This window comes from Pseudomonas sp. KH_046_1 (genome assembly GCF_057839025.1).
Map to the genome: position 1 here is coordinate 5,153,985 of NZ_CM174481.1, position 56,557 is coordinate 5,210,541.

55 protein-coding genes and 1 pseudogene (2 of these 56 only partly in view) are annotated in these 56,557 nt (G+C 59.5%); 18 read left to right on the forward strand and 38 right to left on the reverse strand.

From position 1 onward, the window contains the following. The 17 genes from AC3IT9_RS23545 to trmJ form a co-directional block, all read right to left on the reverse strand. Positions 1–283, reverse strand: the 5' end (the start) of a protein-coding gene (locus tag AC3IT9_RS23545; RefSeq protein ID WP_150726783.1) for a tetratricopeptide repeat protein. Its footprint begins 359 nt before the window's first position; 283 of the gene's 642 nt are visible here — the first part of the coding sequence; it begins with the start codon at positions 281–283; the stop codon falls past the left edge of the window. 41 nt (positions 284–324) lie between these two features. Then, the gene (hisS, locus tag AC3IT9_RS23550) at positions 325–1,614 is read right to left on the reverse strand and encodes a histidine--tRNA ligase (RefSeq protein ID WP_489271140.1); all 1,290 of its coding nucleotides are present in this window, start codon (positions 1,612–1,614) and stop codon (positions 325–327) included. 37 nt (positions 1,615–1,651) lie between these two features. Beyond that, complete coding sequence (gene ispG, locus AC3IT9_RS23555) at positions 1,652–2,761, reverse strand: flavodoxin-dependent (E)-4-hydroxy-3-methylbut-2-enyl-diphosphate synthase (RefSeq protein ID WP_003185136.1); 1,110 nt, start codon at positions 2,759–2,761, stop codon at positions 1,652–1,654. A 3-nt stretch (positions 2,762–2,764) separates the two neighbouring features. Further along, a complete protein-coding gene (locus AC3IT9_RS23560; RefSeq protein ID WP_489271141.1) occupies positions 2,765–3,778 on the reverse strand; it encodes a RodZ domain-containing protein in 1,014 nt (337 codons plus the stop codon). Next, the gene (pilW, locus tag AC3IT9_RS23565) at positions 3,778–4,536 is read right to left on the reverse strand and encodes a type IV pilus biogenesis/stability protein PilW (protein WP_150726785.1); all 759 of its coding nucleotides are present in this window, start codon (positions 4,534–4,536) and stop codon (positions 3,778–3,780) included. Before pilW ends, AC3IT9_RS23560 begins: the two co-directional genes overlap by 1 nt. A 16-nt stretch (positions 4,537–4,552) precedes the next feature. Further along, the gene (gene rlmN / locus AC3IT9_RS23570; RefSeq protein ID WP_150754508.1) at positions 4,553–5,695 is read right to left on the reverse strand and encodes a dual-specificity RNA methyltransferase RlmN; all 1,143 of its coding nucleotides are present in this window, start codon (positions 5,693–5,695) and stop codon (positions 4,553–4,555) included. 28 nt (positions 5,696–5,723) lie between these two features. After that, positions 5,724–6,149 carry a nucleoside-diphosphate kinase gene (ndk, locus tag AC3IT9_RS23575; RefSeq protein WP_007903599.1) on the reverse strand — a complete coding sequence of 142 codons (426 nt, stop codon included), beginning with the start codon at positions 6,147–6,149 and terminating at the stop codon, positions 5,724–5,726. Positions 6,150–6,237: 88 nt separating this feature from the next. Further along, entirely contained in the window at positions 6,238–6,438 is a 201-nt protein-coding gene (iscX, locus tag AC3IT9_RS23580; protein ID WP_150726786.1) for a Fe-S cluster assembly protein IscX, read from the reverse strand. A 14-nt stretch (positions 6,439–6,452) separates the two neighbouring features. Further along, on the reverse strand, positions 6,453–6,794 hold the full coding sequence (gene fdx, locus AC3IT9_RS23585; RefSeq protein ID WP_007982752.1) for an ISC system 2Fe-2S type ferredoxin: 342 nt from the start codon (positions 6,792–6,794) through the stop codon (positions 6,453–6,455). 2 nt (positions 6,795–6,796) lie between these two features. Then, positions 6,797–8,659, reverse strand: a complete 1,863-nt coding sequence (hscA, locus tag AC3IT9_RS23590) for a Fe-S protein assembly chaperone HscA (protein ID WP_150754509.1) — start codon at positions 8,657–8,659, stop codon at positions 6,797–6,799. 51 nt (positions 8,660–8,710) lie between these two features. Then, positions 8,711–9,232, reverse strand: a complete 522-nt coding sequence (hscB, locus tag AC3IT9_RS23595) for a co-chaperone HscB (RefSeq protein WP_150726788.1) — start codon at positions 9,230–9,232, stop codon at positions 8,711–8,713. 8 nt (positions 9,233–9,240) lie between these two features. Then, positions 9,241–9,564, reverse strand: a complete 324-nt coding sequence (iscA, locus tag AC3IT9_RS23600) for an iron-sulfur cluster assembly protein IscA (RefSeq protein ID WP_489271142.1) — start codon at positions 9,562–9,564, stop codon at positions 9,241–9,243. 34 nt (positions 9,565–9,598) lie between these two features. Continuing rightward, positions 9,599–9,985 (reverse strand): Fe-S cluster assembly scaffold IscU, encoded by a 387-nt coding sequence (gene iscU / locus AC3IT9_RS23605; RefSeq protein ID WP_007974006.1) that lies wholly within the window; start codon positions 9,983–9,985, stop codon positions 9,599–9,601. Between the two features lie 101 nt (positions 9,986–10,086). Next, entirely contained in the window at positions 10,087–11,301 is a 1,215-nt protein-coding gene (locus AC3IT9_RS23610; protein WP_150754510.1) for an IscS subfamily cysteine desulfurase, read from the reverse strand. A gap of 50 nt (positions 11,302–11,351) precedes the next feature. Further along, the gene (iscR, locus tag AC3IT9_RS23615) at positions 11,352–11,843 is read right to left on the reverse strand and encodes a Fe-S cluster assembly transcriptional regulator IscR (RefSeq protein WP_003227911.1); all 492 of its coding nucleotides are present in this window, start codon (positions 11,841–11,843) and stop codon (positions 11,352–11,354) included. A gap of 264 nt (positions 11,844–12,107) precedes the next feature. Beyond that, a complete protein-coding gene (gene cysE, locus AC3IT9_RS23620) occupies positions 12,108–12,884 on the reverse strand; it encodes a serine O-acetyltransferase (RefSeq protein ID WP_150726858.1) in 777 nt (258 codons plus the stop codon). A gap of 2 nt (positions 12,885–12,886) precedes the next feature. After that, positions 12,887–13,657, reverse strand: coding sequence for a tRNA (cytosine(32)/uridine(32)-2'-O)-methyltransferase TrmJ (trmJ, locus tag AC3IT9_RS23625; RefSeq protein WP_103394285.1), 771 nt, complete (start codon positions 13,655–13,657; stop codon positions 12,887–12,889). A gap of 146 nt (positions 13,658–13,803) precedes the next feature. Here trmJ and suhB point away from each other — a divergent pair, with 146 nt between their 5' ends. The 3 genes and pseudogenes from suhB (at position 13,804) to AC3IT9_RS23640 (ending at position 15,578) form a co-directional block, all read left to right on the forward strand. Further along, a complete protein-coding gene (suhB, locus tag AC3IT9_RS23630; RefSeq protein ID WP_007982736.1) occupies positions 13,804–14,622 on the forward strand; it encodes a type III secretion system regulator SuhB in 819 nt (272 codons plus the stop codon). Positions 14,623–14,921: 299 nt separating this feature from the next. Further along, positions 14,922–15,068, forward strand: a pseudogene (locus AC3IT9_RS23635) (IS110 family transposase); the annotation flags it as partial. A gap of 93 nt (positions 15,069–15,161) precedes the next feature. Then, on the forward strand, positions 15,162–15,578 hold the full coding sequence (locus AC3IT9_RS23640; protein WP_489271143.1) for a transposase: 417 nt from the start codon (positions 15,162–15,164) through the stop codon (positions 15,576–15,578). 281 nt (positions 15,579–15,859) lie between these two features. Here AC3IT9_RS23640 and AC3IT9_RS23645 read toward each other — a convergent pair whose 3' ends face one another. Continuing rightward, positions 15,860–16,462, reverse strand: a complete 603-nt coding sequence (locus tag AC3IT9_RS23645) for a peroxiredoxin (RefSeq protein ID WP_007985868.1) — start codon at positions 16,460–16,462, stop codon at positions 15,860–15,862. A 311-nt stretch (positions 16,463–16,773) separates the two neighbouring features. Here AC3IT9_RS23645 and AC3IT9_RS23650 point away from each other — a divergent pair, with 311 nt between their 5' ends. Together AC3IT9_RS23650 and bfr are read left to right on the forward strand one after the other, a co-directional pair. After that, the gene (locus tag AC3IT9_RS23650) at positions 16,774–16,992 is read left to right on the forward strand and encodes a bacterioferritin-associated ferredoxin (protein ID WP_080925403.1); all 219 of its coding nucleotides are present in this window, start codon (positions 16,774–16,776) and stop codon (positions 16,990–16,992) included. A 198-nt stretch (positions 16,993–17,190) separates the two neighbouring features. Further along, entirely contained in the window at positions 17,191–17,667 is a 477-nt protein-coding gene (bfr, locus tag AC3IT9_RS23655) for a bacterioferritin (RefSeq protein ID WP_008053519.1), read from the forward strand. 181 nt (positions 17,668–17,848) lie between these two features. Here bfr and grxD read toward each other — a convergent pair whose 3' ends face one another. Together grxD and AC3IT9_RS23665 are read right to left on the reverse strand one after the other, a co-directional pair. Continuing rightward, on the reverse strand, positions 17,849–18,190 hold the full coding sequence (gene grxD / locus AC3IT9_RS23660) for a Grx4 family monothiol glutaredoxin (RefSeq protein ID WP_064679482.1): 342 nt from the start codon (positions 18,188–18,190) through the stop codon (positions 17,849–17,851). A 97-nt stretch (positions 18,191–18,287) separates the two neighbouring features. Next, entirely contained in the window at positions 18,288–20,396 is a 2,109-nt protein-coding gene (locus AC3IT9_RS23665) for a molybdopterin oxidoreductase family protein (RefSeq protein ID WP_489271144.1), read from the reverse strand. A 560-nt stretch (positions 20,397–20,956) separates the two neighbouring features. Here AC3IT9_RS23665 and argF point away from each other — a divergent pair. Continuing rightward, complete coding sequence (gene argF / locus AC3IT9_RS23670; protein WP_032829900.1) at positions 20,957–21,877, forward strand: ornithine carbamoyltransferase; 921 nt, start codon at positions 20,957–20,959, stop codon at positions 21,875–21,877. Next, positions 21,874–22,983 (forward strand): ABC transporter ATP-binding protein, encoded by a 1,110-nt coding sequence (locus AC3IT9_RS23675; protein WP_150726793.1) that lies wholly within the window; start codon positions 21,874–21,876, stop codon positions 22,981–22,983. Before argF ends, AC3IT9_RS23675 begins: the two co-directional genes overlap by 4 nt. A gap of 62 nt (positions 22,984–23,045) precedes the next feature. Here AC3IT9_RS23675 and AC3IT9_RS23680 read toward each other — a convergent pair whose 3' ends face one another. The 4 genes from AC3IT9_RS23680 to ybaK all read right to left on the reverse strand — a co-directional run bounded on the left by AC3IT9_RS23680 (position 23,046) and on the right by ybaK (position 25,709). Continuing rightward, positions 23,046–23,882 (reverse strand): IS3 family transposase, encoded by an 837-nt coding sequence (locus AC3IT9_RS23680; RefSeq protein WP_224789174.1) that lies wholly within the window; start codon positions 23,880–23,882, stop codon positions 23,046–23,048. Continuing rightward, a complete protein-coding gene (locus AC3IT9_RS23685) occupies positions 23,879–24,184 on the reverse strand; it encodes a transposase (protein ID WP_150753137.1) in 306 nt (101 codons plus the stop codon). The genes AC3IT9_RS23680 and AC3IT9_RS23685 overlap by 4 nt, the downstream gene beginning before the upstream one ends. 165 nt (positions 24,185–24,349) lie before the next feature. Beyond that, the gene (locus AC3IT9_RS23690; protein WP_150726794.1) at positions 24,350–25,132 is read right to left on the reverse strand and encodes a PhzF family phenazine biosynthesis protein; all 783 of its coding nucleotides are present in this window, start codon (positions 25,130–25,132) and stop codon (positions 24,350–24,352) included. Between the two features lie 106 nt (positions 25,133–25,238). Further along, positions 25,239–25,709 carry a Cys-tRNA(Pro) deacylase gene (gene ybaK / locus AC3IT9_RS23695; RefSeq protein ID WP_007971306.1) on the reverse strand — a complete coding sequence of 157 codons (471 nt, stop codon included), beginning with the start codon at positions 25,707–25,709 and terminating at the stop codon, positions 25,239–25,241. 348 nt (positions 25,710–26,057) lie between these two features. On the opposite strand from ybaK, the gene AC3IT9_RS23700 reads away from it, so the two are divergent. From AC3IT9_RS23700 to glpD, 4 genes are all read left to right on the forward strand, one after another. Next, on the forward strand, positions 26,058–26,909 hold the full coding sequence (locus AC3IT9_RS23700; protein ID WP_150726859.1) for an MIP/aquaporin family protein: 852 nt from the start codon (positions 26,058–26,060) through the stop codon (positions 26,907–26,909). A 74-nt stretch (positions 26,910–26,983) separates the two neighbouring features. After that, positions 26,984–28,489 carry a glycerol kinase GlpK gene (gene glpK, locus AC3IT9_RS23705; RefSeq protein WP_150726795.1) on the forward strand — a complete coding sequence of 502 codons (1,506 nt, stop codon included), beginning with the start codon at positions 26,984–26,986 and terminating at the stop codon, positions 28,487–28,489. 95 nt (positions 28,490–28,584) lie between these two features. Further along, complete coding sequence (locus tag AC3IT9_RS23710) at positions 28,585–29,340, forward strand: DeoR/GlpR family transcriptional regulator (protein ID WP_046042004.1); 756 nt, start codon at positions 28,585–28,587, stop codon at positions 29,338–29,340. A 299-nt stretch (positions 29,341–29,639) separates the two neighbouring features. Beyond that, positions 29,640–31,178 (forward strand): glycerol-3-phosphate dehydrogenase, encoded by a 1,539-nt coding sequence (glpD, locus tag AC3IT9_RS23715; RefSeq protein WP_150726796.1) that lies wholly within the window; start codon positions 29,640–29,642, stop codon positions 31,176–31,178. Between the two features lie 67 nt (positions 31,179–31,245). Here glpD and AC3IT9_RS23720 read toward each other — a convergent pair whose 3' ends face one another. From AC3IT9_RS23720 to AC3IT9_RS23730, 3 genes are all read right to left on the reverse strand, one after another. Beyond that, positions 31,246–32,352 (reverse strand): NADH:flavin oxidoreductase/NADH oxidase, encoded by a 1,107-nt coding sequence (locus AC3IT9_RS23720; RefSeq protein WP_150726797.1) that lies wholly within the window; start codon positions 32,350–32,352, stop codon positions 31,246–31,248. 276 nt (positions 32,353–32,628) lie between these two features. Further along, positions 32,629–34,338, reverse strand: a complete 1,710-nt coding sequence (recJ, locus tag AC3IT9_RS23725; protein ID WP_489271145.1) for a single-stranded-DNA-specific exonuclease RecJ — start codon at positions 34,336–34,338, stop codon at positions 32,629–32,631. Between the two features lie 66 nt (positions 34,339–34,404). Beyond that, positions 34,405–34,947 carry a YaeQ family protein gene (locus tag AC3IT9_RS23730; RefSeq protein WP_489271146.1) on the reverse strand — a complete coding sequence of 181 codons (543 nt, stop codon included), beginning with the start codon at positions 34,945–34,947 and terminating at the stop codon, positions 34,405–34,407. Positions 34,948–35,094: 147 nt separating this feature from the next. Here AC3IT9_RS23730 and AC3IT9_RS23735 point away from each other — a divergent pair, with 147 nt between their 5' ends. Together AC3IT9_RS23735 and AC3IT9_RS23740 are read left to right on the forward strand one after the other, a co-directional pair. Further along, entirely contained in the window at positions 35,095–36,294 is a 1,200-nt protein-coding gene (locus tag AC3IT9_RS23735) for a CaiB/BaiF CoA transferase family protein (protein WP_150759557.1), read from the forward strand. Next, entirely contained in the window at positions 36,248–37,216 is a 969-nt protein-coding gene (locus AC3IT9_RS23740) for a TIGR02285 family protein (RefSeq protein WP_489271147.1), read from the forward strand. The genes AC3IT9_RS23735 and AC3IT9_RS23740 overlap by 47 nt, the downstream gene beginning before the upstream one ends. A gap of 169 nt (positions 37,217–37,385) precedes the next feature. Here AC3IT9_RS23740 and AC3IT9_RS23745 read toward each other — a convergent pair whose 3' ends face one another. The 6 genes from AC3IT9_RS23745 to xerD all read right to left on the reverse strand — a co-directional run bounded on the left by AC3IT9_RS23745 (position 37,386) and on the right by xerD (position 44,132). After that, positions 37,386–37,673, reverse strand: coding sequence for a DUF3509 domain-containing protein (locus AC3IT9_RS23745; protein WP_151213879.1), 288 nt, complete (start codon positions 37,671–37,673; stop codon positions 37,386–37,388). 167 nt (positions 37,674–37,840) lie between these two features. Beyond that, complete coding sequence (locus tag AC3IT9_RS23750; RefSeq protein WP_150726801.1) at positions 37,841–39,190, reverse strand: transporter substrate-binding domain-containing protein; 1,350 nt, start codon at positions 39,188–39,190, stop codon at positions 37,841–37,843. A 119-nt stretch (positions 39,191–39,309) separates the two neighbouring features. Beyond that, on the reverse strand, positions 39,310–40,719 hold the full coding sequence (gene thrC / locus AC3IT9_RS23755) for a threonine synthase (protein WP_489271148.1): 1,410 nt from the start codon (positions 40,717–40,719) through the stop codon (positions 39,310–39,312). Between the two features lie 66 nt (positions 40,720–40,785). Then, positions 40,786–42,090 (reverse strand): homoserine dehydrogenase, encoded by a 1,305-nt coding sequence (locus AC3IT9_RS23760; protein ID WP_007998527.1) that lies wholly within the window; start codon positions 42,088–42,090, stop codon positions 40,786–40,788. Between the two features lie 133 nt (positions 42,091–42,223). Further along, positions 42,224–42,955, reverse strand: a complete 732-nt coding sequence (gene dsbC / locus AC3IT9_RS23765) for a bifunctional protein-disulfide isomerase/oxidoreductase DsbC (protein ID WP_008053501.1) — start codon at positions 42,953–42,955, stop codon at positions 42,224–42,226. 280 nt (positions 42,956–43,235) lie between these two features. Then, positions 43,236–44,132: a site-specific tyrosine recombinase XerD gene (gene xerD / locus AC3IT9_RS23770; RefSeq protein ID WP_150754522.1), complete on the reverse strand. Its 897-nt coding sequence runs from the start codon at positions 44,130–44,132 to the stop codon at positions 43,236–43,238. A gap of 107 nt (positions 44,133–44,239) precedes the next feature. Between xerD and AC3IT9_RS23775 the strand changes: the two genes are divergently transcribed. Then, positions 44,240–46,051 carry a cation:proton antiporter gene (locus AC3IT9_RS23775; protein ID WP_489271149.1) on the forward strand — a complete coding sequence of 604 codons (1,812 nt, stop codon included), beginning with the start codon at positions 44,240–44,242 and terminating at the stop codon, positions 46,049–46,051. Positions 46,052–46,220: 169 nt separating this feature from the next. On the opposite strand, the gene rplS is transcribed toward AC3IT9_RS23775, so the two are convergent. The 5 genes from rplS to ffh all read right to left on the reverse strand — a co-directional run bounded on the left by rplS (position 46,221) and on the right by ffh (position 49,950). After that, the gene (gene rplS, locus AC3IT9_RS23780) at positions 46,221–46,571 is read right to left on the reverse strand and encodes a 50S ribosomal protein L19 (RefSeq protein WP_003175895.1); all 351 of its coding nucleotides are present in this window, start codon (positions 46,569–46,571) and stop codon (positions 46,221–46,223) included. Positions 46,572–46,616: 45 nt separating this feature from the next. Further along, positions 46,617–47,369, reverse strand: coding sequence for a tRNA (guanosine(37)-N1)-methyltransferase TrmD (gene trmD / locus AC3IT9_RS23785; RefSeq protein WP_007897583.1), 753 nt, complete (start codon positions 47,367–47,369; stop codon positions 46,617–46,619). Between the two features lie 2 nt (positions 47,370–47,371). Further along, a complete protein-coding gene (gene rimM / locus AC3IT9_RS23790) occupies positions 47,372–47,908 on the reverse strand; it encodes a ribosome maturation factor RimM (RefSeq protein WP_008053499.1) in 537 nt (178 codons plus the stop codon). A gap of 5 nt (positions 47,909–47,913) precedes the next feature. Continuing rightward, a complete protein-coding gene (rpsP, locus tag AC3IT9_RS23795) occupies positions 47,914–48,165 on the reverse strand; it encodes a 30S ribosomal protein S16 (RefSeq protein ID WP_108214983.1) in 252 nt (83 codons plus the stop codon). Positions 48,166–48,573: 408 nt separating this feature from the next. Further along, positions 48,574–49,950, reverse strand: a complete 1,377-nt coding sequence (gene ffh, locus AC3IT9_RS23800; RefSeq protein WP_046041990.1) for a signal recognition particle protein — start codon at positions 49,948–49,950, stop codon at positions 48,574–48,576. 210 nt (positions 49,951–50,160) lie between these two features. Between ffh and AC3IT9_RS23805 the strand changes: the two genes are divergently transcribed. The 4 genes from AC3IT9_RS23805 to AC3IT9_RS23820 all read left to right on the forward strand — a co-directional run. After that, positions 50,161–50,973, forward strand: a complete 813-nt coding sequence (locus tag AC3IT9_RS23805) for a cytochrome C assembly family protein (RefSeq protein ID WP_150726805.1) — start codon at positions 50,161–50,163, stop codon at positions 50,971–50,973. 12 nt (positions 50,974–50,985) lie between these two features. Beyond that, a complete protein-coding gene (locus tag AC3IT9_RS23810; protein ID WP_489271150.1) occupies positions 50,986–52,218 on the forward strand; it encodes a transporter associated domain-containing protein in 1,233 nt (410 codons plus the stop codon). Between the two features lie 291 nt (positions 52,219–52,509). After that, positions 52,510–53,826: an MFS transporter gene (locus tag AC3IT9_RS23815; protein ID WP_150754526.1), complete on the forward strand. Its 1,317-nt coding sequence runs from the start codon at positions 52,510–52,512 to the stop codon at positions 53,824–53,826. A gap of 240 nt (positions 53,827–54,066) precedes the next feature. Beyond that, positions 54,067–56,557, forward strand: the 5' portion of a protein-coding gene (locus tag AC3IT9_RS23820) for a valine--tRNA ligase (RefSeq protein WP_489271152.1). The gene runs 356 nt beyond the window's last position; only the first 2,491 of its 2,847 coding nucleotides appear in the window; its start codon is at positions 54,067–54,069; its stop codon lies off the right edge, out of view.

The following is a 56,557-nucleotide window of genomic DNA, read 5'->3' on the forward strand; positions in this document are numbered from 1 at the left end:
TTCCGTACTGTGCGTAGGCGCTGCCGCCGAACTCGCTGTTGAGCTTGCTGGCCAGGTCCGAAACACGGGCCGCATCAGGCTTGCCGTCAGGCGTCAGCGTGGTTTCGAGCAATTGCTGATAGAGAATCGAGGCGCCTTGCGACTGATTGCTCTGATATTTCTGGAACGCCTGCCAGCCGAACACGATGACCAGCGCCAACAGGCCGCCAGTTACCAGGGGCTTGCCGTTGCGTGACCACCACTCCTTGAAATCCGCCAGATGTTCGTCTTCGGTACTCGACACCCCAATACTCCTTAATCGCTAATTCGGCTGTTTAGACAGCTTCAACCCTGCACGACGCAGGTGGCCAGGTGTGCTGCAAGCGCATCCCAGGCAATGCTTTGTTGTTCGCCCTGGCCACGCAGGGGTTTGAAACCTACCACTTGCTGGGCCATTTCGTCGTCACCGAGGATCAGCGCGTACAGCGCGCCGCTCTTGTCGGCCTTCTTGAACTGGCTTTTGAAACTGCCGGCGCCGGCATTCACTTGCAGGCGCAGGTTGGGCAACTGATCACGAACACGCTCCGCCAGGGTCAGGCCGGCCAGTTCGGCAGCTTCACCGAAGGCACAGAGGTAGACGTCGACCTGGCGGGAGATCTCTTGCGGGATCTGCTCCAGGGTTTCCAGCAGCAGCACCAGGCGTTCGATGCCCATGGCAAAGCCAACACCGGCGGTCGGCTTGCCGCCCATCTGCTCCACCAGGCCGTCGTAACGGCCACCGGCACACACTGTGCCCTGGGCGCCGAGTTTGTCGGTGACCCATTCGAAAACGGTCTTGCTGTAGTAATCCAGCCCGCGAACCAGCTTCGGGTTAATCACGTAGGGAATGCCGGCGGCGTCCAGGCGAGCCTTGAGGCCCTCGAAATGCACGCGGGATTCTTCGTCGAGGTAGTCGGCCATTTTCGGCGCATCGACCAGAATCGCCTGTGTCTCGGCGTTCTTGGTGTCCAGTACCCGCAACGGGTTGGTCTTCAGGCGACGCTGGCTGTCTTCGTCCAGCTTGTCCAGGTGACCGGACAGGAACTCGACCAGTGCTTCGCGATAACGAGCACGGGATTCGCTGGTGCCCAGGCTGTTGAGCTCGAGTTTGACCGCATCGCGGATGCCCAGTTCGCCCCACAGGCGCCAGGTCAGCACGATCAGCTCGGCGTCGATGTCCGGACCGTCGAGGTTGAACACCTCGACACCGATCTGGTGGAACTGGCGATAACGGCCTTTCTGCGGACGCTCGTGGCGGAACATCGGGCCGATGTACCAGAGTTTCTGAACCTGGCCGCCGCCGGTGATGCCGTGCTCCAGCACCGCGCGCACACAGGCCGCCGTGCCTTCAGGGCGCAGGGTCAGGGAGTCGCCGTTGCGATCGTCGAAGGTGTACATCTCTTTTTCGACGATGTCGGTCACTTCACCGATGGAACGCTTGAACAGTTCGGTGAACTCGACGATCGGCATGCGGATCTGCTTGTAACCGTAGTTATCCAGCAGGCGCGAAACGGTGCCCTCGAAATGACGCCACAGAGGGGTCTGTTCGGGCAGGATGTCATTCATGCCACGAATGGCTTGCAGAGACTTGCTCACTATAAATCCTTAAATTCGTTCGGCTCTTCAGTCAGGTTCAGCCGCGCGCGATAACGGCAGCGTCAGCTTCGACCTTTTCGGCCGCTTTCTGGCGGATCAAGCGTTCAAGCTCATCCACCAGATTGTCATTCGTCAGCTTCTGCGACGGCTTGCCGTCGATGTAAATCAGGTTCGGCGTGCCACCGGTCAAGCCGATATGGGCTTCCTTGGCTTCGCCCGGGCCGTTGACCACGCAACCGATAACCGCGACATCCAGCGGCACCAGCAAATCTTCGAGGCGCCCTTCCAGCTCGTTCATGGTCTTGACCACATCGAAGTTCTGCCGCGAGCAGCTCGGGCAGGCGATGAAGTTGATGCCACGGGAACGCAGATGCAGGGATTTGAGAATGTCGTAGCCGACTTTCACTTCCTCGACCGGGTCGGCCGCCAACGAGATGCGGATAGTATCGCCAATCCCTTCGGCGAGCAGCATACCGAGGCCCACGGCAGATTTCACCGTGCCGGAACGCAATCCACCGGCTTCAGTGATGCCCAGGTGCAGCGGCTGGACGATTTCCTTGGCCAGCAAGCGGTAGGCTTCGACGGCCATGAACACATCGGAGGCTTTCACGCTGACCTTGAAGTCCTGGAAGTTCAGGCGTTCAAGGTGCTCGACGTGGCGCAAGGCAGACTCGACCAGCGCAGCCGGGGTCGGCTCGCCGTATTTCTTTTGCAGGTCTTTTTCCAGGGAACCGGCGTTCACGCCGATACGGATCGGGATACCGCGGTCACGGGCGGCATCCACCACCGCACGCACGCGGTCTTCGCGACCGATATTGCCCGGGTTGATCCGCAGGCAATCGACACCCAGTTCGGCTACGCGCAAAGCGATCCGGTAGTCGAAGTGAATGTCGGCAACCAGGGGTACTTTGACCAGCTGCTTGATCTTGCCGAAGGCTTCGGCGGCGTCCATGTCCGGTACGGAGACCCGCACGATATCGACGCCGGCCGCTTCCAGGCGATTGATTTGCGCGACAGTGGCCGCGACATCATTGGTGTCGCTGTTGGTCATGCTCTGCACAGCGATAGGCGCATCGCCGCCAACAGGCACGTTACCGACCCAGATCTTGCGGGATTCGCGACGTTTGATTGGAGATTCGCCGTGCATGACTTATTGACCCAATTTCAGGCGAGCAGTCTCGCCACTGGTGAACGGAGCGACATCAACCGGCTGGCCGTTGTAGCTGACCTGAGCGCCGCGGGCAAAGCCCAGGCGCACGGTAAACGGTGGTTTGCCATTGACTGCCAGGCTGTCGCCTTTGCGTTTGAGACCGCTGAACAGCACCTTGCCGCTACCGTCGGTCACTTGTGTCCAGCAATCGGCGGTGAACTGCACCTTGACCTGGCCTTGACCGGCCACTGGCGCGGCTACCGCTGGAGCAGGAGCCGGAGCGACAGGGGCCACCGGTGCAGTCACCACAGGGGCCGGGACGGCAGGAGCTGCCGGAACCGGAGTTGCCGGCGTGGTGTGCGCGGATACGGCTGGTGTGGTCGGCGCTGCCGGGGCGACTGGTGCAGTCGCTTGAGCCTGCTCTGGTGCTTCAGCCGGAGCGTCGGCCTGTGGCAGCGCGAGGGCGGTTCCGCCTTCGGTCTGACCTTCCACGACGGCCTGGTCTTCCGGCTCGTCCAGCGGGTGAATCTGTGTCGTACCGTCGGCGCCTTCGACTTCAACGTGCTCTGGTGCCAGACCGATCAGGTCCTTGGTGCGCATCGAGGTCTGATCCTGCCACCAGACAAAACCACCGCCAATCACCGCGACCAGCAACAGCAGGCTGACGATTCGCAAGATGGTGTGGGAAACCCGGACCGGTTCTTCGATACGACCCAGGCTGTGAACACTGCTGCCCTGGGAATCGGTACCGGTGGATTGATCGAATTGCTGGACCAGAACGGCCTGGTCCATGCCGAGCAATTTGGCATAGGCACGAATGTAACCACGGGCAAAAGTATGCCCGGGCAGCTTGTCAAAGGCGCCTGCTTCCAGATTGCTCAGGGAAGTGGTGGTGAGGTTGAGCTTGAGGGCCACTTCGGCCAGCGACCAGCCATTGCTTTCGCGGGCCTGGCGCAAAATCTCACCGGGGTTTACGCGATTCGCTGCTACAACTTCGGGATGCGCCGCTTTCATCATTGCTCCGACAGGTATTGCTGATATTCCGGCGTACCGGGATAGAGTCTTTTTAGTTGCAGGCCGGCACTTGCGGCCTTGTCGCGGTCTTCGAACACTTTTGCCAGCCGAATGCCGAGCAACAGACTACGTGCATTTTGTTCGGAGAGCTGGCTAAAACGGTCGTAATAGTCACGTGCGGGCACATAATGCCTGTCTTCGTAAGACAACTCAGCCATTTCCAGCAATGCACGAGGTTGTTGGCGGTTCAGGCGCAGGGCTTTTTCCAGTTGCTGCAGGGCCAGATCACGCTGACCGAGCATTGCAGCAGTCATGCCCAGGTTCTCGAACACCCGCGAACGCTCAGGATACAGGGTATCGGCAGCGGCTTGTTCAAAGCGCTCGTAGGCTTCCTTGTAACGTTTCTGCTCGAACAGAAAACTGCCGTAGTTATTGAGGATTCGTGCATCGGCAGGACGGGAAGACAGTGCCTTGCGAAAATGCTCGTCGGCAAGTGCAGGTTCCATCTCGGCCTGGAACACCAGCCCCAACGCCGCATTGGCATCCGGGTCGGAGCCATCCAGATCCAACGCTTTCTTCAGCGGAACCTTGGCGCGCTCGGTCATGCCTTGTTGCAAATACCCGATACCGAGTTGCACATATGCCTGACGCGCTTCATCACGGCCCTTGCTGGTCTTCATCGGGTTGTAATCGCCCGAAAGCACGCAGCCAGCACACAGGCTGGCCAACAGCAAAAGCAGCGCAAAGCGCAGGGACATAGAGTTCCTCTCTTGGTTATTTCGCGGCGTCTTGCGCTACATCGTTGTCGGCGTTGAGTTCACGCACGGCGATATAACGTTCGCTGCGACGGGTGCGATCCAGCACCTGCCCTACCAACTGACCACAGGCCGCATCGATGTCTTCACCACGGGTGGTGCGGACGGTAACGTTGAAACCGGCATGATGAAGCTGATCCTGGAAACGACGAATGGCGTTGTTGCTCGGGCGCTCGTAACCGGAGTGCGGGAACGGGTTGAACGGGATCAGGTTGATCTTGCACGGGATGTTCTTCAGCAGCTCGATCATTTCCACCGCGTGCTCGACCTTGTCATTGATGTCTTTGAGCAAGGTGTATTCGATGGTCAGCACGCGCTTTTCGCCGAGATTCGACATGTAGCGCTGGCACGACTCGAGCAGCATCTTAAGCGGATACTTCTTGTTGATCGGCACCAATTGGTTACGCAATGCGTCATTTGGTGCGTGCAGGGACAACGCCAGGGAGACGTCGATGTGCTTGGAGAGCTCATCGATCATCGGCACCACGCCGGAGGTCGACAGGGTCACACGGCGCTTGGAAATGCCGTAGCCCAGGTCGTCCATCATCAAATGCATGGCCGCGACGACGTTGTCGAAGTTCAGCAGCGGCTCACCCATGCCCATCATCACCACGTTGGTGATGGCACGGTCGACGGTTGCCGGGACGCTGCCAAAGGATTTGTTGGCAATCCACACCTGGCCGATGACTTCGGCGGCGGTGAGGTTGCTGTTGAAGCCTTGCTTGCCGGTGGAGCAGAAACTGCAATCCAGGGCACAGCCTGCCTGGGACGAAACGCACAGGGTGCCGCGTTTGCCCTGGGGAATGTACACGGTCTCGACGCAGCTGCCGGACGCCACGCGCACCACCCACTTGCGGGTGCCGTCGCTGGAGATGTCCTCGCTGACAACTTCCGGACCACGGACCTCAGCAACAACCTTGAGTTTTTCACGCAAGGCCTTGCTGACGTTCGTCATGGCATCGAAATCATCGACACCAAAGTGGTGAATCCATTTCATTACCTGACCGGCACGGAAACGCTTCTCCCCGATTGAGTCGAAGAATTTTTCCATTTCCAGCTGAGTCAGACCCAGCAGGTTAATTTTTACAGTCGATGTAGTCATGGATTCACCTTCACTCTTAAGCCAATGCTTAGCGAGTGGTTACTTCAGTAGCTGCGAAGAAGTACGAGATTTCGCGAGCGGCAGCGGCTTCGGAGTCCGAACCGTGTACAGCGTTGGCGTCGATGGAGTCAGCGAAGTCAGCACGGATGGTGCCGGCAGCAGCTTCTTTAGGGTTGGTAGCGCCCATCAGCTCACGGTTCAGAGCGATAGCGTTTTCGCCTTCCAGAACCTGAACGACAACCGGACCGGAGATCATGAAAGCAACCAGGTCGTTGAAGAAACCACGAGCGCTGTGCTCAGCGTAGAAGCCTTCAGCTTCGGCTTTGGACAGTTGCTTCAGCTTCGAAGCTACAACGCGCAGGCCAGCTTTTTCGAAACGAGTGGTGATCTCGCCGATAACGTTTTTAGCAACGGCGTCAGGCTTGATGATGGAGAAAGTACGTTGAACAGCCATGGTGTAACTCCAGAAACGGTAATTTACGAAAAATTAAACCCGCGAATTATACGCGGGTTCTCGGGTATTGCCTAACCTGCGGCGTGGCTCAGTGGCGTTCTTCGATCCAGTTGGCCTGAATGGCCTCCAGGATCTTTTCGCCACAATGCTCAGGCATGTCGTCGAAATCGGGCAGTTCCATCACCCATTTACGCAGATCGACGAAGTTGACCGACATAGGGTCCACGTCGGGCTTGCTTTCAGCCAGCTGGATCGCGATCTCCAGCACATCAGTCCACTTGAGTTTCATGACAATTCCTTGAATCAGTGCGCTGCTTCGGCTGCGTGGTTGAGCGAGTACTTCGGAATTTCGACGGTCAGGTCTTCGGTACCGACCTTGGCCTGACAACCCAGGCGCGATTGCGCTTCCAGCCCCCAAGCCTTGTCAAGATAGTCCTCTTCCAGCTCGTCAGCCTCTTCCAGCGAGTCGAAACCCTCGCGGATGATGCAGTGGCAGGTGGTGCAGGCGCAGACGCCGCCACAGGCACTTTCCATCTCGATGTGGTGCTCATGGGCCAGCTCGAGGATGGACGTACCGGTCTCAGCCTCTACAACCATGCCTTCGGGGCAGAACTTCTCGTGTGGCAGAAAAATGACCTGCGGCATCGTTATTCCTCAATCTCATTCAGGTTGCGCCCCGCCAGCGCGGCTTTCACCGTCGAGTCCAGGCGGCGGGCAGCAAAGGCGTCGGTCACTTGCGACAGACGCTTGGTCTGCTGCTCGATGGCGTAACCATCGGTACCTTTCATCAGTTCGGTCAGTTCCTGCACCTGCATGTCGATAACAAGGCGCTCTTCGGCGTCAAGCAAGCGCTCGCCATCCGCCTCCAGAGCAGCCTGCACCGCCTCGATCAGGCGCTGGGCGTCGACCTGCTGCTCGCGCAGTACGCGGGCAACCTTGTCGTCATTGGCGTGCTGGAACGAATCCTTGAGCATCCTGGCGATTTCGCCGTCGGTCAGGCCGTAGGATGGCTTGACCTGGATGCTGGCCTCAACGCCCGAACCCAGTTCGCGGGCGGAAACGCTGAGCAGACCGTCGGCATCGACCTGGAAGGTCACGCGAATCTTCGCCGCGCCAGCCACCATCGCCGGAATGCCGCGCAATTCGAAGCGCGCCAGGGAGCGACAGTCACTGATCAGCTCGCGCTCGCCCTGCAATACGTGGATCGCCATGGCCGACTGGCCGTCTTTATAAGTGGTGAAGTCCTGGGCGCGGGCGACGGGGATGGTGGTGTTGCGCGGAATCACCTTCTCCATCAGGCCGCCCATGGTTTCCAGTCCCAGGGACAACGGAATCACGTCCAGCAACAGAAGCTCGTCACCGTCGCGCTTGTTGCCGGCCAGGGTATCGGCCTGGATCGCAGCACCAATGGCGACCACTTGATCCGGGTCGATTTCAGTCAGCGGCTGGCGACCGAAGGCTTCGGCGACGGCTTCGCGAACGCGAGGCACGCGAGTCGAACCACCGACCATGACCACGGCATGCACGTCTTCCAGTTCGATCCCGGAATCACGCACCGCACGACGGCAGGACCTCAGGCTTCGAGCGACCATCGGCTCGATCAGCGCATTGAAGGCTTCGCGGGTCAGTTCGGCTTTCCAGTCGCCATGGGCCACTTCAACGGCCGCAGCATTGGTCAGGGCTTCCTTGGCCGCACAAGCGGTTTGCAGCAAATTGCGTTGCGCACCCGGATCGAGGTCGGCGGACAGGCCGGCGCTCTCGATGATCCAGCCAGCGATCGCGTGGTCGAAGTCATCGCCGCCCAAGGCGCTATCGCCGCCGGTAGCCAGGACTTCGAAGACACCGCCGGTCAGGCGCAGAATCGAAATATCGAAGGTGCCGCCGCCCAGGTCATAAATCGCGACCAGGCCTTCGGCGTGCTGATCCAGACCGTAAGCCACGGCTGCCGCGGTCGGCTCATTGAGCAAACGCAGCACGTTCAGACCGGCCAGCTTGGCCGCATCCTTGGTGGCTTGACGCTGAGCGTCGTCGAAATAGGCCGGAACGGTGATCACCGCGCCCACCAGTTCGCCACCCAGGGTCGCTTCAGCACGCTGACGCAAGACCTTGAGGATATCGGCAGAGACTTCCACCGGGCTTTTCGGGCCCTGGATCGTGTCGATGAACGGCATGTGCGACTCGCCATCGACAAAGCGGTACGGCAACTGATCACCCAGCTGCTTGACGTCGGACAGACCACGACCCATCAAGCGCTTGACCGACAGCACGGTGTTCAACGGATCGGTGGCGGCGGCCAGCTTGGCGGATTCGCCAACCTCGACGCGATCGGCGTGGTAGCGCACGGCAGACGGCAGGATGACCCGCCCTTCTGCGTCGGCAAGTGGCTCGGAAAGACCACTGCGCAATGCAGCGACCAGCGAATTGGTAGTACCCAAGTCGATCCCCACAGCCAGGCGACGCTGGTGCGGTTGAGGACTTTGGCCGGGTTCGGCGATCTGCAGTAGGGCCATCGTTATCAGGACTTATCTGTATATCAGGCGTGCGACCGGAGCGGCACTGGGTTAATCGTCGAGGCGCTCTTCTAACTGGCGCACTTCGTAGGTGAGCTTGTCGAGGAACTGCATGCGCCGCATCAGGCGTTCGGCCTGCTCACGGTGCGCGGCATCGTTCCAGCAAGCTGCGAAGCTTTGGTTCAATTCATCCTGGGCAGCCTTCAGGCGACGCTTGAAGACGGCAACGCCATTGAGATCGGCGCTGTCCTGCAGGTCTTCGAGCTCTTCACGCAACTCCATCTGCTGCAAAAGAAACTCCGGATCATGCACCGTGACCTCCAGCGGCAGCTCGCCACCATTCAAGGCGAGCAGGTAACGCGCGCGCTTGGGTGGGTTCTTGAGCGTCTGGTAGGCCTCGTTGAGGCTCGCGGATTGCTCTAGCGCCAGCCGTTGCTCACGCTCGGAAGCGTCGGCAAAGCGGTCCGGATGAACACTGCGCGCCAACTCACGGTAGCGCGTAGCCAGCTGATCGAGGTCCAGATCGAAACTCGGTTGCAGCTCAAATAAAGCGAAATGACAAGGAGTACCCACGACAAGCCTCAGATGTTGAAGCTTTCGCCGCAGCCACATTCACCGCGTACGTTGGGGTTGTTGAACTTGAAGCCTTCGTTCAACCCTTCCTTGACGAAATCGAGCTCGGTGCCGTCCAGGTAGGCCAGGCTCTTCGGGTCGATGATCACTTTTTCGCCGTGACTTTCGAACACCTGGTCCTCTGCAATCACCTCGTCGACAAACTCCAGCACGTAGGCAAGGCCGGAACAGCCTGTGGTGCGAACACCCAGACGAATCCCTTCACCTTTGCCGCGCCCGTCGAGGGAGCGCCGCACGTGTCGAGCAGCCGCTTCTGTCATGCTGATAGCCATCGGTGACTCCTTACTCGTCGCCAAAACTCGAAAATCAGATCAAGCCTTTCTTCTGCTTGTAATCGCGAACGGCCGCTTTGATAGCGTCTTCAGCGAGTACCGAGCAGTGGATTTTCACTGGCGGCAGGGCCAGTTCTTCAGCCAGCTGGGTGTTCTTGATGGTTTCCGCTTCGTCCAGGGTCTTGCCCTTCATCCACTCGGTAGCGAGGGAGCTGGAGGCGATAGCCGAACCGCAGCCGTAGGTCTTGAACTTGGCATCTTCGATGATGCCGGCGTCGTTGACCTTGATCTGCAGGCGCATCACGTCGCCGCACGCCGGAGCGCCGACCATGCCGGTGCCGACATCAGGATCTTCCGCGTCCATCTTGCCGACGTTGCGCGGGTTTTCGTAGTGGTCGATGACCTTTTCGCTGTAAGCCATGATTCTAAATCCTCACTCATCAGGGCCGCTCTTGAGACCCTGCAGTTGCGCTGCGTTTACCGCCGCGCTGCTACAGGACCTGTATCCGGCGGCTTCTTTGTTTAGTGTGCCGCCCACTCGATTTTCGAGATATCGACGCCGTCTTTGTACATGTCCCACAGCGGCGACAGAGCGCGCAGCTTGGTAACAGCCTCGCAGACTTTCTGCGCGGCGTAGTCGATTTCTTCTTCGGTGGTGAAACGGCCGAAGGTGAAGCGGATCGAGCTGTGTGCCAGTTCGTCGTTGCGGCCCAGGGCGCGCAGTACGTACGAAGGTTCAAGGGACGCCGAGGTGCAGGCCGAACCGGACGAAACCGCCAGATCCTTGAGCGCCATGATCAGCGACTCGCCTTCAACGTAGTTGAAGCTCAGGTTCAGGTTGTGCGGAACGCGGGCGGTCATGCTGCCGTTGACGTACAGCTCTTCCAGGTGCTCGACCTGCTTGTAGAAACGGTTGCTCAATGCCTTGATGCGCGCGTTTTCGGCAGCCATGTCTTCCTTGGCTACCCGGAAAGCTTCACCCATGCCGACGATCTGGTGGGTCGCCAGGGTGCCGGAACGCATGCCGCGTTCGTGGCCGCCACCGTGCATGGTCGCTTCGATACGTACGCGTGGCTTGCGGCTTACGTACAGGGCGCCGATGCCTTTAGGACCGTAGGTCTTGTGGGCGGAGAACGACATCATGTCGACTTTCAGCTTCGAAAGGTCGATCTCGACCTTGCCGGTGGACTGAGCGGCGTCGACGTGGAACAGGATGCCCTTGGAACGGAGCAGTTCGCCGATCGCTGCGATGTCGTTGATGGTGCCGATTTCGTTGTTCACGTGCATGACCGAAACCAGGATGGTGTCGTCGCGCAGTTCGGCTTCGATCATCTCAGGGGTCACCAGACCATCGGTGCGAGGCTCGATGTAGGTCACTTCGAAACCTTCACGCTCCAGTTGGCGCATGGTGTCCAGGACAGCCTTGTGCTCGATCTTGGTGGTGATCAGGTGCTTGCCCTTGGTGGCATAGAAATGCGCCGCACCCTTGATTGCCAGGTTGTCGGATTCGGTGGCACCGGAGGTCCAGACGATTTCACGCGGGTCGGCGTTGACCAGGTCAGCGACCTGACGACGGGCGTTTTCGACGGACTCTTCGGCTTTCCAGCCGAACACGTGGGAACGGGACGCCGGGTTACCGAAGTTTCCGTCGACCAGCAGGCATTCACTCATTTTTTGCGCAACACGCGGATCAACCGGGGTGGTCGCAGAGTAATCAAGGTAAATCGGCAATTTCATGGACTATCTCCTAAATCAGGCTGGCTGGCGTGCCGCTAGCTCTTCGGCTGTCATTCGACGGCGGACGCTTCAATCTTGTCCAGGCGTGGCGCCTTGCTGTTGCAACGGCGCTGGTCCTGACGCTGGGCTACTTCTTGCACCTCACGGCGAGTCACAAGATCAGCCAAGCTGATACCGCTCAGAAATTCGTGAATCTGCAAGCTCAGATCGCACCACAAGTGGTGAGTCAGGCAAGTGTCGCCGGAATGGCAATCACCCTGCCCTTGGCATTTGGTTGCATCGACCGATTCGTTCACCGCATCGATCACCTGGGCGACCTGGATGCCCTGCATGTCGCGGGACAATTGGTAGCCACCGCCCGGACCACGCACGCTGGACACCAGATTGCTGCGGCGCAATTTGGCGAAAAGCTGTTCGAGGTAGGACAGGGAGATGCCTTGGCGCTCGGAGATATCGGCCAGGGACACGGGCCCGTGCTGCGCGTGCAATGCCAGATCGAGCATGGCGGTCACGGCGTATCGGCCTTTTGTAGTCAGTCGCATGGACAATTACCACGGAGTTCGGAATGAGGCGAGTATGCAATTCCCGAGTATTTAAGTCAACTATTAGACCTAGTACTTTAGTCAGGTTTACCCGCAAAAGAGCGGGCGCATCATAGCAAAGGCTGGCTGCGGACAGCCAGCAATACCGAGTTACCGTTCTTCGCGAGCAAGCCCGCTCCCACAGGGATTTATGGTGCTCACACAATCTGTGTATCACCCAAGACCTTGTGGGAGCGGGCTTGCCCGCGATGAAGTCGACTCGGTCTAGCTAGCCTGACTCTGATCCTTGTCCTTCACACACGCAAAGTCTTCTTCGCGCAGCTCAGGCAGATCTTTCGCACAATAATTGCTGCCCAGATCCTTCAACGCCCCGCACATCCCCTCCAGACGCCCATCGACCGCCTGCAGGTGATCGAGCAGCTGACCAATGGCACGCGCCACCGGGTCGGGCATGTCTTCAGTCACGCCGTAGGCATCGAAGCCGATTTTCTCGGCCATGGCCTTGCGCTTGGCGTCCTGCTCGACATCGGGCTTGACGATGATCCGCCCCGGAATACCCACCACAGTGGCACCCGGCGGCACTTCCTTGGTCACGACGGCATTGGAACCCACCTTGGCCCCGGCACCGACAGTGAACGGGCCCAGCACCTTCGCGCCCGCCCCGACCACGACGCCATCACCCAAGGTCGGGTGACGCTTGCCCTTGTTCCAGCTGGTGCCGCCCAGGGTCACGCCCTGATAAATAGTCACGTCATCGCCGATTTCGGCGGTTTCACCGATAACGATGCCCATGCCATGGTCAATGAAGAAACGACGACCGACCTTGGCACCCGGATGGATCTCGATCCCGGTCAGCCAGCGGCCGAAATTCGACACCAACCGCGCCAGCCATTTCAGGTCCGCGCGCCACAGCATCGCCGACAAACGGTGAATCCAGATGGCATGCATGCCGGGGTAGCAGGTCAGGACTTCAAAAGCGTTACGCGCCGCCGGGTCTCGGTGGAATACGCTCTGGATATCTTCACGCAAACGCTCGAACATCATTAATCCTTCCGCTTAAGGAGCTCACCACGGGCCGCTTTCTGGGTTTCCGTGAGGATGCCACGCAAAATATTCATTTCCGCCCGGCTGACCGAGCTGCGTCCGTACAACCGGCGCAGGCGCGCCATCAAGTGCCGTGGCTTTTCCGGATCGAGGAATTCGATGGCCACCAGGGTCTGCTCCAGGTGTTCATAGAATCGTTCCAGCTCGTCCATGGTCGCCAGCTCAGCGCTTTTGACCGAAGCCACTTCTTCCTTCTCGACCTTGCTCGGCTGACCTTGGGCCGCCAGCCAGGACATGCGCACTTCATAACCCAACACCTGCACCGCCGCCCCAAGGTTCAGCGAACTGAACTCAGGGTCTGATGGAATGTGCACGTGATAATGACATCGCTGCAGCTCTTCGTTGGTCAGGCCGGAATCTTCACGACCGAACACCAGGGCAATTTCCGCACCCTGCCCCGCTTCCTCGACCACCTTCGTTCCGCATTCGCGGGGATCGAGCAGCGGCCAGGGAATGCGCCGGTCGCGGGCGCTGGTGCCGAGCACCAGGTTGCAGCCGACCAAGGCATCTTCCAAGGTGGCGACGACTTGCGCGTTTTCAAGGATGTCTCCGGCACCGGAAGCACGGGCATCGGCCTCGTGATGCGGGAACAGACGAGGCTCGACCAGCACCAGCCGCGACAGCCCCATGTTCTTCATGGCACGCGCAGCCCCGCCGATATTGCCCGGATGGCTGGTATTGACCAGGACGACACGAATGTTTTGCAGCAAGGGAGGCGCTCTCGAACACAATAATCGGGAGCAGAATCTTACAGCTACACCTACCGTTAAGCTATGAAAGCGAACGTCGTCCTTCTCCTGTAGAAACTTTCTGATAGAATGCCCGGCTTTCTTTAACAACCTTAGGTGACACATCCATGCAGCCCATGCTGAATATCGCGCTGCGCGCCGCCCGCAGCGCCAGTGAATTGATCTTCCGCTCCATCGAGCGCCTGGATACCATCAAGGTCGACGAAAAAGACGCCAAGGATTACGTATCCGAGGTGGATCGCGCCGCCGAACAGAAAATCATCGACGCCCTGCGCAAGGCCTACCCGAATCACTCGATCATGGGTGAAGAGACCGGCATGCACGCCGGCACCGGCATCGAAGGCGAAGAGTACCTGTGGATCATCGATCCACTGGACGGCACCACCAACTTCCTGCGCGGCATTCCTCACTTCGCTGTCAGCATCGCCTGCAAATACCGCGGTCGCCTGGAACACGCTGTTGTTCTGGACCCGGTTCGCCAGGAAGAATTCACCGCCAGCCGTGGTCGCGGCGCTCAACTGAACGGTCGTCGCCTGCGCGTCAGCGGCCGCACCAGCCTGGACGGTGCCCTGCTGGGTACCGGCTTCCCGTTCCGTGACGACCAGATGGACAACCTCGACAACTACCTGGGCATGTTCCGCGCCCTGGTTGGCCAGACCGCCGGCATCCGCCGCGCCGGTTCGGCGAGCCTGGACCTGGCCTACGTGGCCGCCGGCCGTTTCGACGCCTTCTGGGAGTCGGGCCTGTCCGAGTGGGACATGGCTGCAGGCGCCCTGCTGATCCAGGAAGCCGGCGGTTTGGTGAGCGACTTCACCGGCGGTCACGACTTCCTTGAAAAAGGCCACGTCGTTGCCGGCAACACCAAGTGCTTCAAGGCAGTTTTGACGGCGATCCAGCCGCACCTGCCGGCCTCGCTGAAGCGCTAAGCTTCCAGCGACAAAAGAGCACCCTTCGGGGTGCTTTTTTTATGCCTGCGATTCAACCCCTGACACACCACAAGCCCGCTCCCACAGGGGATTGGCGGTGGTGCATAAATCGCGAGCACAAAAAAGCACCCCGCAGGCTAATGCCGATCAGTTAAGTCTCATTGCTTGACCTTTGGCCGCAAGAAATCAAAATCCGATGCCTGAATAGGCATCGGATTTAATGAGATGGTCAGCCTGACCGAGAAGCCCTGCAGGTTTACGCTTGCAGGGCTTTTCTCGTTTTCGGCGGAGGATCTCTCATGAACACGATGACGCTTCTCGGTATCGACATTGGCAAACACAGTTTCCACCTGCATGGCCAGGACACCCAAGGCCATCAGGTTTTGCGCAAGAAGATGACCCGTGGACAATTGCTCAGAAGCCTGGCGCAGCTACCAACCTGCACACCGGATCACTCGCTGACGCTGTTCGAACGCGGTTTCTACTCTTTGGGGCTGTTGCACCAATGGCAGCAGGCCAGCACCGAGCGGCATTGACTGATGCCGTTACGCAAAGGGGCGCAGTACGAAGTCATTCAGCGTTTGGGCCGTCAGGATGCGGTGGTCTCGTTAAGCACTTCGCCGCTGGCCCGCAAGCACTGGCCGGGATTGCCGGAGCGCCTGGCCGCAAGGCTCCTGAGCAAAACCGTCAAGGCCAAGGTCTGTCAGATTTTGACGTCGATGACCGATCCGCTGCGTTTCCCATCCGATGAAATCGTCGACCTGTACAGCCATCGCTGGGAGATCGAATCAGGGTTCAGGGAAATGAAACAGACACTGTTCAACAGCAGTTACACGCTGCGTAGCAAGACGCCCGAGATGATCGAGCAAGAGTTGTGGGGCGTGTTGCCGGGCTACAACCTGCTGCGTTATCAGATGATGGAAATGAGCTGCCATTGTCCGGGCATCCATCCGTGAACTGAGCTTCACCGCGTGCACTTGGGCGATCCTGGGGTTTATCAACGGCGTTTCTGCGGATCGCTCGGGGAACATCCCCAAATATCTCGCCGAGTTACATGCCTCGGCCCCGCACTATGTCTTGCCGCATCGCCGGGAAGAGCGCATTTATCCCCGGGCAATCAGGCTCAAACCCCCGAAGTATCCGATCAAAAACAAAAATGCCAGTCAGCTTAACTGACTGGCATTAGCCTCGATGGCCGGTTTTTTTGTACCTGCTTTTTATAGCTGGAGCGTGCGCCTTACAGAGCGGCAGCGTGCTCGGTCAGGTAAGCCGCAACGCCTTCTGGCGAAGCGTTCATGCCTTTGTCGCCTTTTTTCCAGTTGGCAGGGCAGACTTCGCCGTGCGCTTCGTGGAATTGCAGAGCGTCGACCAGACGGATCAGCTCTTCCATGTTACGGCCCAGCGGCAGGTCGTTGATGATCTGCGAGCGGACAACGCCTTTGTCGTCGATCAGGAACGCGCCACGGAAAGCCACGCCGTCAGCGGACTGAACGTCGTAGGCCTTCATGATGTCCTGCTTGATGTCGGCAGCCATGGTGTAGCGAACCTGGCCGATACCGCCATTGTTCACTGGAGTGTTGCGCCATGCGTTGTGGGTGAAGTGCGAGTCGATCGAAACAGCGATCACTTCAACGTTGCGTGCCTTGAACTCAGACATGCGGTTGTCCAGAGCGATCAGCTCGGACGGGCAAACGAAGGTGAAGTCCAGCGGGTAGAAAAACACCAGGCCGTATTTGCCTTTGATCGCCGAGGACAGGGTGAAGCTGTCAACGATCTCGCCATTGCCGAGTACGGCCGGTACGGTGAAGTCAGGGGCTTGTTTGCCTACGAGTACGCTCATTGGATATCTCCTGGTGTAATAGCGTAAGAAACAGGGTTCGCATCAGCCTGCCACCCTGAGGCGACAGCCCTGTGACACGATCCCCGGTCGCAAAAGACCGGCCATCATACACCGCGTATTTGAGCTGGCTTAGCTGTTTTTTCCCCGTACGATGAAATCCCCGACGGTTTTGTATCGCCGATTTGCGAGGCCGACCGTTCGTCAGCCATACCCGCTTATGGCGAAAAGTGCTCTGAAACCACTTTGACAATCATTCTCGTTAACATTAAGATCCATCGCAATTGAGTCACAATCAGCGACGGTCCTTCCTTATGTATGTTTGCCTCTGCACTGGCGTCACCGACGGTCAAATCCGCGATGCGATCTATGAAGGATGCTGCAGCTACAAGGAAGTCCGTGTGGCTACCGGCGTTGCCAGTCAATGCGGCAAATGTGCCTGCCTTGCCAAGGAAGTGGTCCGCGAGACCCTGACCAAACTGCAAACGGCCCAGGCTGCAATTCCTTTTCCAACAGAATTTACAGCCGCTTAAATATCAAATTTTAAAGAACCGGACATATGTCCGGTTTTTTTATGCCTCAAAATCAACTAGTTATGCTCTAGACGCGGAACACAAACATTCTTATTCCGATTAATTTTTATTTAAGTTTCAATAACTTAGGTTTGACACTATTAAATACCCGGCTCAAACTCTGTTCTATTGACAGCTAATACAGGGCAGGACCCCATCATGAAAGGCGACGTTACAGTCATCCAGCATCTCAACAAGATCCTTGCCAATGAGCTGGTCGCGATCAATCAATATTTCCTGCATGCGCGCATGTATGAAGATTGGGGCCTGAACAAGCTCGGCAAGCACGAGTACCACGAATCCATCGACGAAATGAAGCACGCGGACAAGCTAATCAAGCGAATCCTGTTCCTTGAAGGCCTGCCGAACGTCCAGGACCTGGGCAAGCTGCACATCGGCGAGCACACCAAGGAAATGCTGGAGTGCGACCTGCGTATCGAGAAAACCGGCCATGCCGATCTGAAAGTAGCCATCGCGCATTGCGAAACAGTTGGCGACTTCGGTAGCCGTGAACTGCTTGAAGATATCCTCGAGTCCGAAGAGGAACATATCGACTGGCTGGAAACCCAGTTGGGCCTGATCGATAAAGTGGGTCTTGAAAACTACCTGCAATCGCAGATGGGCGAAGACGAGTAACTTCGTTCCGTTAATCTCGATGCAATAAAAAGCCCCGCTCTCTTTTAAGAGGCGGGGCTTTTTGTGCCTGTATGTAGGAGCGAGCTCGCTCGCGATGGTCGTTAACGATTACGCGGCATACCTGACAACCCGCGGCGTTTTCTAGTCCATCGCGAACAAGCTCGCTCCTACATACCGCGAATCAGGCTTCGGACTTGTTGGCAGCAGCGGCTTCGACAGCAGCCTTGATGGTGGCTTGCAGCGAACCGTCAGCAGCCATTTCAGTCATGATGTCGCTGCCGCCGACCAGCTCACCACCGACCCACAGTTGCGGGAAGGTTGGCCAGTTGGCGTATTTTGGCAGGTTGGCGCGGATTTCCGGGTTCTGCAGGATGTCCACGTACGCAAACTTTTCGCCACACGCCATCACGGCCTGCGCGGCTTTCGCGGAGAAGCCGCACTGCGGGGCATTCGGTGAGCCTTTCATGTAAAGCAGAATGGTGTTGTTGGCAATCTGCTCTTTAATCGTTTCGATGATATCCATGGAGCACCTCGGCTGAACTTTCCGACTCATGGGTCGGCACGGTGGCGCATTGTAACGGAAAGCCGAGCGCCCTGCTCGGTCTCTCCGTCAGTATGATTCAAGCCGCCGCCACAGTCACCGGCACGCCATTGAGCGCAGCATTTCCCGACAGTTCGTCAATCTGGCGTTCGTCGGTCAGGTCGTTGGCGCTGGAACCTGGCTGGCTGCTGGCTATCGACATTTGCACGCCCGGCCGCGCGTGACCCCAGCCGTGAGGCAGGCTGACCACGCCCTTCATCATGTCCAGACTGCCAAGCACTTCGACTTCGATCACCCCCACCCGCGAGCTGACCCGCACACGCTGCCCGTCGCTGAGCCCGCGACTGGCCAGATCGTCCGGATGCATCAGCAACTGGTGACGTGGCTTGCCTTTCACCAAGCGATGATAGTTATGCATCCATGAGTTATTGCTGCGTACATGCCGGCGGCCAATCATCAACAACTCGTCGGCGGCCGGCGCCTGCAAGGCTGCGAAGCGCGCCAGGTCAGCGAGAATCGCGGCCGGTGCGGCCTGGATGCGTTGATTGGCAGTCTTCAGGCGTGGCGTCAGGTTAGGCTTGAGCGCGCCCAAATCAACGCCATGGGGATGATCGAACAAGGTCGCCAACGACAGCTTGTGCTCTGAATTGTCGCCGTACATTCCCATGCGCAGGCCGCGATCGATCATTTGCGCAGGAGCGATGGTGGGCTTCAGCTCTTTGCCGGTCCTGGCGGCAAATGCCTTGGCCAGGCCGACGAAAATTTCCCAGTCGTGCAATGCACCTTCGGGCTTGGCAAGGATGGCGCGGTTGAAACGGCTGACGTTGCGCACTGCAAACAGATTGAACGTGGTGTCGTAATGGTCGTTTTCCAGCGCCGATGTCGACGGCAGGATCAGGTCGGCGTAACGCGTGGTTTCATTGATGTACAGGTCGATACTGACCATGAACTCCAGCCCGTCCAGCGCCTGCTCGAGCTTTCGGCCATTGGGTGTGGACAGCACCGGATTGCCAGCCACGGTGATCAACGCGCGGACTTGCCCTTCCCCTTCAGTGAGCATCTCTTCGGCCAGCGCCGAGACAGGTAGTTCTCCGGCGTACTCCGGGCGCCCGGAAACCCGGCTCTGCCACAGATTGAAATGCCCGCCCGAAGTCGTCGCCACCAGATCCACCGCCGGCTCGGTGCACAAGGCACCGCCCACGCGATCGAGATTGCCGGTGACCAGGTTGATCAACTGCACCACCCAGTGACACAGCGTACCGAAGGCCTGGGTCGAAACGCCCATGCGGCCATAGCAGACTGCACTCGGTGCGGCGGCGAAGTCCCGCGCCAATTGGCGGATCTGTTCGGCCGGCACGGCGCACAACGGACTCATGGCCTCGGCAGTGAACGGCGCGACGGCCTCCCGCACGTCCTCAAGGCCGTCCACCGGCAGATGGCTGTCGCGGGTCAGACCTTCAGCAAACAAGGTATTGAGCAGGCCGAACAACAGCGCGGCATCACCACCCGGGCGCACGAACAGATGCTGATCGGCAATCGCCGCCGTCTCACTACGGCGCGGATCGACCACCACCACTTTGCCGCCCCTGGCCTGTATCGCCTTCAAGCGTTTTTCCACATCCGGCACGGTCATGATGCTGCCGTTCGAAGCCAGCGGATTGCCGCCCAGGATCAGCATGAAATCGGTGTGATCGATGTCCGGGATCGGTAGCAGCAAACCATGGCCGTACATCAAATGACTGGTCAGGTGATGGGGCAATTGATCGACCGACGTCGCGGAAAACCGGTTGCGGGTTTTCAACAGGCCGAGGAAGTAATTGCTGTGGGTCATCAGCCCGTAATTGTGCACGCTCGGGTTGCCCTGATAGACCGCCACGGCGTTTTGCCCGTGACGCTCCTGAATGGCGGCGAGGCGTTCGGCGACCAGATTGAATGCCGCTTCCCACTCGATGGGCTGCCACTCATTGCCCACCCGCTGCATCGGCTGATGCAGGCGATCCGGATCGTTCTGAATGTCTTGCAGGGCCACGGCCTTGGGGCAGATGTGCCCACGGCTGAACGTATCCTGAGGGTCGCCCTTGATCGAAGTGATCTGGACGTTACCGCCTTCGACCCTGGTGGTTTCGATGGTCAGGCCACAGATGGCTTCGCACAAATGGCACGCACGGTGATGGAGAGTCTTGGTCATGGCCAGTCTCTGTCTTGTTTTGGGCGGGCAACGTTGGCCGCGGAAACAAAACTATGGCGCCAGAGCCGCCGCCACGCCAGCTACGTTCGTCTTGTGAATCGAGGGTTATCAGGCCAGCCGATAGCCGCCGGAGTTCAGTTCGAAGGCAGCCTGGGCGGCACCTGCAAGTGGATTTCCTGAAGGGTTTCAATCGGCCCGAGGAGCCATGCACGCTGGTCAGTTCGACGATCCGTCGAGCCCGGCGCTGATGAATGACAGGTCAGAAACCGACTGTCAGCGCACCATTGCCACCCAGCCTGATTGCCAAGCCCCGAGAGGCCGGTGTACAAATGAGGCGCTGCTATCAGGAAACAGGCTTCAAAAGCGCTACCTCGGTGAACCCGTAGCACCTCTGAAACTCCCTAAAAACTGTAGCCCTATTGGTAAGACGCGACATTTAATTATAAGATCGCGCCTTCCCCTATTTCGTCGCCCCGTGCGGCTTACGCCGCAGGTCTCGCCCGTTGTTCCGTTAAACAAGGCTTTGAGCATCTGCGGTTTGTAGCAAAAGGTAGTCAATGATGAGCGCAAGGCACTTTCTCTCCCTGATGGATTGCACGCCCGAAGAGCTGGTCAGCGTGATCCGTCGAGGCGTTGAGCTCAAGGACCTGCGTAACCGCGGCGTACTGTTCGAGCCTCTGAAAAACCGCGTCCTGGGGATGATTTTCGAGAAGTCCTCGACCCGTACCCGGATCTCCTTCGAGGCCGGCATGATCCAGCTCGGCGGCCAGGCGATCTTCCTGTCGCCCCGTGACACCCAACTGGGCCGTGGCGAGCCGATCGGCGACGCCGCCATTGTCATGTCGAGCATGCTCGATGCTGTAATGATCCGTACGTTTTCCCACAGCACTCTGACCGAATTCGCCGCCAATTCGCGCGTTCCGCTGATCAATGGCCTGTCCGATGACCTGCACCCGTGCCAGTTGCTGGCCGACATGCAGACCTTCCTCGAACACCGCGGCTCCATCCAGGGCAAGACCGTGGCCTGGATCGGCGACGGCAACAACATGTGCAACAGCTATATAGAAGCGGCGATCCAGTTCGACTTCCAGTTGCGCGTTGCCTGCCCGGAAGGCTACGAACCCAACCCGGTGTTCCTGGCCAAGGCCGGCGATCGGGTCACCATCGTTCGCGACCCGAAGGAAGCCGTGCGTGGCGCACACCTGGTGAGCACCGACGTCTGGACCTCCATGGGCCAGGAAGAGGAAACCGCCAAGCGTCTGCAACTGTTCGCCCCGTACCAGGTCAACCGCGCCCTGCTCGACCTGGCTGCTGAAGACGTACTGTTCATGCACTGCCTGCCGGCGCACCGTGGCGAGGAAATCAGCGTCGACCTGCTCGACGACCCGCGCTCGGTGGCCTGGGATCAAGCCGAAAACCGTCTGCACGCGCAAAAAGCCTTGCTCGAATTCCTCGTTCCGCCTTCGTACCACCACGCATGAGCCAGCCATTACTGCTCAACCTGCGCAACCTCGCCTGCGGCTATCAAGACCAACGCGTGGTGCAGAACCTCAACCTGCACCTGAACGCAGGCGACATTGGTTGCCTGCTGGGCTCTTCAGGCTGCGGCAAGACCACCACCCTGCGGGCGATTGCCGGTTTCGAACCGGTACACGAAGGCGAAATCCAGCTGGCTGGCGAAACCATCTCCAGCGCCGGTTTCACCCTCGCTCCGGAGAAACGTCGCATCGGCATGGTGTTCCAGGACTACGCCCTGTTTCCGCATTTGAGCGTGGCCGACAACATTGCCTTCGGCATTCGCAAGCATCCGCAAAAGGATCGCGTGACCGAAGAGCTGCTGGAACTGGTCAACCTGAAGAACCTCGGCAAGCGTTTCCCCCACGAGCTTTCCGGTGGTCAGCAGCAACGTGTCGCCCTGGCCCGCGCCTTGGCGCCGGAACCACAACTGCTGCTGCTCGACGAACCGTTCTCCAACCTCGATGGTGAATTGCGCCGCAAGCTCAGCCATGAAGTACGCGACATCCTCAAGGCCCGTGGCACCAGCGCGATTCTGGTGACTCACGACCAGGAAGAAGCCTTCGCGGTCAGCGACCACGTTGGGGTGTTCAAGGAAGGTCGCCTGGAACAGTGGGATACGCCCTACAACCTGTATCACGAACCGCTGACCCCCTTCGTGGCGAGCTTCATCGGCCAGGGCTATTTCATTCGCGGTCAGTTGAGCAGCCCCGAATCGGTGCAGACCGAGCTGGGTGAGTTGCGCGGCAATCGGGCCTACACCTGGCCGGTAGGCGGCGCTGTGGACGTGCTACTGCGCCCGGACGACATCGTCTATGCGCCGGACAGCGCACTGAAGGCGCGAATCGCCGGCAAGACGTTCCTGGGTGCATCGACCCTGTATCGCTTGCAATTGCCGACAGGGGCACAGCTGGAATCGATCTTCCCGAGCCATGTCGATCGTCAGGTTGGGGCGGATGTGGGTATCCGTGTCGCGGCTGAACACCTGGTGCTGTTCCAGGCGTCCGGCAGCACGGCGGCGCAGATTCCGGTGGCTGAATCCGGTGTCCGCCGCTACAGCACCGCCAACTGATACACCCCCCTGTAGGAGCGAGCCTGAACTGGTCAAGTAATCCCGGACACCGGTTACGGTGTTTATGCCGCTTTTTGCTCCATGGCTATTGGCGACAGGTAGTTGTTGTAGCTGTGGAGCCTGGTGCGGTTGTAGTACAGGAAGAAACGCACCATATCGGTTTTTGCTTCCTCGATCTTGCTGTAGCCACTACGAGGCACCCATTCTGATTTCAGCGTGCCGAAAAAACGCTCCGTTGGAGCATTGTCCCAGCACTGCCCGCGATGACTCATGCTTTGCAAAATGCCATGACGCTTCAGTTCTTCTTGAAACTTGCGACTGGTGTACTGACAGCCCTGATCTGAATGGAACATCAGTCCAGGAGGACACGCTCGCACCTCTGTCGCCATGCGTAGCGCCTTGCTGACCAAGTTGGCGTCATTGACCAGCGAAAACGCCCAGCCAATGACGCGGCGAGCAAACAAATCGATCACGATGGCCAGATGAACCCAGCGCTCGCCCACCATCAAGCTGGTAACGTCGCCACACCAGACCTGATCAACTGCAGTCGGCTTAAAATTGCGCTTGAGTCGATTGGGCGCGACAAATGCTTCAACGCCTTTGGATCTGAATGGGTGAGGCTGGCGTTGTTTACTGACAATGTTGGCCTCCCTCATTAGCGCCCTGACAAGGCCTCTTCCGATCGCGATGTTTTGGGACTTCAGGTTCTTGCTGATCATTCTGGAACCCATGGCTTCCCGGCTTTCGCTGTGCAGTTCAACCACTTTCAGCTTGAGGTCTTCGCGTCTGATCCGCGGTTTGGCTCGCCGCTGAAGCCACTCATAAAAGCTGCTGCGCTTCACATCGAAAACACGACACACAATGGCAGTCGGGAATGACTCTCTTAGTTCCGCAATCATCGAAAACGATCGGGATCCGACATCAAGAGAGCGGTAGCCTTTTTTAAGATCTCGGCTTCCATTTCCATGCGTTTGATCTTGGCCTTTAGTTCCTGGATCTGGCGCTGATCTTCGGTAATCGCCTTGGTGCCTTTGACTGGCTGTCCCTCGCGTTCCTTGCGAACCTGATCGACCCAACGCCGTAAAGCGGTAGGGCCGATATCCAGCGATGCACACACTTCTGGAACCGGGCAGTTATCATCAAGCACCATGCTGGCAGCATGCAGCTTGAACTCGCGGGTATAGACCTTTCTTTCGTTCATGGAACCTCCAAGTTGGCGAAATCATATCGCCCTTAAGAGGTGTCCGGAATTATTAGGCCAGTTCAGCCTGCTCGCGATGGAAGTGAGAGCGCCGCGTTCATCCAGCCAGCACTCTTCATCGTTGACGTCCATCGCGAGCAGGCTCGCTCCTACAGGGGATTTGGGTTAACCCAGCATCAGAGTGCCGCTCGCCACGAGCGTCGCATTCCCGCCGATCTTCACCCGCTCGCCTTCCAGTCGACAGAACAATTCCCCACCCCGCGCCGAACGCTGAAAAGCCGTCAGGCTCGACTTGCCCAAACGCTTTGACCAGTACGGAATCAGAAGGCAATGGGTCGATCCGGTCACCGGGTCTTCATTGATGCCGATTGCCGGGGCGAAGTAGCGGGAAACGAAATCGTGCTGCTCGCCCCGCGCCGTCACGATGGCGCCCAACCATGGCAGTTTCGCCAGGGCCACCATGTCCGGCTTGCAGTCGAGCACGGCTTGCTCCGACTCCAGCACCACGAACAGCTCATTCGAAGCCAGTACCTCGACAGCCTTCACACCCAGTGCACGCTCGATGTCCGGGATCACGTTCACCGGCGACGCAGTGATCGCCGGGAAGTCCAGCCACAGGCCTGCGCCCTCCCGCGTCACGCTCAACGGGCCGGACTTGCAGGTGAAGTCCAGTCGCTCGACGGGCTCTTTATAGATCTCAAACAGCACATAGGCGCTGGCCAGCGTTGCGTGACCGCACAATGGCACCTCGGTGGTCGGCGTAAACCAGCGGATGTGCCAGCCCTGCCCTTCACGTACGACAAACGCCGTTTCGGCGAGGTTGTGCTCGGCGGCAATCTTTTGCATCAACTCATCGGCGAGCCATGTATCGAGCCGATAGACCATCGCCGGATTGCCGCTGAATGGCTGATTGCTGAACGCGTCGACCTGATGAAACTCAAGCTGCATAACCTTCTCCCTTTGTCAGACCACCGAGCATGCCGCGCTGGCCCAGCCGGCACCAGTGACAGAGCCGGCTGATTTTCACCATACAGCGCTGCACCTGCTTCGAAGCTCACGCACGGCCGATATCGGCAAACTTCGCCTGGGTGTGTTCGGCCAGCACCGCCGGTGCCAGTTCAACTTCCAGCCCACGTCGGCCCGCACTGACAAAAATGCTGGCGAAGGGCTGGGCCGAATTGTCAATGAAGGTACGCAAACGCTTTTTCTGCCCCAGCGGACTGATCCCGCCCAACAGATAGCCAGTGGAGCGCTGCGCCGCCGCCGGGTCGGCCATTTCGACCTTTTTCACGCCCGCGGCGTGGGCCAGCCCTTTCAAGTCCAGGCTGCCGACAACCGGCACCACGGCTACCAGCAACTCACCCTTTTCGCTGGCCGCCAGCAAGGTCTTGAACACCTGCGCCGGATCGAGCCCAAGCTTTTCCGCCGCCTCCAACCCGTAGGAGGCGGCCTTGGGGTCATGTTCGTAACTGTGTACACGATGTTCGGCCCGAACCTTTTTCAACAAATCCAATGCGGGGGTCATGGCAGCTCCAGACTGGGCGGCAGAAGAAAAATACTGCGCCGGATTCTAGGACATTGATCGTTAAAAGGCTCTACGGCGGCGCATCCATAACGCCATTACCTGGCCATCCCATTGCGCAAAGACTCATTCATTCATGCAACGAATAGTTTTTTTGTGACCGACGGTTCACTTTCGACCTTTGACAGCAGCGTTTCTTGTCTATATTTTTTCGTTTCTGAAACTGTACGAAACGTCCTACCGCTGCACCCAGCAGTAAACCGCGACCAGGATGGGGATCCTGCCTCGGCGAAAACCGCGCTCCGACCATGATGGAAAAAGCGCCAGACAACAAAAAAAATTGAGGTTTCAATGACAACTGCTTTACAACAACCGTCGCTCTCGAGCCAATGCATGGCCGAGTTTCTGGGTACAGCGCTGCTGATCTTTTTTGGTACAGGTTGTGTTGCCGCGCTCAAGGTCGCTGGTGCCAGCTTTGGCTTGTGGGAAATCAGCGTTATCTGGGGTGTCGGCGTCAGCATGGCGATCTACCTCACCGCCGGAGTTTCCGGTGCGCATCTGAACCCTGCCGTCAGCATTGCCCTGAGCATTTTCGCGGACTTCGAAAAACGTAAATTGCCTTTCTACGTACTCGCCCAAGTGGCGGGTGCCTTCTGTGGGGCGCTGTTGGTTTACACGCTCTACAGCAATCTGTTCTTCGAATTCGAACAAACGCACCACATGGTTCGCGGCACTCAAGCCAGCCTTGAATTGGCCTCTGTGTTCTCCACCTTCCCGAATCCTGTGCTGACCACCGCCCAGGCATTTCTGGTCGAGGTGATCATCACAGCCATCCTGATGGGCGTGATCATGTCCCTGACCGATGACAACAATGGCCTGCCCAAAGGCCCGTTGGCACCGCTGCTGATCGGCCTGCTGATTGCGGTGATCGGCAGTTCGATGGGACCGCTGACCGGTTTTGCCATGAACCCTGCGCGGGACTTCGGCCCTAAACTGATGACTTTCTTCGCTGGCTGGGGTGAAATTTCCTTCACCGGCGGACGCGATATTCCGTATTTCCTGATTCCTGTTTTTGCACCGATTGTCGGTGCCTGCCTCGGTGCTGCAGCCTATCGTGGGTTGATTGCCCGCCATCTGCCCAGCGCCGTACCTGCTACAAAGGATGCAACAGCTGCCATTGACGGCAAACCCAGAACTTCTTGATACCGTTGGCGCGTGCCTCTGCCCTTTGATTGCGCGCCAGACCTCACTCCCTTATTTCGTCCAAGGCAATCGACATGACCGACACACAGAATAAGAACTACATCATTGCCCTCGATCAGGGTACGACCAGCTCCCGCGCGATCATTTTCGACCGCGACGCGAACGTGGTCTGCACCGCCCAACGGGAGTTTGCCCAGCATTACCCGCAAGCCGGCTGGGTTGAACATGACCCAATGGAAATTTTTGCCACCCAAAGCGCCGTGATGGTCGAGGCCCTGGCACAAGCCGGCCTGCACCACGACCAGGTAGCAGCCATCGGTATCACCAACCAGCGCGAAACCACCGTGGTCTGGGACAAGAACACCGGCCGCCCGATCTACAACGCCATCGTCTGGCAGTGCCGACGCAGCACCGAGATCTGCCAGCAACTCAAGCGCGATGGCCACGAGCAATACATCAGCGACACCACCGGCCTGGTCACCGACCCGTATTTCTCCGGCACCAAGCTCAAGTGGATCCTCGACAATGTCGAAGGCAGCCGCGAGCGCGCGCGCAACGGTGAACTGTTGTTCGGCACCGTCGACAGCTGGCTGATCTGGAAATTTACCGGCGGCAAGGTGCATGTCACCGACTACACCAACGCTTCGCGCACCATGCTCTTCAACATCCACACCCTGGAGTGGGACGCGAAGATGCTGGAAGTGCTGGATATTCCGCGCGAAATGCTTCCGGAAGTTAAATCGTCCTCGGAAATTTATGGCCGTACCAAAAGCGGCATCGCCATCGGCGGTATCGCTGGCGACCAGCAAGCCGCCCTGTTCGGCCAGATGTGCGTCGAGCCAGGCCAGGCGAAAAACACCTACGGCACTGGCTGCTTCCTGTTGATGAACACCGGCGACAAAGCCGTGAAATCCCAACACGGCATGCTCACCACCATCGCCTGCGGCCCACGCGGCGAAGTGGCTTACGCGCTGGAAGGCGCGGTGTTCAACGGCGGCTCTACCGTGCAGTGGCTGCGTGACGAACTGAAGATCATCAACGACGCCCACGACACCGAATACTTCGCCAACAAGGTCAAGGACAGCAACGGCGTGTATCTGGTGCCAGCCTTCACCGGTCTTGGCGCTCCCTACTGGGACCCGTATGCCCGTGGCGCACTGTTCGGCCTGACCCGCGGCGTCCGCGTGGATCACATCATTCGTGCCGCACTGGAATCGATTGCCTACCAGACCCGCGACGTGCTCGACGCCATGCAACAAGACTCCGGCGAACGTCTCAAGGCCCTGCGCGTGGACGGCGGTGCAGTGGCGAACAACTTCCTCATGCAGTTCCAGGCCGACATCCTCGGCACGCAGGTCGAGCGCCCGCAAATGCGCGAAACCACGGCACTGGGTGCGGCTTACCTGGCAGGCCTGGCCTGCGGCTTCTGGGGCAGCCTGGACGAGTTGCGTGGCAAGGCCGTGATCGAGCGCCAGTTCGAGCCGACGCTGGATGAAACGGCGAAGGAAAAACTCTACGCCGGCTGGAAAAAAGCCGTCAGCCGCACCCGCAATTGGGCGGTTGAAGACGAGGCTGAATAAACCGGGATACGAGCTCGTATCTGTATGTAACTGGTCGGGAGCGGATTCCTGCGGCATCATGGGCAAATTTTGCACGGCAGCCCAAAGGACGCCCCATGAATCTGCCTCCCCGTCAGCAGCAAATCCTCGAACTGGTCCGCGAACGCGGCTATGTCAGCATCGAGGAAATGGCCACGCTGTTCGTAGTTACCCCGCAGACCATTCGCCGCGACATCAATCAGCTCGCGGAAGCCAATTTGTTGCGTCGCTACCACGGCGGCGCGGCTTACGACTCCAGCGTTGAAAACACCGCCTACGCCATGCGCGCCGATCAGATGCGCGATGAGAAACAGCGTATCGGCGAAGCCATTGCCGCGCAGATTCCCGACCATGCCTCGTTGTTCATCAACATCGGCACGACCACCGAATCCATTGCCCGGGCACTGCTCAATCACAATCACCTGAAGATCATCACCAACAACCTGCACGTCGCCTCCATGCTCAGCGCCAAGGACGATTTCGATGTCCTGCTGACCGGCGGCAACGTGCGGCGCGATGGTGGCGTGGTGGGTCAGGCCAGTGTCGACTTCATCAACCAGTTCAAGGTCGACTTCGCCCTGGTCGGCATCAGCGGCATCGATGAAGACGGCAGCCTGCTGGACTTCGACTATCAGGAAGTGCGGGTATCCCAGGCGATCATCGCCAATGCCCGGCAAGTGATCCTCGCGGCCGACTCCAGCAAGTTCGGGCGCAACGCCATGATTCGCCTGGGGCCGATCAGCCTGGTTGATTGCCTGGTCACCGATCAGCAGCCTTCCCCGGCGCTGGCGCAGTTGTTGAACCAGCACAAGGTTCGGCTGGAAGTCGTTTAACCCCCCTCCTTCTTCGGCGTCTGTATTGACGCCATCGCGAGCAAGCTCGCTCCCACAGTGATTGATGGCGTGCACAAGATTTGTGACCGACTCCATTCCTTGTGGGAGCGAGCTTGCTCGCGATGGCGGTCGCCAATACACAGCAAAATGTTCGTAAATTTTCCTTTAATGGCCCTTCGATGAGTATTTTCAATCGAAGCTGACTGGCTGTGCGCGTCTTTATGGGCTAGTATTTTCGCAAATGAACATTAATGTTCGAATTCAAATACAGAACATCAAAGAATTCCGAGGCCGTGCCGATGCCCACTTCCACCTTGCCTACGCCCCCTCTCGCCGAGGTCTACGATATCGCCGTCATTGGTGGCGGGATCAATGGCGTGGGGATCGCAGCGGATGCCGCCGGTCGCGGTCTCTCGGTGTTCCTTTGTGAAAAGGATGACCTGGCCAGTCATACCTCGTCGGCCAGCAGCAAGCTGATTCACGGCGGCCTGCGCTACCTCGAACATTACGAATTCCGCCTGGTGCGTGAAGCCCTGGCCGAACGCGAAGTTCTGTTGGCCAAGGCTCCGCACATCGTCAAGCAAATGCGTTTCGTGTTGCCGCATCGCCCGCACCTGCGCCCGGCGTGGATGATCCGCGCCGGTCTGTTCCTCTATGACAACCTGGGCAAGCGCGAGCAACTGCAAGGTTCGAAAAGCCTGAAGTTCGGCCCCGACAGCGCGCTTAAAAGCGAGATCACCAAGGGCTTCGAATACTCCGATTGCTGGGTCGACGACGCGCGCCTGGTGGTGTTGAACGCCATGACCGCCCGGGAAAAAGGCGCCCACGTTCACACCCAGACCCGCTGCGTCAGCGCGCGTCGCGCCAAGGGCCTGTGGCACCTGCACCTGGAACGCGCCGATGGCAGCCTGTTTTCGATCCGCGCCAAGGCATTGGTCAATGCGGCCGGACCATGGGTCGCCAGGTTCATTCGCGATGACTTGAAGATGGAATCGCCATACGGCATCCGCCTGATCCAGGGCAGCCACCTGATCGTGCCGAAACTGTACGAAGGCGAACACGCGCACATCCTGCAAAACGAAGATCAGCGCATCGTGTTCACCATTCCGTACCTGAATCACTTCACCCTGATTGGCACCACTGACCGCGAGTACACCGGCGATCCGGCGAAAGTGGCAATTACCGATGGCGAAACCGATTACCTGTTGAACGTGGTCAACGCCCATTTCAAAAAGCAAATCAGCCGCGACGACATCCTGCACAGCTATTCCGGTGTGCGTCCGCTGTGCAACGACGAATCCGACAACCCGTCGGCCGTGACCCGCGATTACACCCTGGCGCTGTCTGGCACTGGCGAAGAAGCTCCGTTGCTGTCGGTGTTCGGCGGCAAGCTCACCACCTATCGCAAACTGGCCGAGTCGGCGCTGGCGCAACTGGCACCGTACTTCAAGCACATCAAGCCAAGCTGGACCGCCAGCGCCACGCTGCCGGGGGGTGAAGACATGACCACCCCTCAAGCCTTGAGCTCGCGTATCCGCGACAAATTCGACTGGCTACCGAGCGAGATCGCGCGCCGCTGGGCCACCACCTACGGCAGCCGCACCTGGCGCATGCTCGAAGGCGTACAGGACCTCAGCGATATGGGCGAGCACATCGGCGGCGGTCTCTACACCCGTGAAGTCGACTATCTGTGCAGCGAAGAATGGGCCACCAGCGCCCACGACATCCTCTGGCGTCGCAGCAAGCTCGGTTTGTTCACGACGGTGGCGGAACAGGAAAAGCTCAAGGATTACCTGAACAAGGTCGAACAGAACCGCAGCAAGATCGAAGCGGCCTGATCAGTCACCGGCATAAACAAAAGCCCCTGAATCTCACGATTCAGGGGCTTTTTCGTATCGATGGATTTCAGTCGCGCAAATCCGATTCGTGAATCGGCTGCTCACGGTGAGTCGCCCGCTGATACTGCGCCGGCCACACGGCCTTGTGTCCTCCCAGGTCGTCATCGGCGTGCAGCGCCCAGTACGGATCGCGCAACAACTCACGGGCCAGGAAGATGATGTCCGCCTGACAAGTGCGCAGGATGTGCTCGGCCTGGGCCGGCTCGGTGATCATGCCGACTGTGCCCGTGGCCATGCCCGACTCCTTGCGCACACGCTCGGCGAAGCGGGTCTGGTAACCCGGCCCTGTGGGAATCTCGGCATTCACTGCCGTCCCGCCCGACGAGACGTCGATCAGGTCGACCCCCAGGGCTTTGAGGCGGCGTGCCAGCTCCACCGTTTCATCGGGATTCCAGCCGTCTTCCACCCAGTCGGTGGCCGAGACCCGGACAAACACCGGCAACTCTTCAGGCCACACCGCACGCACCGCTTCGGTGACTTGCAGCACCAGCCGAATGCGATTTTCGAACGAACCGCCATATTGATCGCGACGCTGATTGCTCAACGGCGACAGGAACTGATGCAGCAGGTAACCATGGGCCGCGTGCACTTCGACCACCTTGAAACCGGCCGTCAGTGAGCGCTTTGCCGCCTCGACAAAAGCCTGGATGACCTTGGCGATCTCGCCGTCATCGAGTTGTCTGGGTTGGGTGTGCTGTGGATCGAATGCAATCGGTGAAGGTCCGACCGGCACCCAGCCGCCCTCCTCGGGCTTGACGCTGCCATGTTTGCCGAGCCACGGCCGGTAGGTGCTGGCCTTGCGCCCGGCATGGGCCAGCTGAATGCCGGCAACGGCTCCCTGGGCGGTGATGAAGCGGGTGATGCGTTGCAGGGGTTCAATCTGTTCGTCATTCCACAGACCGAGGTCCTCGGCCGTGATACGCCCGTCGGCGGTGACCGCCGTGGCTTCGGTAAACACCAGCCCGGCCCCGCCGACAGCGCGGCTACCGAGGTGGACCAGGTGCCAGTCATTGGCCAGGCCATCGGCGCTGGAGTACTGGCACATCGGCGATACCGCGATGCGGTTGGGCAGGGTCAATTGGCGAAGGGTAAAGGGTTCAAGCAGCAGACTCATGGGGCACCTCTCGAATCAGTGGGCAGGCTCCAGGTTCTGTTTGAATAGTCGACGAGTGACAGGAAAAAGGTACAACACCCGCCCCCGCGGGCAAAAAATTCGACAAGACGTCACAAGGCCAAAATCAAGCAGTGTTTAGAGCCTAGTCGACATCGGGGGATGTCGCCCTCTTGTAGGAGCGAGCTCGCTCGCGATGGACGACAGGACACCGCGGGGTGTCAGGTCCCCAGCGCCATCGTTCACGCCCATCGCGAGCGAGCTCGCTCCTACAGGGGGTCAACGCGGTTCGATGTGGGCAATCATCAGCTGGACCGTCTCATTGCCACGAAACTCGTTGAGGTCGAGTTTGTAGGCCAGTTCCACCCACTTGATGGTCGGATTCGGCCAGATGTCGCGGTCGATCCCGAAGGCAATGCCATCGAGTTTCACCGAACCACATTCACTTTTGAGCACGACTTTAAGGTGCCGCTCGCCAACGACGCGCTGCTCGACCAACTGGAACACCCCATGAAACAACGGTTCCGGGAAGTGCTGCCCCCAAGGGCCGGCATGCCGCAAGGCACGGGCCAGTTCCAGGTGGAACTCTTCCACCGCCAGGGTGCCGTCCGACAACAGGCGGCCAGTCAGGTCCTCTTCGCGCAGTTGCCGGCGCACTTCAGTGTCAAAGGCTTCGGCGAACAAGGGGAAATTCGCTTCCGGCAGCGTCAGGCCGGCCGCCATCGCGTGGCCACCGTATTTGGTAATCAGATTCGGATGCTGCGCCGCCACCACACTCAAGGCGTCGCGGATGTGAAAGCCCTGGACCGAACGCCCCGAGCCCTTGAGCAAACCATCCCCGGCATCGGCAAAGGCGATGGTCGGGCGGAAATAGCGCTCCTTCATCCGTGACGCGAGGATACCGATGACACCCTGGTGCCACTCGGGATCGAACAGGCACAAGCCGAACGGCATCGACTCCACCGGCAGATCCTTGAGCTGCGCCAGCGCTTCACGCTGCATGCCTTGCTCGATGGATTTGCGATCCTGGTTCATGCCATCCAGTTGCGCCGCCATCTCACGGGCCAGACCTGCGTCTTCGGTCAGCAGGCATTCGATGCCCAGGCTCATGTCGTCCAGGCGCCCTGCTGCGTTCAGGCGCGGGCCGACGATGAAGCCCAGATCGGTAGAGGTGATGCGCGCATGATCGCGCTTGGCCACTTCGAGGATCGCCTTGATCCCCGGCCGGGCACGTCCAGCGCGAATCCGTTCCAGGCCCTGATGCACCAGAATCCGGTTGTTGGCATCCAGCGGCACCACGTCGGCCACGCTGCCCAGAGCCACCAGATCGAGCAGTTCGCCGATATTCGGCTGCGGCTTGCTTGTGTACCAGCCCAGCTCGCGCAACCGCGCACGCAGGGCCATCAGCACATAGAAAATCACCCCGACACCGGCCAGCGCCTTGCTCGGAAACTCGCAACCGGGCTGGTTCGGATTGACGATGGCATCGGCCAGCGGTAGCTCGTCACCGGGCAAATGGTGGTCGGTGACGAGCACCTTGAGCCCGGCCTTTTTCGCCGCCGCCACGCCTTCGACGCTGGAGATGCCGTTGTCGACGGTGATCAGCAAATGCGGCTGACGCTCAAGCGCCACCGCGACGATTTCCGGTGTCAGGCCGTAGCCGTAGTCGAATCGGTTGGGCACCAGGTAATCGACATGTGTCGCACCCAGCAAACGCAGGCCCAGCGTGCCCACGGTGCTGGCCGTCGCGCCGTCGGCATCAAAGTCGCCGACGATCAGAATGCGCTGGCGCTGTTCAAGCGCAGTCACCAGCAGATCCACGGCGGCATCGATGCCCTTGAGTTGCCGGAACGGAATCAACCGCGCCAGGCTCTTGTCCAGTTCCGCCTCGGACTGCACGCCACGAGCTGCGTACAGTCGGGTCAATAGCGGTGGAATATCACCGAGGAAAGGCAGGGTGTCGGGCAACAGGCGAGGTTCGATGCGCATGGGGTGACAGGGGCTTCTCTTCAATACGTAGGATAAAACCGGGTGACACGGTGCAATGGCGAAAAATCAGCCACGCTCACCGGCCAGCCACTGCAACTGGACTTCGTGCTGACCACGGTCGTCGGTGACGAAAATCGTTCCTTCGCTGATCATCACGTCCCACTTGATAACGCGGGGCATGTCTTTGGCCAGGGTTTCCAGGACTTCCTGAGGCACGGCAGCGATGTTGACGTTCTTCAGGTTCTTCACCCCCGGCACCACTTTGCCTTCCCACACGCGCAGGCTGCCATAGGCCAGCAGGCTGGTGCGTTCAGTGCGACGCGAACACCAGGTCAGGCGCTCGGCATCCGGCTGGCCGACTTCGATCCAGTGCAGGACGCGGTCATCCAGGCTTTTTTCCCACAAGGCCGGTTCATCCACTTCCGACAGACCACGGCCGAACGACAGTTGCTCGTTGTACCAGAGGGCGTAGGCCAGCAGGCGCACGGTCATGCGCTCTTCGGTTTCCGAAGGGTGACGGGCGATGGTCTGCTTCACGCTCTCATAGACGCTGCGGTCGAGGTCGGTGAGGTTCAGTTCAAACTTGTAGGTCGTGGACGGCTGGGCCATGAACGGGCTTCTTGATACGAGGAAAGGCGGCAAGTCTAACCGATGCGACGGGCAATCCACGAATTGAACACAATCAAGCTGGAGCGTCGGACAGTCGGCTATGCTAAAACGCTCTATTCGCCCAACCTTTGCCCCACAGGATCCAGCATGCCGTTTACCGCCAAACCGCTTTCCGGTCTGAAAGTCATTGAATTGGGCACCTTGATTGCCGGCCCGTTTGCCTCGCGCATTTGCGCTGAATTCGGTGCCGACGTGATCAAGATCGAATCCCCGGACGGCGGTGATCCATTGCGCAAATGGCGCAAGTTGTATGAAGGCACTTCGTTGTGGTGGTTCGTCCAGGCCCGCAACAAAAAGTCCCTGACCCTCAATCTCAAGCACCCCGACGGTCAGGCGATCCTGAAACAGCTGCTGGGTGAAGCCGACATTCTGATCGAAAACTTTCGTCCCGGCGTCCTGGAAAAACTCGGACTGGGTTGGGACGTCCTGCACGCCTTGAACCCGAAACTGGTCATGGTGCGGCTGTCAGGTTTCGGCCAGACCGGCCCGATGAAAGACCAGCCCGGCTTTGGCGCGGTCGGTGAATCCATGGGCGGCCTGCGCTACATCACCGGCTTCGAAGACCGGCCACCGGTGCGCACCGGCATTTCCATCGGCGACTCGATTGCCGCGCTCTGGGGCGTTATCGGCGCGTTGATGGCCCTGCGTCATCGCGAAGTCAACGGCGGCCAGGGGCAAGTGGTGGACGTGGCGCTGTACGAAGCCATCTTCGCGATGATGGAAAGCATGGTCCCGGAGTTCGACGTGTTCGGCTTCATCCGCGAACGCACCGGCAATATCATGCCCGGCATCACCCCGTCCTCGATCCACACCAGCGCCGATGGCAAGCACGTGCAGATCGGCGCCAATGGCGACGCGATTTTCAAACGTTTCATGCTGATCATTGGCCGGGAAGACCTGGCCAACGACCCTCTGCTTGCCAGCAACGATGGCCGCGATGCCCGACGCGACGAGATTTATGGCGTCATCGATCGCTGGGTCAACTCGTTGCCGCTCGACACGGTGCTGGCGCAGCTCAATCAGGCCGAGGTGCCGGCCAGCCGGATCTTCAGCGCCGAAGACATGTTCAATGACCCTCAGTACCTGGCGCGGGAAATGTTCCTGCAAGCCAAGCTGCCGGACGGCAAAGACTTCAAGATGCCGGGCATTGTGCCGAAACTCTCAGAGACGCCCGGTGAATGTGAATGGGTCGGGCCGCAACTGGGTGAGCACAACGCACAGGTACTCCAGGAACTTGGCTATGACGCGACACAGATCGCACAGTTGCGCAAAGACGGAGCCATCTGAACGCAGGCACCTGCCTGCATGGGCCACCAGACACTGCCCGTCGCGCGGCGGGTGGCTACTGTGCGTGCTGGCGACCTTGCTCCTGCTCCTTGAACCGGCCCCGTCAGCCCTGGCGCAAACCAGGGAAACCCTGATCTGGCTCAAGCGCGACCTGCCGCCGCTGACGATCTTCGACGGGCCGAAAAAGGGCCAGGGCGTTATCGACCAACTGCTTTTACTTCTGATTGCCGGCATGCCGCAATACCAGCACAGCGTGATGAGGGTCAATCGCGCACGTGGATTGCAAATGCTCCACGAACCGTCCCTCGTCTGCGACGCGGCGCTGAACTGGAGCAAGGAACGGGAACAGTGGATCGCCTTTTCCATCCCGGTCTTCCGCGCCATGAGCAATGGCCTGGCCGTGCGGCGCGTTGACCAGAAAGTGCTGGCGCCCTTTATCAAGGACGGCGAAGTGGACCTGGCAGAGCTGCTCGCCAGCGGCAGCGAAAAGCTGGGGATCATTGCCGAGCGCAATTACGGCGAATACCTCGACGGGCTGCTCAAGCAAGCGCCAGCCGAGGCGCTGACCGCTCATTACGGCAACGACGCCTTGGGCAGCCTGCTGCAGATGCAGCGCCTGGGACGCTTGCACCTGCTGTTGGGTTATCGCCCGGAAATTCGCTACCAGGCCTCATTGCAAGGCATCGCCGAAGATGAATTGCAGTTCTATCCGATCCGTGGCACGGGCAAGTACCTGTCCGGTTACATCGGTTGCACCGACACGCCAAAGGGTCGGCAGGCCATTGTCGAGATCAACCAGGTGCTGCGCACCCTTCCCCGCGAACGCCTTGACGAGGCCTACGCCGCCTGGCTGGATCCGGAGAGTCGCAGCGATTACCTGAAAGACACCAAGGCGTTTTTCGACAATCTGGCGCAACCCTGACAAATCCCGGGCAAAAGAAACCCCGAGAAGTGGGGAGACGACTCGGGGTTAAACGTGGTCTGTTTGGAGACCAGTAGCAGCAAGCTACAAGCACCGGAGCACAATGCTTGATCCTGCTGTTACAAAGTCTGACTGACCTGGGCGCGGGAAGGTTCCCACAAATATCCGTTCAATTGCGTCTGGCCAGCAGCTTGTCCTGCGCCGCATTACGCAATGCCGCGATGACACAAGGCTCAAGGCGTCCTTCAGCGATCAGCACGTCGCGATGCAAACCGTCGACCACATCCGTCAGCAAGCGTTTGTCTTTCAACTGGACCTGATTGAACTCGCGCTCGACCACTGTCGCGCCAATAGCATTCTTCAGGGTCACCCGGCATTCGCCACGAATACCTGACGGGGTCAGTGTGACCTGATACGGGCTCAGCGCCTCACCGAGCAACAAACTGATACTTTCCATCCCGATCACCACTCAATAGTCCGAAAACAACGTGCCTGGGGCATGCCTACAACAAATGACCGCTGGCCCGAGAAGAAAGTTCTGTGTACTGACTGCAGGCGAACCTGCAACCCAGTCAAGAGAGCATGCACGGCGAACATGACAGAGAAAAAACGCAATCGTCACGTCTATCGGGTACGCCGGGCGATGTCGGCCCATCCCCCCAACAATCCTCGTAGCTGGCCATCGGCCGTGTAAAACGGCACTGTCCACTGGTAGATATCCCTGACACCGTCCTTGAACATCAATTGACGCTCGAAGAAGCGCGTCCTGCGCGTACTCAATTGCGCCAGGAACTCGGCATGCAGCAGTTCCGCAGTTTGTCTGGGCATGACATCGACCTCGATCAACTGCCGCCCCTGCATCCGGTCAAAGCGCGTCGACAAGGCGTCCTCATAACTTTTGTTGCACATGATCAAGCGCCCCTGCAGATCACGGACAAACATCGGGTCAGGCATGGCATCCATCAGGGCATGCTGGAATGCGAGCTGATCGCGCAGACTGCTTTGGGCCTCGACCCGTTGCCTGACCACCACCGCCAACCGCCGATTCCAGAGCAGGGACAACAGGCCGAACAGGCTGAGCACCAACACCCCCCAGCAGACCCACTGGTCAATCCGCTGCCAGAGGCCAGGCGGCTGTGGCACGGTAGCGCCACCGAACCATTTCAGACGAAGGTCGCGCAGCTCCTGCGCAGGAAACGCCTCAAGCGCCTTGTTGAGGATACTCAGCAACTGCGGCTGACCTTTGCGCAACGTCAGATAATCCGCATCCCATTTGCCCGGCACCACAGCCCCGATCTGCAGCCGCCCCGACGGAAAATGCTGGGCGCCGATTTCGTTTTCGATGGTGACGTAGGCTTCGTCACTTTCAACCCAGGCACGGGCTTCGGCGTAGGTTTTAACCGAGCGCAATTCGATGGATGGATAATCGCGACGGATCACTGCTTCCAGTGCATGCCGGGTCGGCAGCACCAGTACCCGCTTCACCAGATCCTCCAGCGACTGCACCGGCGGCGCCCCAGCCTGCCCGACAAAGACCCATCCGGCACCGCCGAACGCATGGCTGAAATCGAGAAATACCTTGCGTTCGTCATTCATCGACAGGGTCGTACTCAAATCCGCTGCGCCGCTTTCCAGATGGGCCAGCATCTGATCGGTGGAAAAAGACTGTTCGTAAACGAACTGCAACCCCGTCATGTCACTGATGCGCTTGAGCAGGTCACTGTTCAAGCCCGTCCATTGACCATGTTCATCCTTGAACAGGTACAACGGGTATTCCAGTGCCGTGACCACGACCTGTGGATTGCTGGCCATCCACTGCAACTCCTGGTCATCCAGCACGACCATTGAACGTGCGACAGACTTCCCACGCTCTTGAAGCGATGCAGGGCTCGCCCCTCCCCATTCGGCGATTCCCAGGATGCCGAAAAAAAACAGCCAGCGCGCGACTGGCTTGAACACACTTGTAAAGAGCATTCCCACGTCCTTGGTGATCCTCTCGCCTGTCCTTTCGCGGCGATGACACGACAATTGTGCATGCAGAAATGAAAAAGCCCGTCAGGAGACGGGCTTCAAAATGTTACAGCGCTGACCGGTTACAGCGGCTTGCCGCGGTTGCCATGCTGACTGACAAAGGCCTGCACGGTCTTCAGGTCATTTGGCAATACGGTGCAACGTTCGTCTCGTTCAAACAAATCAGAAAGATGTGCAGGCAGTTCGAGTGCTTTTCCTACGCCGGCTTTTTCCACGGCGTCCGGGAATTTGACCGGGTGGGCGGTGCCCAGGATCACCATTGGAATGTCCAGGCTGCGACGGCATTCCCGCGCAGCTTTCACGCCGATGGCAGTGTGCGGATCCAGCACTTCACCGGTCTGCTCGTAGACTTCAGCGATGGTTTCGCAAGTTTGCGCGTCATCCACGGCCAGCGAGTCGAACAACTTGCGGGCTTCGGTCCAGCGCTCTTGCTCGACGCTGAAACCGCCGCCCTGCTTGAACGAATCCATCAGCCCGGCGATGGCCGCGCCGTTGCGACCATGCAGGTCGAACAGCAGGCGTTCGAAGTTCGACGACACCATGATGTCCATGGACGGCGACAGCGTGGCGTGCAGGGTGTCCTTGACGTACTGGTTGCCACTCATGAAGCGGTGCAGGATGTCGTTGCGGTTGGTGGCGACGATCAACTGGTTGATCGGCAGGCCCATGTTGCGCGCCAGGTAACCGGCGAAGATGTCGCCGAAGTTGCCGGTCGGCACCGAGAACGACACCGAACGAGCCGGGCCGCCCAGTTGCAGCGCTGCGTGGAAGTAGTAAACGATCTGGGCCATGATCCGCGCCCAGTTGATCGAGTTCACGGCGACCAGGCGCGTGCCCTTGAGGAAACCCTGGTCGGCGAAGCTGGCCTTGACCATTTCCTGGCAGTCATCGAAGTTGCCTTCGATGGCGATGTTGTGGATGTTCTCACCGAAAATGGTGGTCATCTGCCGACGCTGCACTTCGGACACACGGTTGTGCGGGTGCAGGATGAAGATGTCGACGTTTTCGCAGTGCTTGCAGCCTTCGATGGCAGCCGAACCGGTGTCACCGGAGGTGGCGCCGACGATCACCACGCGCTCGCCGCGCTTTTCCAGCACGTAGTCGAGCAGGCGACCGAGCAATTGCAGGGCGAAGTCCTTGAACGCCAGGGTCGGGCCGTGGAACAGCTCCAGCACCCATTCGTTGCCGTTCAGCTGACGCAGCGGCGCAACGGCGCTGTGGGCGAACACACCGTAGGTTTCTTCGAGAATCTTTTTGAAATCGGCATCAGGAATGCTGCCGGTGACAAACGGGCGCATAACGCGGAAAGCCAGCTCGTGATACGGCAGGCCGGCCCACGAAGCGATTTCTTCCTGGGTGAAACGTGGCAGGTTTTCCGGGACGTACAGACCGCCGTCGGTGGCAAGGCCTGCCAGCAGGACGTCTTCGAAATTCAGGGCCGGTGCCTGGCCGCGGGTACTGATGTAACGCATGACTGACTCCAATGGACAGTGTTCGTAGTGCCGGGCCCGCAAGCGAGCCCGGTCAACGATATCGGCTTAGTTCAGGTGCTCGACACGGATCCGTACAACCGGACCGACCACACCCGCCAAGGCTTCCAAAGCAGCGATGGCATCGTTGATGTGCTGTTCCAGCACGCGGTGGGTCAGCAGAATCATCGGCACCAGGCCGTCGTGCTCCTCGGCTTCCTTCTGCATGATCGACTCGATGTTGATGCCGCGCTCCGAGAGGATGCTCGCAACCTGAGCCAACACGCCCGGATGATCCTTGGCCTGAATGCGCAGGTAGTAAGCGCTTTCGCAGGCCTCGATCGGCAGGATCGGGTGAGCCGACAGCGAATCCGGCTGGAACGCCAGGTGCGGTACGCGGTTTTCCGGGTCGGAAGTCATGGCGCGAACCACGTCCACCAGGTCGGCGATCACCGACGAAGCGGTCGGCTCCATGCCGGCGCCAGCGCCGTAGAACAGGGTCGAACCGGCAGCATCGCCGTTGACCATCACCGCGTTCATCACGCCGTTGACGTTGGCGATCAGGCGATCGGCCGGGATCAGCGTCGGGTGCACACGCAGTTCGATACCGGCCGCGGTGCTGCGCGCCACGCCCAGGTGCTTGATGCGGTAGCCCAACGCTTCGGCGTAGTTCACGTCGGCGGTGGTCAACTTGGTGATGCCTTCGGTGTAAGCCTTGTCGAACTGCAACGGAATACCGAACGCGATGGACGCCAGGATCGTCAGCTTGTGAGCGGCGTCGATACCCTCGACGTCGAAGGTCGGATCGGCTTCGGCGTAACCCAGGGCCTGGGCTTCGGCCAATACGTCTTCGAAGGTGCGACCCTTCTCGCGCATTTCCGTCAGGATGAAGTTGCCGGTGCCGTTGATGATGCCGGCCACCCAGTTGATGCGGTTGGCGGACAGGCCTTCGCGGATCGCCTTGATCACCGGGATGCCACCGGCCACGGCCGCTTCGAACGCAACGATCACGCCCTTCTCGCGGGCCTTGGCGAAAATTTCATTACCGTGAACGGCGATAAGCGCCTTGTTCGCGGTGACCACATGCTTGCCATTCTCGATGGCCTTGAGTACCAGCTCGCGGGCAACGGTGTAGCCGCCCATCAGCTCTATAACGATGTCGATCTCAGGGTTCGTGGCCACTTCGAAGACATCGTTGGTAATCGCAATACCGGTCGTTTGGAACTGAGGCTTTGGCGTGCGCATGGCAATTTGTGCCACTTCGATCCCACGCCCGGCACGACGAGCAATTTCCTCGGCGTTGCGCTGAAGTACGTTGAAGGTACCGCCACCGACGGTTCCTAACCCACAGATGCCTACTTTGACCGGTTTCACTGTGAACTCCCCATAAAACGGCCGACTCGAGGCCGGCCGTGAAAACAACCGCATACTCGCGGCTCTCTATTGATGGCCCGGCGAATGTCGCTACCGGACCATGATCGTCAAGGCTTGCCGTGACGATGCGAATTTACTTCGCGCCCAGCGCCAGTTTGGCGACTTGTGGCGCAGGCTGGTAGCCCGGAATGACCTGACCGTCGGCCAAAACGATGGCCGGTGTACCGTTCACGCCGATCGACTGGCCGAGTGCGAACTGTTTGGAAACCGGGTTATCGCACTTGGCGGCCTTGATTTCCTTGCCGTCGACCATTTTGTCCATGGCCGCTTTCTTGTCTTTCGAGCACCACACCGCTTGCAGTTGCTCGTCACCCGGCGAGCCCAGGCCCTGGCGCGGGAACGCGACGTAACGCACTTCGATGCCGCGCTTGTTCAGCTCGGGCACTTCGGCGTGCAGCTTGTGGCAGTACGGGCAAGTGGTGTCGGTGAACACGGTGATGTGCGACTTGGTTTCGCCAATGGCCGGGTAGACCACGGTTTCGGCAACCGGGATGGCGTTGATCAGCTTGGAGATGCCCAGGCGCTCGGTCTTCTCGGTCAGGTTGACCGGCTTGCCGTCCTTGAGATCGAACAGGTAGCCCTGGACCACGTACTGCCCGTCGGCGCTGGCGTACAGCACACGGCTGCCTTTTAGTTTGACTTCGTACAGGCCTGGCAACGGGCTGGCGGTGATGGTCTCTACCGGCACTTCGAGCTGGAGGTTTTCCAGGCTTTTACGAATGGCTTTGTCGGCCGCGTCATCGGCGACGGCAAAGGTGCTGACCAACGCAATGGCTGCGGCGGCGAAAATCTGGGTCAGACGCATGAGAACTCCTGAAGGCGAACATATGGGACGATCAGAACGCCCGTGCCGAAACACCGGGTCATAACCGCCCATCGTGCAAACCGGCCCAGCCTATCACATAAGGCCCACATGGCTGAATGCACCTGACACAAGACATTTGTGGCGACACAACCCCCTGTGGGAGCGGGCTTGCTCGCGAAAGCGTCGTATCAGGCGACATCAATGTTGTATGTGCCGGCCTCTTCGTCGGAACGCCGCCCGGACCAAGCCCGCTCCCACAGAAAAGCGGATCTCGGGAAGTTCACCCGCGTGGATGATGCTTAGCGTGCAAATCCTGCAACCGCGCCCTGGCAACATGGGTATAAATCTGCGTAGTCGACAAATCGCTGTGCCCCAACAGCATCTGCACCACCCGCAGGTCTGCACCGTGGTTGAGCAGGTGCGTGGCGAAGGCATGGCGCAAGGTGTGCGGCGACAGCGACTTGCCGATCCCGGCCACCCTGGCCTGGTGCTTGATCCGGTGCCAGAAGGTCTGGCGGGTCATCTGCTCGCCACGCTGGCTCGGGAACAACACATCGCTGGGACGCCCGCCAAGCAGTTCGCTGCGGGCATCACGCATGTAGCGCTCGACCCAGACAATCGCCTCCTCGCCCATCGGCACCAAACGCTCCTTGCTGCCCTTGCCCATCACCCGCAACACGCCTTGACGCAAATTGACTTGTTCCAGGGTGAGGCTGATCAACTCGGTCACCCGCAAGCCACAGGCGTACAGCACTTCAAGCATGGCCCGGTCGCGCTGGCCGATGGCCTCGCTCAAATCAGGTGCCTTCAGCAAGGCTTCCACATCGGCCTCGGACAAGGACTTTGGCAGCGGCCTGCCGAGTTGCGGCATATCAACGCGCAATGTCGGATCGACGGCGATCATCTTTTCCCGCAGCAGGTAACGATAAAAGCCGCGCACCCCCGAAAGAAATCGCGCAGTGGAACGTGGCTTGTAGTTTTGCTCCAGACGCCAGGCCAGGTGGTCGAGTATCAACTCGCGCCCGGCATTGACCAACTCCAGTCCTTTGTCCTGCAGCCAGCCGTTGAACAGCGCCAGGTCACTGCGATAGGCATCGCGGGTGTTATCAGAAAGGCCTTTCTCCAGCCACAGGGCATCGAGGAATTGGTCTATCAGCGGGTGATCGATGGCAGGCATGGGCACTCGAATCACGCAGCCTTGAGGCCGCGCACAAAATTAAAAATGGACATGGAAACGGCCGCTAGTCTTTCATAGGCCGCGATTTCAAGGAACAGGGAGCAGCAATGAGCGAGCAGCAGATTTTATTGGCATTTGGCGGAATCGGTGCGGCGGCACTGCTCTGCCAATGGCTGGCCTGGCGCTTGAAACTGCCGGCAATCCTTTTCCTGCTGCTGACCGGCATCCTGGCCGGCCCCGTGCTGCACTTGCTCGACCCGCAGGAAATGTTCGGGCCACTGCTGATGCCTCTGGTATCTCTCGCCGTCGCGCTGATCCTGTTCGAAGGCAGCCTGACCCTGCATCTGTCCGAGTGGCGCGAAATCGGCAGCGTCGTCCATCGCCTGGTCACGATTGGCGCCCTCTCCACCTGGGTGGTCATTGCTGTCGCCACTCACTGGCTGCTGGATTTCGACTGGATGCTGGCCATCCTGTTCGGCAGCCTGACCCTGGTGACCGGGCCGACCGTGATCGTACCGATGCTGCGCGTCGTGCGCCCGAAAGCGTCGATTGCCAACATCCTGCGCTGGGAAGGCATTGCCATCGACCCCATCGGTGCCCTGCTGGCGGTGGTCGTCTATAGCTTCATCATCACCAGCGCCGAAGGCAACGGTCTCGAGGAAAGCCTGCTGACCTTCGGTGGCGTGATTTTGTGCGGCAGCCTGTTCGGTGTTTTTGGTGGCTGGTTGCTCGGCACCCTGATTCGTCGCCAGTGGCTGCCGGAATACCTGCACAACCTGGCAGCGCTCGCGGCAGTCCTGGGTATTTTCATTACCTCCAACGAAGTCACCAACGAATCCGGGTTGCTGGCCGTGACCTTGATGGGCATGTGGCTGGCCAACATGAAAGGCGTGGACGTGCGGCACATCCTGCACTTCAAGGAGAACCTCAGCGTGCTGCTGATCTCCGGACTTTTCATTCTGCTGGCGGCACGGCTGGACCTGAACGCCATGATCGGCCTCGGGCCTCTGGTGCTGATTTTGCTGCTGGTCATTCAGTTCATCGCCCGCCCTTTGAATGTGCTGCTGAGCACGGCGGGCTCCAGCCTGGGTTGGCGCGAACGAGCGTTGCTGGCATGGATTGCGCCAAGGGGCATCGTGGCAGCGGCGGTGTCGGCCATCTTCGCCATTCGCCTGCATGAGGCCGGTCACCAGGGAGCGTTGCTGCTGGTGCCGCTCACCTTTGCGGTGATCATCGGCACGGTGGTGTTGCAAAGCGCGACGGCACGACCGCTGGCACGCCTGCTGAAAGTGGCGGAGCCGGCACCGAGCGGCTTCCTGATCATTGGCGCCAACGGACCTGCGCGCACGCTGGGCAAGTCCCTGCAACAACTGGGCAGTCGCGTACTGCTGACGGATTCGAGCTGGGAAAACATTAGTGCAGCGCGGATGGAAGGCTTGCCGACCTATTTTGGCAACCCGGCGTCGCAACATGCCGATGCGCACCTGGACCTGGTCGGCCTCGGGCATTTGCTGGCGTTGTCACCCTCCGGCGAGATGAACACCCTGGCGCTGATGCGCTTTCGACATGAACTGGGCCATCAGCGCATGTTCGGCCTGGCCAGCGGCCAGGAAAGCCGCCGCACCGACAAGCATCGCACCAGCCTGGAACATCGCGGCAATCAATTGGGCAGCGAAGCGCTGACCTACGCCAAGCTCGCCAGCCAGCTGAGCCAAGGCTCAGAGCTGTACAGCACAACGTTGACGGACGGTTTCAGTTGGGACGACTACCGCGCGCTGCATGGCGAGCGTGCGACCTTGCTGTTCGTGCGCGACGACAGCGGTTGGGTGCATGTGGTGACGCCGGACAGCTCACTGAAGCCCTCGGCCGGGTGGACGTTGCTGGCGTTGATTCAGCCAGAGGCAAGCGGCGCTGGATAGATCGATTCGCGAGCAAGCCCGCTCCCACACTGGAACTGCATCCACTGAAGATCCCCTGTGGGAGCGGGCTTGCTCGCGAAGGGCATGATCCGGTGTTGTGTCGAGGAATAAATCGCAGGCAACAAAAAAGCAGCCCGCAGGCTGCTTTTTTTTGCATCGGAAGCTGGACTTAAGCCAGTTTTTCCTTGATGCGAGCTGCTTTACCCGACAGGTCACGCAGGTAGTACAGCTTGGCTTTACGTACGTCACCGCGACGCTTGACAGCCATGCTGTCGATTTGCGGGGAGTAGGTCTGGAAAGTACGCTCTACGCCAACACCGTTGGAGATTTTACGAACGGTGAATGCACTGTTTACGCCGCGGTTACGCTTGGCGATAACAACACCTTCGAACGCTTGCAGACGCGAACGGTCGCCTTCCTTCACTTTCACCTGAACGACAATGGTGTCGCCCGGGGCAAAGGTAGGGATCTCTTTGGTCATCTGCTCTGCTTCGAGTGCAAGGATGATTTTGTTAGTCATGCTGTGCTCCTAAGGTAAATCGTCGGATCTACCATCGATACGTTGTTAACTATCGTCCCGCTCGCGGATGTATTCCTCGAGCAGCTTCTTCTCTTCTCCAGAAAGCGAGCGGCTTTCCAGAAGATCGGCGCGTCGTTCAAAGGTCCGACCAAGGGACTGCTGTAAACGCCAACGCCGGATGTGCGCGTGATTGCCACTTAGCAATACGTCGGGAACACGCTGATCCGCATACACCTCCGGTCGGGTGTAGTGCGGGCAATCCAGCAAACCATCCGTAAAGGAATCTTCCTCGGCGGAGTCCGCATGCCCTAAAGCTCCAGGCAGCAGTCGTGTAACCGCATCGATCAGGACCATCGCCGGCAGCTCGCCGCCAGACAGTACATAGTCGCCAATCGACCACTCTTCATCGACATGAGCATCAATAAAACGCTCGTCAATGCCTTCATAGCGGCCGGCAATCAGGATCAATGCATCCAGATTCGCCAACTCGCGTACCGCCGACTGAGTCAGTTGACGGCCTTGGGGGGACAGGTAAATTACCTTCGCCGCCTCCCCGGCTGCTGCCTTGGCCTGAACCAGAGCATCTTCCAGGGGCTTGATCTTCATCACCATGCCCGGACCACCGCCAAACGGGCGATCGTCCACAGTGTGATGTCGATCCGTCGTGTAGTCTCGCGGATTCCAACAGGTGAGCTGCAAGAGCCCCTGTTTCACCGCCCGACTGGTGATGCCGTACTCGCTGATGGCGGAAAACATCTCGGGAAACAGACTGATCACTTCTACGCGCAAGTTAGCCACGCTTAGAAGTCCGCGTCCCAATCCACCTTCATCTCGCCCGCTGCCAGGTCGACGGCCAACACGCATTGCTCCGTATAGGGCAACAGGCGTTCGCGATCATCCAGGCTGCCAGCGCAAGGCTTGACCACCATGACATCGTTCGAGCCGGTCTCCAGCAGGTGATCGATCTTCCCGAACAGTTGTCCGAGAGTGTCGATGACCTTGAGACCTTCCAGCTGGTACCAGTAGTACTCGCCGTCGGTGAGTTCAGGGAACAGGTTGCGCGGCACGCAGATCTCATAACCGGCCAGAAGACGAGCTTCTTCGCGATCATCGAGACCCTTGAGCTTTGCGACCAGGAACTTGTCATTCCCGCGTCCGCTGACCAGCTCTACCTGCTTTACATTACCGTCACGCTTGAGCGTCCAGGTCTTGTAGTCCAGCAGGTTTTTAATCGGATCAGTAAAGGAGTACACCTTCACTTCGCCGCGAACGCCGTGAACAGAATAAATCTTGCCGATAACGATCAAATCATCAGCAATGGCAGGCGTCGCGTTCATATTGCTCAGGCCGCAGCCTTAGCAGTTTCCTTCAACAACTGAGCAACGCGCTCAGAAGGTTGTGCACCAACGCTCAGCCAGTAGGCTACGCGCTCTTGGTTCACGGACAGACGAACTTCCTGACCACGGGCAACAGGGTTGAAGTAGCCAACCTGTTCCTTGTGCGAACCGTCGCGCGGGTTGCGGCTGTCGGTTACGGTCAAGTGGTAAAACGGGCGCTTTTTGGAGCCGCCAAGGGCAAGACGGATTGTTAGCATGTGAACATCGTTCCTGTAGTCGGTGCTGCAAATCTAAAGGCACAGCGGGCATGGGTGCCCGAAAGGCCGCATATTCTAAGGAATATCCGGACTTTTGCAAATGACTTTTTCCGGCGGTCTATCGACCGCCATGCAGATTTGCTATAGAGCCGTCGTTGAAAACGGCCGGTCAGCTCCCGCCAAGTGCGGGTTTGCTGTGTATCCCACGTCCGTGTGGGGCAGCGCCGACCCGATGGCCGGCGCAGATTTGCGTGTCCTTTCTCGCCAATACGCTCACATTTTGGCGAGTGACTGGTGCCCTCAGGCAAGGCGCCGCGACGAGTCATAGCCCGCTATGGCGAGGAGCGGCAACGCCGCATGAGGGCACCAGACGCCGCCAAAATTGAGCAGTATTGGCGTGAAAGGACACTATATTTTCGGCATGCCGCCGCCGGGCAACATACCGCCCATGCCGCGCATCATCTTGGCCATTCCGCCTTTCGCGGAGAACTTCTTCATCATCTTCTGCATCTGCTTGTGCTGCTTGATCAAGCGGCCGATGTCCTGCACCTGAGTGCCGGAACCCATGGCGATCCGGCGCTTGCGCGAACCGCTGATCATCTCAGGGTCGCGGCGCTCGGCCGGGGTCATGGAGTTGATGATGGCTTCCATCTGCTTGAATTGCTTTTCTGCCGCACCCTGGGCGTTGCCCATCTGCGCCAGGTTCACGCCACCCATGTTCGGCAGCTTGTCCATGAGCCCGCCGAGGCCGCCCATGTTCTTCATCTGTTGCAGCTGATCGCGGAAGTCTTCGAGGTCGAAGCCCTTGCCCTTCTTTAATTTCTTTGCAAGCTTGTCGGCCTTGTCCTTGTCGAGGGTCGCTTCCGCCTGCTCGATCAGGCTGAGCACGTCGCCCATGCCGAGGATGCGCGAGGCGATACGCTCAGGGTGGAACGGATCGAGCGCTTCGCTCTTCTCGCCCATACCGATGAACTTGATCGGCTTGCCGGTGATGGCGCGCACCGACAGCGCGGCACCGCCACGGGCATCACCGTCGACCTTGGTCAGGATCACACCGGTCAGCGGCAATGCATCGCCGAAGGCCTTGGCCGTGTTGGCGGCGTCCTGGCCGGTCATGGCGTCGACCACGAACAAGGTTTCGACCGGGTTGATCGCGGCGTGCAGGGCCTTGATCTCGCCCATCATCTCTTCATCGATGTGCAGGCGACCGGCGGTATCGACGATGACCACGTCGATGAATTTGAGTTTCGCTTCCTTAATAGCCGCTTGCGCGATCTCGACCGGCTTCTGGCTCAGGTCGGACGGGAAGAAGGTAACGCCGACTTCACCGGCGAGCATTTCCAGCTGCTTGATCGCCGCTGGACGGTAAACGTCGGCGGACACGACCATGACCGACTTCTTCTTGCGCTCTTTGAGGAAGCGCGCGAGTTTGCCGGCGGTGGTGGTTTTACCCGCGCCCTGCAAACCGGCCATGAGGATGACCGCTGGCGGCACTGCGCTCAGGTTCAAATCTTCGTTGGCCGCGCCCATCAGGCTTTCGAGTTCGGCCTGGACGATCTTCACGAAGGCCTGGCCCGGCGTCAGGCTGCGCGACACCTCGGTACCGACGGCACGTTCCTTGACCGAATTGACGAAGTCCTTGACCACCGGCAGGGCGACGTCGGCTTCGAGCAACGCCATGCGCACTTCACGCAGGGTGTCTTTGATGTTGTCTTCAGTCAGCTTGGCCTTGCCGGTGACATGGCGCAGCGTCTGCGAGAGACGGTCGGTTAAGTTTTCAAACATTGCGCGATCCTTTCAGGCCCTGTGTAGACCGGGATAATGGCGGCCCGGACCGGACTAAACGTGTGCTCGGCGAGCCTGCGGCGTGGGCAGGTCGCGGATTATAGCGAAGACTGTGGCCGGCGGACACCTCGCTGTCGGGTTGCGCGGTCTTTCGTGCGGCGGGGGTTCTATGCCAAACTCAGCGACTTTCGGGCTTGCCTAACAGGATTTATGCTCCCCTTGTCACCCAGCTTGCTAACTACCCTCGCCGCCGCCTGCTTGTATGCCGCTGCGACCATTTACCAGGGCACTCGCCTGGCGTCCGGCGCCAAGGTCAACAAACGCCTGCTGGTCATGCTCGGCGTGCTCGCCGTATTGGCCCACAGCGTCAGCCTGCTCACCCACCTGCTGACCCCGACCGGCCTGGCCCTGGACTTCTTCAGTGCCGCCAGCCTGATTGCCGTGGCGGTCATCGCACTGACCCTGCTGGCCTGCTCGCGGATTCCCGTAGAGAACCTGCTGGTCCTGCTGCTCCCCCTTGGGGCCCTGACCGTGATGCTGGCGCATTTTGCCCCCGCTGGCACGGTACAGGTCATCAATGAGGAGCCGGGCATCCTCGCCCACATCCTGCTTTCGATCCTGGCCTACGGCATGTTCACCATCGCGGTGTTCCAGTCCTTGCTGCTGCTGATCCAGGACCACCAGCTCAAGCACAAGCACCCCTCCGGGCTGATCAAGAACTTCCCGCCGCTGCAAACCATGGAAAGCCTGCTGTTCGGTTTCCTCTGGGCCGGCTGGACGCTGTTGTCGCTGTCGCTGATTTCCGGCTGGCTGTTCGTCGAGAACCTGTTCGCCCAGCATCTGGTGCATAAAACCCTGCTGGCCTGCCTGGCCTGGGTCGTTTTCAGCGTACTGCTGTGGGGGCGCAATCGCCTGGGCTGGCGCGGGCACAAAGCCATTCGCTGGACCCTGGCCGGTTTCTGCCTGTTGATGCTGGCGTATTTCGGCAGCAAGCTGGTTCGTGAATACATCCTGCATATCTGACGGGCGGCATTAATGGACGACTTGCCCATAGGGCCGATGCTCGCGGTAGTGACCCTGCTGGTTTTATGGTCGGGGCTGTTTACCGCCATCGAAGCGGCGCACCAGCATTTGCTGGCCCAGCGCACCGCAACGCGTTCCAGCGACAAACCGGTGGCGAAACTCAGCTTCCCTCTGGCCAGCCTGATTTTTTGCAACACCCTGTGCCGCGCACTCGTGGTGGTCATCAGCACCTTGCTGGCCATGTTCACCTGGGCCGAGAACGGCCCCTGGGTCGCCTGCCTCGGGGCGGGTGCCATTTTGCTGGTGTTTTCCGACTACCTGCCACGCGCCCTCGCCGCACGCTATCCGGATGCGATCCTGGCCCAGGGCAACAACCTGCTGCGGGTGCCGCTGAAAATCATCTATCCCGCTGCATGGCTGCTCAATAGCATCAGTCAGTTGCTGACGCGGCCCTTCGCCCGTAAAGCCAAAGTGGTGCAACAGAGTGAGGACGAAGCGCTGACGGAGCGGCATGCGTCCTCCGAAACCATAAACCGCCCTCACCCGCTGCCAGGCATCCACGCGCTGGACAACATCACCGTCAATGACATCCTGGTACCGCGCAGCGACGTGGACGGCATCAATCTCGATGACTCCATCGAAGAAATCATCGAGCAATTGCGCCACAACAGGCGTACTCGCCTGCCGGTGTTCCATAGTGATATCAACCAGGTCGAGGCCGTCCTCAACACCCGACACATCCTTCACTTGCTGCCCGATGCGAGCCTGACCAGGGAAGCGCTGCTGGCGGCCAGCCACGAGCCGTACTTCGTGCCGGAAAGCACCCCATTGCAACTGCAATTGCTCAACTTCCACAAGCAGCAGCGGCGCTTGGGCATGGTGGTCGACGAATACGGCGAAGTGCTGGGCATCGTCACCCTGGAAGACATTCTCGAAGAAATCGTCGGCGAGTTCGAAAGCCAGCAGAGCCTGGACAATCCGCACATTCATCCGCAAGCCGACGGACGCCTGGTGATCGACGGTGCCGCGTCCATTCGCGAGCTGAACAAGAGCCTCGGCTGGCACCTGCCCAGCGATGGCCCGAAAACCCTGAACGGTCTGGTCACCGAGGCGCTGGAAACCATTCCCGAAAGCGCGGTGTGCCTGAAGATCGGCCGGTATCGCCTGGAAATTCTCGAGACCGAGGACAACCGTGTCACGCGGGTGCTGATCTGGCAGACCAGCTCGATGCCTGTGATTATCTGACGCCTGACACAAATACCTGTGGCGAGGGGGCAAGCCCCCTCGCCACAATGTCCTCGCAAGCCCTCTTGTCCGATCGTTAGCCACCTTCCTATAATCGAAACGCTTACCCAAGCCTCGCCGGCCCCGTGCTTACCCCGCACTTCGCAGTTTCCGGCCCGTCCACCCGCAAAGCCCGCAACAAACCGACGACTGTTCCTACCTTGAACAGCGCCCGTACCTCCACCCACATCCCTGGGTTCTCGACCATAATAATTCGCTCCACCGGAGCACATGACTGTCAGGGATAACCGCATGACGACCAGCACGACTTACAGCGAATCCACACCTGCGCAACCGACGAACTCCGCCACCCGCGTGGCCACCGCGAGCTTCATCGGTACCGCCATCGAGTTCTATGACTTCTACGTCTATGCCACCGCCGCCGCACTGGTGATCGGTCCGGTGTTCTTTCCGCAGACATCCGGCACCGCCCAGATGCTTTCGGCGTTTCTCACGTTCGGCATCGCCTTCCTTGCGCGCCCCTTGGGCTCGGCCCTTTTCGGTCACTTCGGCGACCGTATCGGCCGCAAGTCGACCCTGGTCGCCTCGCTGCTGCTGATGGGCGTGTGCACCACGCTGATCGGCGTGCTGCCGGGATACGACAGCATTGGCGCCTGGGCACCGATCCTGCTTTGCGTCCTGCGCTTCGGCCAAGGCCTTGGGTTGGGCGGTGAATGGGGTGGCGCGGCATTGTTGGCCACGGAGAACGCGCCGAAAGGCAAGCGCGCATGGTTCGGCATGTTCCCGCAACTGGGTCCATCCATCGGCTTTCTGGCGGCCAACGGCCTGTTCCTGACCCTGGCTGTGGTGCTGGATGATGAACAGTTCCGCTCATGGGGCTGGCGTATTCCGTTCCTGCTCAGCGCCGCACTGGTGATGGTCGGCCTGTACGTACGCCTCAAGCTGCATGAGACCCCGGTATTCGCCAATGCCATGGCGCGTCAGGAACGAGTGAAGATCCCCCTGTTCGAGCTGTTCGGCCAATACTGGGTGCCCGTTTTGCTGGGCGCCGGCGCGATGGTCGTGTGCTATGCGCTGTTTTACATCTCCACCGTGTTTTCCCTGAGTTACGGAGTGGCAACGCTCGGCTACAGCCGCGAGACTTTCCTCGGCCTGCTGTGCTTCGCGGTGCTGTTCATGGCTGCCGCGACCCCACTATCGGCCTGGGCCAGCGACCGTTACGGGCGCAAACCGGTACTGATCATCGGTGGTGTGCTGGCGATCCTGTCCGGCTTCCTCATGGAACCCCTGCTGACCCAAGGCTCGACCTGGGGTGTGGCGCTGTTCCTGTGCATCGAACTGTTTCTGATGGGCGTGACGTTTGCGCCGATGGGTGCGCTGCTGCCGGAGCTGTTCCCCACCCACGTGCGCTACACCGGCGCCTCGGCGGCCTACAACCTGGGCGGTATCGTCGGCGCGTCCGCAGCGCCGTTCTTCGCCCAGAAACTGGTGGCGATGGGCGGGTTGAGTTACGTCGGCGGTTATGTGTCCGGGGCGGCGGTGCTGAGTTTGATTGCGGTACTGTGCCTGAAGGAAACGCGGCATAACGATTTGAATCAGGTTGTCTGACAGATAGTCATCGCGGGCAAGCCGCGCTCCCACAGGTCATGTGTCGTATCACCATTTTGTGGTCGACGCCCATCCTGTGGGAGCGTGGCTTGCCCGCGATGGCGTCTTAACTGATAAAACACCCCCCGAAAAACCACAACTTTCCCCCCACCCATTGTCACCTCGCTCTACGCGCATCGGCTCATCCCCGCTATACTTCCCGGCTTTTCCTGAATAAATGCCAATAGGGTCCCGCCGCGCATGGATAAGACCTACCAGCCGCACGCCATTGAAACTTCCTGGTACAACACCTGGGAGTCAGAGAATTACTTCGCCCCGCAAGGCGCGGGCGAGTCCTACACCATCATGATCCCGCCGCCGAACGTCACCGGCAGCCTGCACATGGGTCATGGCTTCAACAACGCGATCATGGATGCCCTGATCCGTTTCCGCCGCATGCAGGGTCGCAACACCCTGTGGCAGCCGGGTACCGACCACGCCGGTATCGCCACGCAGATGCTGGTAGAGCGTCAGCTTGAAGCCAAGGGTCAGAGCCGCCACGACCTGGGCCGCGAGAAATTCCTCGAGAAAGTCTGGGAGTGGAAGGATGAGTCCGGCGGCAACATCAGCCGTCAGATCCGTCGCCTCGGTTCGTCCGTAGATTGGAGCCGCGAGCGCTTCACCATGGACGACGGCCTCTCGGAAGCCGTAAAGGAAGCATTCGTACGCCTGCACGAAGACGGCCTGATCTACCGCGGCAAGCGCCTGGTCAACTGGGACACCAAGCTGCACACGGCGATTTCCGACCTTGAAGTGGAAAACCACGACGAGAAAGGTTTCCTGTGGAACCTGAAATACCCGCTGGCCGACGGCGCCAAGACCGCTGAAGGCAACGATTTCCTGATCGTCGCGACCACTCGCCCGGAAACCATGCTCGGCGACTCCGCCGTGGCCGTTAACCCGAACGATGAACGCTACAAAGCCCTGATCGGCAAATTTGTCGAACTGCCACTGGTTGGCCGCCGCATCCCGATCATCGCCGACGATTACTGCGACCCTGAATTCGGCACCGGCTGCGTGAAAATCACCCCGGCCCACGACTTCAACGACTATGAAGTCGGCAAGCGTCACAACCTGCCGCTGCTGAACATCTTCGACAAGAACGCAGCGGTCCTGCCGGCCTGCCAGGTGTTCAACCTCGACGGTACGCTGAACGAAACCATCGACGGCAAGATCCCGGCCGAATACGCCGGTCTCGACCGCTTCGAAGCGCGCAAGCAGATCGTGGCCGCGTTCGACGCCGCCGGCCTGTTGGTCAGCGTTGACGATCACGCCCTGAAAGTGCCGAAAGGCGACCGCTCCGGCACCGTCATCGAGCCGTGGCTGACCGACCAGTGGTACGTATCCACCAAGCCTTTGGCCGAGCCTGCGATTGCCGCCGTTGAAGACGGCCGTATCCAGTTCGTGCCGAAACAGTACGAAAACATGTACTTCTCGTGGATGCGCGACATCCAGGACTGGTGCATCAGCCGTCAGCTGTGGTGGGGCCACCGGATTCCGGCCTGGTACGACGAGTCGGGCAAGGTCTATGTCGGTCGCGACGAAGCCGAAGTGCGGGCCAAGCACAATCTCGGCCCGGACGTTGCGCTGCAACAGGACAACGACGTTCTCGACACCTGGTTCAGCTCGGGCCTGTGGACGTTCTCCACCCTCGGCTGGCCGGAAAAAACCGAATTCCTGAAGAAATTCCACTCCACCGACGTCCTGGTGACTGGCTTCGACATCATTTTCTTCTGGGTTGCCCGGATGATCATGCTCACCATGCATTTGGTGAAAAACGAAGACGGCACGCCGCAGGTTCCGTTCAAGACCGTGTACGTTCACGGCCTGGTGCGTGACGGCCAGGGCCAGAAGATGTCCAAGTCCAAGGGCAACGTCCTGGACCCGCTGGACATCATCGACGGCATCGAACTCGAAGCCCTGGTGCAGAAACGCACCTCCGGCATGATGCAACCGAAACTGGCGAAGAAGATCGAGAAGCAGACCCGCGACGAGTTCGCCGAAGGCATCGCCAGCTACGGCACCGACGCCCTGCGTTTCACCTTCTGCTCACTGGCGTCCACCGGTCGTGACATCAAGTTCGACATGGGCCGCGTCGAAGGCTATCGCAACTTCTGCAACAAGATCTGGAACGCGGCGCGCTACGTGCTGGACAAGGGCGAAGACTGTGGCCAGAACGGCGAAGCCTTTGAGCTGTCTCTGGCTGACCGCTGGATCATTTCGCAGCTACAACGCACCGAAGCCGAAGTGACCCGCCAACTCGACCAGTTCCGTTTCGACCTGGCCGCGCAAGCCTTGTACGAGTTCATCTGGAACCAGTATTGCGACTGGTACCTGGAGCTGTCCAAACCTGTGCTGTGGGACGAAAACGCACCGGTCGAACGCCAGCGCGGTACCCGTCGCACCCTGGTTCGCGTACTGGAAGTCGCCCTGCGCCTGGCGCACCCGTTCATGCCGTTCATCACCGAAGAAATCTGGCAGCGCATCGCGCCGCTGGCGGGCATCGATGGCAAGACGATCATGCTGCAACCTTGGCCGGTGGCCAACGAAACACGCATCGATCAGGCCGCCGAAGATGACATCGAATGGCTCAAAGGCCTGATGCTCGGCACCCGCAACATCCGTGGCGAAATGAACATCGGCCCGGGCAAACCGCTGCCGCTGTTCCTGAAGAACGTCAGCGCCGAGGATC

Excerpts from the sequence above, each read along its gene's own strand:
- AC3IT9_RS23685 (WP_150753137.1), bottom strand. The coding sequence starts at position 24,184 with ATGAACGAAAGAAAGGTCTATACCCGCGAGTTCAAGCTGCATGCTGCC.
- iscR (WP_003227911.1), bottom strand. The coding sequence starts at position 11,843 with ATGCGACTGACTACAAAAGGCCGATACGCCGTGACCGCCATGCTCGAT.
- ffh (WP_046041990.1), bottom strand. The coding sequence starts at position 49,950 with ATGTTTGAAAACTTAACCGACCGTCTCTCGCAGACGCTGCGCCATGTC.
- AC3IT9_RS23810 (WP_489271150.1), top strand. The coding sequence starts at position 50,986 with ATGGACGACTTGCCCATAGGGCCGATGCTCGCGGTAGTGACCCTGCTG.
- rimM (WP_008053499.1), bottom strand. The coding sequence starts at position 47,908 with ATGAACGCGACGCCTGCCATTGCTGATGATTTGATCGTTATCGGCAAG.
- AC3IT9_RS23815 (WP_150754526.1), top strand. The coding sequence starts at position 52,510 with ATGACGACCAGCACGACTTACAGCGAATCCACACCTGCGCAACCGACG.
- AC3IT9_RS23665 (WP_489271144.1), bottom strand. The coding sequence starts at position 20,396 with ATGACCAAGACTCTCCATCACCGTGCGTGCCATTTGTGCGAAGCCATC.
- AC3IT9_RS23730 (WP_489271146.1), bottom strand. The coding sequence starts at position 34,947 with ATGGCCCAGCCGTCCACGACCTACAAGTTTGAACTGAACCTCACCGAC.
- hscA (WP_150754509.1), bottom strand. The coding sequence starts at position 8,659 with ATGGCCCTACTGCAGATCGCCGAACCCGGCCAAAGTCCTCAACCGCAC.
- iscA (WP_489271142.1), bottom strand. The coding sequence starts at position 9,564 with ATGGCTATCAGCATGACAGAAGCGGCTGCTCGACACGTGCGGCGCTCC.
- AC3IT9_RS23675 (WP_150726793.1), top strand. The coding sequence starts at position 21,874 with ATGAGCCAGCCATTACTGCTCAACCTGCGCAACCTCGCCTGCGGCTAT.
- AC3IT9_RS23690 (WP_150726794.1), bottom strand. The coding sequence starts at position 25,132 with ATGCAGCTTGAGTTTCATCAGGTCGACGCGTTCAGCAATCAGCCATTC.
- AC3IT9_RS23645 (WP_007985868.1), bottom strand. The coding sequence starts at position 16,462 with ATGAGCGTACTCGTAGGCAAACAAGCCCCTGACTTCACCGTACCGGCC.
- glpD (WP_150726796.1), top strand. The coding sequence starts at position 29,640 with ATGCCCACTTCCACCTTGCCTACGCCCCCTCTCGCCGAGGTCTACGAT.
- xerD (WP_150754522.1), bottom strand. The coding sequence starts at position 44,132 with ATGCCTGCCATCGATCACCCGCTGATAGACCAATTCCTCGATGCCCTG.
- AC3IT9_RS23720 (WP_150726797.1), bottom strand. The coding sequence starts at position 32,352 with ATGAGTCTGCTGCTTGAACCCTTTACCCTTCGCCAATTGACCCTGCCC.
- suhB (WP_007982736.1), top strand. The coding sequence starts at position 13,804 with ATGCAGCCCATGCTGAATATCGCGCTGCGCGCCGCCCGCAGCGCCAGT.
- iscU (WP_007974006.1), bottom strand. The coding sequence starts at position 9,985 with ATGGCTTACAGCGAAAAGGTCATCGACCACTACGAAAACCCGCGCAAC.
- AC3IT9_RS23745 (WP_151213879.1), bottom strand. The coding sequence starts at position 37,673 with ATGGAAAGTATCAGTTTGTTGCTCGGTGAGGCGCTGAGCCCGTATCAG.
- AC3IT9_RS23560 (WP_489271141.1), bottom strand. The coding sequence starts at position 3,778 with ATGAAAGCGGCGCATCCCGAAGTTGTAGCAGCGAATCGCGTAAACCCC.
- AC3IT9_RS23805 (WP_150726805.1), top strand. The coding sequence starts at position 50,161 with ATGCTCCCCTTGTCACCCAGCTTGCTAACTACCCTCGCCGCCGCCTGC.
- rlmN (WP_150754508.1), bottom strand. The coding sequence starts at position 5,695 with ATGACTACATCGACTGTAAAAATTAACCTGCTGGGTCTGACTCAGCTG.
- glpK (WP_150726795.1), top strand. The coding sequence starts at position 26,984 with ATGACCGACACACAGAATAAGAACTACATCATTGCCCTCGATCAGGGT.
- dsbC (WP_008053501.1), bottom strand. The coding sequence starts at position 42,955 with ATGCGTCTGACCCAGATTTTCGCCGCCGCAGCCATTGCGTTGGTCAGC.
- rpsP (WP_108214983.1), bottom strand. The coding sequence starts at position 48,165 with ATGCTAACAATCCGTCTTGCCCTTGGCGGCTCCAAAAAGCGCCCGTTT.
- grxD (WP_064679482.1), bottom strand. The coding sequence starts at position 18,190 with ATGGATATCATCGAAACGATTAAAGAGCAGATTGCCAACAACACCATT.
- AC3IT9_RS23650 (WP_080925403.1), top strand. The coding sequence starts at position 16,774 with ATGTATGTTTGCCTCTGCACTGGCGTCACCGACGGTCAAATCCGCGAT.
- thrC (WP_489271148.1), bottom strand. The coding sequence starts at position 40,719 with ATGCGTTACATCAGTACCCGCGGCCAGGCACCGGCCCTGAATTTCGAA.
- AC3IT9_RS23700 (WP_150726859.1), top strand. The coding sequence starts at position 26,058 with ATGACAACTGCTTTACAACAACCGTCGCTCTCGAGCCAATGCATGGCC.
- AC3IT9_RS23750 (WP_150726801.1), bottom strand. The coding sequence starts at position 39,190 with ATGCTCTTTACAAGTGTGTTCAAGCCAGTCGCGCGCTGGCTGTTTTTT.
- rplS (WP_003175895.1), bottom strand. The coding sequence starts at position 46,571 with ATGACTAACAAAATCATCCTTGCACTCGAAGCAGAGCAGATGACCAAA.
- bfr (WP_008053519.1), top strand. The coding sequence starts at position 17,191 with ATGAAAGGCGACGTTACAGTCATCCAGCATCTCAACAAGATCCTTGCC.
- ispG (WP_003185136.1), bottom strand. The coding sequence starts at position 2,761 with ATGCACGGCGAATCTCCAATCAAACGTCGCGAATCCCGCAAGATCTGG.
- AC3IT9_RS23640 (WP_489271143.1), top strand. The coding sequence starts at position 15,162 with ATGCCGTTACGCAAAGGGGCGCAGTACGAAGTCATTCAGCGTTTGGGC.
- iscX (WP_150726786.1), bottom strand. The coding sequence starts at position 6,438 with ATGAAACTCAAGTGGACTGATGTGCTGGAGATCGCGATCCAGCTGGCT.
- ybaK (WP_007971306.1), bottom strand. The coding sequence starts at position 25,709 with ATGACCCCCGCATTGGATTTGTTGAAAAAGGTTCGGGCCGAACATCGT.
- recJ (WP_489271145.1), bottom strand. The coding sequence starts at position 34,338 with ATGCGCATCGAACCTCGCCTGTTGCCCGACACCCTGCCTTTCCTCGGT.
- ndk (WP_007903599.1), bottom strand. The coding sequence starts at position 6,149 with ATGGCTGTTCAACGTACTTTCTCCATCATCAAGCCTGACGCCGTTGCT.
- AC3IT9_RS23740 (WP_489271147.1), top strand. The coding sequence starts at position 36,248 with ATGACGCGACACAGATCGCACAGTTGCGCAAAGACGGAGCCATCTGAA.
- AC3IT9_RS23710 (WP_046042004.1), top strand. The coding sequence starts at position 28,585 with ATGAATCTGCCTCCCCGTCAGCAGCAAATCCTCGAACTGGTCCGCGAA.
- argF (WP_032829900.1), top strand. The coding sequence starts at position 20,957 with ATGAGCGCAAGGCACTTTCTCTCCCTGATGGATTGCACGCCCGAAGAG.
- fdx (WP_007982752.1), bottom strand. The coding sequence starts at position 6,794 with ATGCCGCAGGTCATTTTTCTGCCACACGAGAAGTTCTGCCCCGAAGGC.
- AC3IT9_RS23735 (WP_150759557.1), top strand. The coding sequence starts at position 35,095 with ATGCCGTTTACCGCCAAACCGCTTTCCGGTCTGAAAGTCATTGAATTG.
- cysE (WP_150726858.1), bottom strand. The coding sequence starts at position 12,884 with ATGTTCGAGCGTTTGCGTGAAGATATCCAGAGCGTATTCCACCGAGAC.
- AC3IT9_RS23775 (WP_489271149.1), top strand. The coding sequence starts at position 44,240 with ATGAGCGAGCAGCAGATTTTATTGGCATTTGGCGGAATCGGTGCGGCG.
- AC3IT9_RS23680 (WP_224789174.1), bottom strand. The coding sequence starts at position 23,882 with ATGATTGCGGAACTAAGAGAGTCATTCCCGACTGCCATTGTGTGTCGT.
- AC3IT9_RS23610 (WP_150754510.1), bottom strand. The coding sequence starts at position 11,301 with ATGAAATTGCCGATTTACCTTGATTACTCTGCGACCACCCCGGTTGAT.
- pilW (WP_150726785.1), bottom strand. The coding sequence starts at position 4,536 with ATGTCCCTGCGCTTTGCGCTGCTTTTGCTGTTGGCCAGCCTGTGTGCT.